The organism is Streptomyces sp. NPDC006207, from assembly GCF_040613835.1.
GTDB lineage: Bacteria > Actinomycetota > Actinomycetes > Streptomycetales > Streptomycetaceae > Actinacidiphila.
This window is the reverse complement of sequence record NZ_JBEXSX010000049.1, coordinates 1-57671: the sequence shown is the minus strand read 5'-3', so window position 1 is coordinate 57671 and position 57671 is coordinate 1. Positions and strand designations below refer to the sequence as shown.

The 57671-nt window shown below is 73.0% G+C and carries 39 protein-coding genes, 1 tRNA gene and 1 rRNA gene (1 of these 41 running past the window's edge); 12 read left to right on the top strand and 29 right to left on the bottom strand.

Features of this window, described 5'->3' with window-relative positions; genetic code table 11:
• Together ABZ312_RS31545 and ABZ312_RS31540 are read right to left on the bottom strand one after the other, a co-directional pair.
• Positions 1–607, bottom strand: the beginning of a protein-coding gene (locus tag ABZ312_RS31545; RefSeq protein ID WP_500329059.1) for an AI-2E family transporter. Its footprint begins 656 nt before the window's first position; only the first 607 of its 1263 coding nucleotides appear in the window; the start codon lies at positions 605–607; its stop codon lies beyond the left edge, outside the window.
• Between the two features lie 21 nt (positions 608–628).
• Positions 629–823 (bottom strand): DUF3046 domain-containing protein, encoded by a 195-nt coding sequence (locus ABZ312_RS31540; protein ID WP_499514387.1) that lies wholly within the window; start codon positions 821–823, stop codon positions 629–631.
• 339 nt (positions 824–1162) lie between these two features.
• On the opposite strand from ABZ312_RS31540, the gene ABZ312_RS31535 reads away from it, so the two are divergent.
• The 3 genes from ABZ312_RS31535 (at position 1163) to ABZ312_RS31525 (ending at position 5554) form a co-directional block, all read left to right on the top strand.
• Entirely contained in the window at positions 1163–1744 is a 582-nt protein-coding gene (locus ABZ312_RS31535) for a TMEM165/GDT1 family protein (protein WP_499514386.1), read from the top strand.
• Between the two features lie 190 nt (positions 1745–1934).
• On the top strand, positions 1935–3155 hold the full coding sequence (locus ABZ312_RS31530; RefSeq protein ID WP_500360881.1) for a PP2C family protein-serine/threonine phosphatase: 1221 nt from the start codon (positions 1935–1937) through the stop codon (positions 3153–3155).
• Positions 3156–3247: 92 nt separating this feature from the next.
• Positions 3248–5554, top strand: coding sequence for a SpoIIE family protein phosphatase (locus ABZ312_RS31525; RefSeq protein WP_500329061.1), 2307 nt, complete (start codon positions 3248–3250; stop codon positions 5552–5554).
• Here ABZ312_RS31525 and ABZ312_RS31520 read toward each other — a convergent pair whose 3' ends face one another.
• From ABZ312_RS31520 to ABZ312_RS31505, 4 genes are all read right to left on the bottom strand, one after another.
• Complete coding sequence (locus ABZ312_RS31520) at positions 5555–6166, bottom strand: HdeD family acid-resistance protein (RefSeq protein WP_500329062.1); 612 nt, start codon at positions 6164–6166, stop codon at positions 5555–5557.
• A 61-nt stretch (positions 6167–6227) separates the two neighbouring features.
• Positions 6228–6647 carry an SHOCT domain-containing protein gene (locus ABZ312_RS31515; protein ID WP_500360165.1) on the bottom strand — a complete coding sequence of 140 codons (420 nt, stop codon included), beginning with the start codon at positions 6645–6647 and terminating at the stop codon, positions 6228–6230.
• 94 nt (positions 6648–6741) lie between these two features.
• Positions 6742–9219, bottom strand: a complete 2478-nt coding sequence (locus tag ABZ312_RS31510; protein ID WP_500360164.1) for an ATP-dependent Clp protease ATP-binding subunit — start codon at positions 9217–9219, stop codon at positions 6742–6744.
• A gap of 145 nt (positions 9220–9364) precedes the next feature.
• Positions 9365–11989: a Pls/PosA family non-ribosomal peptide synthetase gene (locus ABZ312_RS31505; RefSeq protein WP_500439250.1), complete on the bottom strand. Its 2625-nt coding sequence runs from the start codon at positions 11987–11989 to the stop codon at positions 9365–9367.
• A 268-nt stretch (positions 11990–12257) separates the two neighbouring features.
• Here ABZ312_RS31505 and ABZ312_RS31500 point away from each other — a divergent pair, with 268 nt between their 5' ends.
• From ABZ312_RS31500 to ABZ312_RS31485, 4 genes are all read left to right on the top strand, one after another.
• Complete coding sequence (locus ABZ312_RS31500) at positions 12258–14162, top strand: Na+/H+ antiporter NhaA (RefSeq protein ID WP_500439249.1); 1905 nt, start codon at positions 12258–12260, stop codon at positions 14160–14162.
• A gap of 71 nt (positions 14163–14233) precedes the next feature.
• Positions 14234–14950 carry a HEAT repeat domain-containing protein gene (locus ABZ312_RS31495; protein WP_500439248.1) on the top strand — a complete coding sequence of 239 codons (717 nt, stop codon included), beginning with the start codon at positions 14234–14236 and terminating at the stop codon, positions 14948–14950.
• 281 nt (positions 14951–15231) lie between these two features.
• Positions 15232–15897 carry a response regulator gene (locus ABZ312_RS31490; RefSeq protein WP_499514378.1) on the top strand — a complete coding sequence of 222 codons (666 nt, stop codon included), beginning with the start codon at positions 15232–15234 and terminating at the stop codon, positions 15895–15897.
• Positions 15894–16994 (top strand): sensor histidine kinase, encoded by a 1101-nt coding sequence (locus tag ABZ312_RS31485; RefSeq protein ID WP_500329068.1) that lies wholly within the window; start codon positions 15894–15896, stop codon positions 16992–16994. Before ABZ312_RS31490 ends, ABZ312_RS31485 begins: the two co-directional genes overlap by 4 nt.
• Here ABZ312_RS31485 and ABZ312_RS31480 read toward each other — a convergent pair.
• From ABZ312_RS31480 to ABZ312_RS31450, 7 genes are all read right to left on the bottom strand, one after another.
• A complete protein-coding gene (locus ABZ312_RS31480; protein ID WP_500439247.1) occupies positions 16955–19744 on the bottom strand; it encodes a cation-translocating P-type ATPase in 2790 nt (929 codons plus the stop codon). The two genes, ABZ312_RS31485 and ABZ312_RS31480, sit on opposite strands and share 40 nt — an antisense overlap.
• A 67-nt stretch (positions 19745–19811) precedes the next feature.
• Positions 19812–20771 (bottom strand): polyphosphate kinase 2 family protein, encoded by a 960-nt coding sequence (locus ABZ312_RS31475; RefSeq protein WP_500360015.1) that lies wholly within the window; start codon positions 20769–20771, stop codon positions 19812–19814.
• A 61-nt stretch (positions 20772–20832) separates the two neighbouring features.
• Complete coding sequence (locus tag ABZ312_RS31470) at positions 20833–21681, bottom strand: AraC family transcriptional regulator ligand-binding domain-containing protein (protein WP_500439246.1); 849 nt, start codon at positions 21679–21681, stop codon at positions 20833–20835.
• Between the two features lie 267 nt (positions 21682–21948).
• Entirely contained in the window at positions 21949–24039 is a 2091-nt protein-coding gene (locus ABZ312_RS31465) for a SpoIIE family protein phosphatase (RefSeq protein ID WP_500329073.1), read from the bottom strand.
• A gap of 148 nt (positions 24040–24187) precedes the next feature.
• Positions 24188–26629 carry an ATP-binding SpoIIE family protein phosphatase gene (locus ABZ312_RS31460; protein ID WP_500329074.1) on the bottom strand — a complete coding sequence of 814 codons (2442 nt, stop codon included), beginning with the start codon at positions 26627–26629 and terminating at the stop codon, positions 24188–24190.
• A 100-nt stretch (positions 26630–26729) separates the two neighbouring features.
• The gene (locus ABZ312_RS31455; RefSeq protein ID WP_500439245.1) at positions 26730–27110 is read right to left on the bottom strand and encodes a hypothetical protein; all 381 of its coding nucleotides are present in this window, start codon (positions 27108–27110) and stop codon (positions 26730–26732) included.
• Complete coding sequence (locus ABZ312_RS31450) at positions 27080–27904, bottom strand: serine/threonine-protein kinase (RefSeq protein WP_500439244.1); 825 nt, start codon at positions 27902–27904, stop codon at positions 27080–27082. The genes ABZ312_RS31455 and ABZ312_RS31450 overlap by 31 nt, the downstream gene beginning before the upstream one ends.
• A gap of 164 nt (positions 27905–28068) precedes the next feature.
• Here ABZ312_RS31450 and ABZ312_RS31445 point away from each other — a divergent pair, with 164 nt between their 5' ends.
• A complete protein-coding gene (locus ABZ312_RS31445) occupies positions 28069–28971 on the top strand; it encodes a hypothetical protein (RefSeq protein ID WP_500439243.1) in 903 nt (300 codons plus the stop codon).
• A gap of 7 nt (positions 28972–28978) precedes the next feature.
• Here the strand turns inward: ABZ312_RS31445 and ABZ312_RS31440 are convergent, their stop codons facing one another.
• From ABZ312_RS31440 to ABZ312_RS31425, 4 genes are read right to left on the bottom strand one after another with little or no spacing between them, the layout of a single operon-like run.
• Entirely contained in the window at positions 28979–30199 is a 1221-nt protein-coding gene (locus ABZ312_RS31440) for a PucR family transcriptional regulator (protein ID WP_500329077.1), read from the bottom strand.
• Positions 30200–30247: 48 nt separating this feature from the next.
• Positions 30248–30556: an AzlD domain-containing protein gene (locus tag ABZ312_RS31435; RefSeq protein ID WP_500329078.1), complete on the bottom strand. Its 309-nt coding sequence runs from the start codon at positions 30554–30556 to the stop codon at positions 30248–30250.
• Positions 30553–31266 (bottom strand): AzlC family ABC transporter permease, encoded by a 714-nt coding sequence (locus tag ABZ312_RS31430; RefSeq protein WP_500329093.1) that lies wholly within the window; start codon positions 31264–31266, stop codon positions 30553–30555. Before ABZ312_RS31430 ends, ABZ312_RS31435 begins: the two co-directional genes overlap by 4 nt.
• Before the next feature lie 25 nt (positions 31267–31291).
• The gene (locus tag ABZ312_RS31425) at positions 31292–32140 is read right to left on the bottom strand and encodes an AraC family transcriptional regulator (protein WP_500439242.1); all 849 of its coding nucleotides are present in this window, start codon (positions 32138–32140) and stop codon (positions 31292–31294) included.
• A 111-nt stretch (positions 32141–32251) separates the two neighbouring features.
• On the opposite strand from ABZ312_RS31425, the gene ABZ312_RS31420 reads away from it, so the two are divergent.
• The 3 genes from ABZ312_RS31420 to ABZ312_RS31410 are packed head-to-tail and all read left to right on the top strand — an operon-like array spanning position 32252 to position 38633.
• Positions 32252–36961, top strand: coding sequence for an ATP-dependent helicase (locus ABZ312_RS31420; RefSeq protein ID WP_500439241.1), 4710 nt, complete (start codon positions 32252–32254; stop codon positions 36959–36961).
• Between the two features lie 17 nt (positions 36962–36978).
• Positions 36979–37803 (top strand): DNA-formamidopyrimidine glycosylase family protein, encoded by an 825-nt coding sequence (locus tag ABZ312_RS31415; protein ID WP_500439240.1) that lies wholly within the window; start codon positions 36979–36981, stop codon positions 37801–37803.
• A gap of 32 nt (positions 37804–37835) precedes the next feature.
• Complete coding sequence (locus tag ABZ312_RS31410; RefSeq protein ID WP_500439239.1) at positions 37836–38633, top strand: SDR family NAD(P)-dependent oxidoreductase; 798 nt, start codon at positions 37836–37838, stop codon at positions 38631–38633.
• A 538-nt stretch (positions 38634–39171) separates the two neighbouring features.
• On the opposite strand, the gene ABZ312_RS31405 is transcribed toward ABZ312_RS31410, so the two are convergent.
• The 9 genes from ABZ312_RS31405 to ABZ312_RS31365 form a co-directional block, all read right to left on the bottom strand.
• Positions 39172–39642, bottom strand: coding sequence for a Dps family protein (locus tag ABZ312_RS31405; RefSeq protein ID WP_500329082.1), 471 nt, complete (start codon positions 39640–39642; stop codon positions 39172–39174).
• Positions 39643–39803: 161 nt separating this feature from the next.
• Entirely contained in the window at positions 39804–40187 is a 384-nt protein-coding gene (locus tag ABZ312_RS31400; RefSeq protein WP_018561778.1) for a helix-turn-helix domain-containing protein, read from the bottom strand.
• 94 nt (positions 40188–40281) lie between these two features.
• Positions 40282–40824 carry a CinA family protein gene (locus ABZ312_RS31395; RefSeq protein ID WP_500329083.1) on the bottom strand — a complete coding sequence of 181 codons (543 nt, stop codon included), beginning with the start codon at positions 40822–40824 and terminating at the stop codon, positions 40282–40284.
• Complete coding sequence (gene pgsA / locus ABZ312_RS31390) at positions 40821–41558, bottom strand: CDP-diacylglycerol--glycerol-3-phosphate 3-phosphatidyltransferase (RefSeq protein ID WP_500329084.1); 738 nt, start codon at positions 41556–41558, stop codon at positions 40821–40823. The genes ABZ312_RS31395 and pgsA overlap by 4 nt, the downstream gene beginning before the upstream one ends.
• Positions 41555–43039 carry a 30S ribosomal protein S12 methylthiotransferase RimO gene (gene rimO, locus ABZ312_RS31385; RefSeq protein ID WP_500329085.1) on the bottom strand — a complete coding sequence of 495 codons (1485 nt, stop codon included), beginning with the start codon at positions 43037–43039 and terminating at the stop codon, positions 41555–41557. The genes pgsA and rimO overlap by 4 nt, the downstream gene beginning before the upstream one ends.
• A 114-nt stretch (positions 43040–43153) precedes the next feature.
• Positions 43154–43954 carry a helix-turn-helix domain-containing protein gene (locus tag ABZ312_RS31380; protein WP_500439238.1) on the bottom strand — a complete coding sequence of 267 codons (801 nt, stop codon included), beginning with the start codon at positions 43952–43954 and terminating at the stop codon, positions 43154–43156.
• 220 nt (positions 43955–44174) lie between these two features.
• Positions 44175–46808, bottom strand: coding sequence for a DNA translocase FtsK (locus ABZ312_RS31375; protein WP_500439237.1), 2634 nt, complete (start codon positions 46806–46808; stop codon positions 44175–44177).
• 114 nt (positions 46809–46922) lie between these two features.
• Positions 46923–47603: a response regulator gene (locus ABZ312_RS31370; protein ID WP_431965404.1), complete on the bottom strand. Its 681-nt coding sequence runs from the start codon at positions 47601–47603 to the stop codon at positions 46923–46925.
• Positions 47604–47861: 258 nt separating this feature from the next.
• Complete coding sequence (locus ABZ312_RS31365; RefSeq protein ID WP_500329094.1) at positions 47862–53177, bottom strand: HAMP domain-containing protein; 5316 nt, start codon at positions 53175–53177, stop codon at positions 47862–47864.
• 446 nt (positions 53178–53623) lie between these two features.
• Between ABZ312_RS31365 and ABZ312_RS31360 the strand changes: the two genes are divergently transcribed.
• Positions 53624–56239 carry a SpoIIE family protein phosphatase gene (locus ABZ312_RS31360; protein ID WP_500439236.1) on the top strand — a complete coding sequence of 872 codons (2616 nt, stop codon included), beginning with the start codon at positions 53624–53626 and terminating at the stop codon, positions 56237–56239.
• Positions 56240–56316: 77 nt separating this feature from the next.
• Here ABZ312_RS31360 and ABZ312_RS31355 read toward each other — a convergent pair.
• The 3 genes from ABZ312_RS31355 to rrf form a co-directional block, all read right to left on the bottom strand.
• Positions 56317–56389 (bottom strand) — tRNA-Thr (locus ABZ312_RS31355).
• Between the two features lie 83 nt (positions 56390–56472).
• A complete protein-coding gene (locus tag ABZ312_RS31350) occupies positions 56473–57438 on the bottom strand; it encodes a DegT/DnrJ/EryC1/StrS family aminotransferase (protein ID WP_500329089.1) in 966 nt (321 codons plus the stop codon).
• 141 nt (positions 57439–57579) lie between these two features.
• Positions 57580–57671: ribosomal RNA gene (rrf, locus tag ABZ312_RS31345) — 5S ribosomal RNA — on the bottom strand; the annotation flags it as partial.

Below are 57671 nucleotides of genomic sequence, written 5' to 3'. Positions count from 1 at the left end.
GCATCCGGGGCCCGTCGGCGGCGAAGTAGAAGGTGAACAGGCTGATCGTCAGCACCTGGAAGACCCCGCCGAGGACCGTCGCCGACAGCCCCCACACGTTGCCCGCCTGCCGCTGCACGTAGGTGCGCAGCCAGTCGGAGTGCAGCACGTTCTCCTGCACCTTGCCGACGGACAGGTCGGTGCCGAAGGTGTGGTTGACCCACACGACCACGTCGTCGACGTACTCCGGCAGATTTCGCCCGATCGAGGTGATCTGGTCCACCAGCAGGGAACCGAGCAGCACCACGAAGATCCCGCCCGCGGCGAGCACGACCAGGAACACCAGCCCGGTCGCCCACCCCCTGCGCATGCCGCGCGCGGCCATCCAGTCCACCGCCGGCTCGATCGCCAGGGCGCCGAAAAAGGCCAGCAGGATGTTCACCAGCAACCCGATGACCTGGTGGAACGCCCAGTTCGCCAGTTGGAAGGCGGCCAGCAGCGCGATCGCCAGCAGCATCGCCTTCGGCAGCCACCGCGGCATCGCGGAACCCCCCGCGCCCTCCCCGGGCTCCCCCGGCGTCCGCGGACCCGCGGCCGCCCCGGCTATCGTCTCGTCGCTTCCCGCCACGACCCCAGTCCCACCCCGTGATCAGCGGCGCGAGGCCGGAACGTCGACGGCCGCGCAGACCGCCCGCCACACGTCCTTGGTCTCCCAGCCCTCGTCCAGTGCCTGGTGCACGGTCCGGCCGCCGAGCTCGGACATCACGTGGTCGCGCGCGAAGGAATCGGCGTACGTCTCGCCGAAGTGCGTGCGCATCCGTTCCCAGAACACCGTCAGCTTCATGCGGCCAGTATCCCGCGCCGCCGACCGAACGGGCGGGCGTCGCACAAGGGCGCGCACGTCCGCCGCCGGGCCGGCGGGGACGATCCGCGCGTTGGGTACACTGGGCCGCAGCGAAGGGGAGTAGTCCCGCAATACCGGCTGGTCGACACACTGGACGTCCTGGACGTCCCGGCCACCGGGCCGCCGCACCGGGTGCGGGGGTGGACGAGACCTTCGGCCAAGGCAAGACGTGGTCCGCACCGACGTGCGGGCCGCACCGTCGTGCCGGGCCGTTGGCGCTTCCCGTCGCCCCCTGGGTGCCGTCGAGTCCGCGGTCCGGCCCCAGCAGAAAGCACCGGAATGACCTTCGACCCCCTGGCGCTCGTCACCGCCTTCGGGCTGATCTTCCTCGCCGAGCTCCCGGACAAGACGATGTTCGCCTCACTGGCGATGGGCACGCGCATGCGCCCGCTGTACGTCTGGTTCGGCACCTCGACCGCCTTCATCGTGCACGTGGCCATCGCGGTGGGCGCCGGCAGCCTGATCAGCATGCTGCCGAACATGGCCGTGAAGCTGGTCTCCGCCGCCTTGTTCGCCTTCGGCGCCGTGATGCTTCTGCGGAGCGGGGGCGACGACGACCACGACGAGGCCGGCAGGACCGTGACCGGTTTCTGGCCGGTGTACTCCACCGCCTTCATGGCCGTCTTCATCGGCGAGTGGGGCGACCTCACGCAGATCACCACCGCCAACCTCGCCGCCACCAACGGCTGGCTGCCCACAGCCGTCGGCTCGGCCGCGGCCCTGATGTCGGTTTCCGCCCTGGCCCTGGTGGTGGGCCGGTTCATCGCCAAGAAGGTGCCGCTGAAGACCGTCCAGCGCATCGGCGGCGCCTGCATGGCGGGCCTGGCCGTCTGGACCCTGGTCGAGGCGTTCACAGGCTGACGGTCCCCGGCCTCCGGGGAGGGCGCACCGCCGCCCTCCCTCGCTCCGTCCGCTTTTTCCGAATGCTGCCATTAAGCGGTGCGATGACCGGAGATGTTTGCCGGGCGTACATTCGGTGTATGGGAGCGCCAGCGGTGGAGGACGACCTTCGCGCCGCGGCCCCCGGCCCCGTCAGGGACCCGGAGCCGCGATGAAGGGCAGTCTCACGCACCGCCTGTGGCGGCTGCCCGGGCGGCGGGCGGCCGCGCCGGGCTCAGGGCCCGGCCCCTCCTGGGTGACGCAGGTGACCCAGGGCCACGGGCCACTGGCGCTGGCCCTGTTCATGATCGGCGCGATCGTCGTCACCGGCTTCGTACTGCCGCCCACCGAGCACCTGGCCTCGCTGATGGTGGTGGTCCCCGCCACCACGGCCGTGCTGGCGGGACCGGGGACGACGACCTTGAGCGCCGCCCTGTCCTGCGTCGCCGCCTTCGTGCTGGACGTCCACGACAACCTGCTGGGCACCTCCATCCCCGCCGTCCACCAGCTGGAGATCCTCCTCGTCTCGGCCTTCGTCATCGCCTCCCGCAGCATCCGGGACCGCAGCGTCCGGGAGCTGATGGAGGTGCGGATCGTGTCCGACACCATCCAGCGCGTCCTGCTGCGCCCGCTGCCCCCGCGCATCGGGCCGTTGCTCGTGCGGGCCACGTACCACGCCTCCCATCCGTACGCGCAGATCGGCGGGGACCTGTACGCGGTGGCCCGGAGCGCGGCGGGGGTCCGTTTCCTGATCGGGGACGTCAAGGGCAAGGGGCTGCCGGCGGTCGAGGACGCGGAGGCCCTGCTCGGGGCGTTCCGGGGGGCCGCCCGCAGGTTCGGCTCGCTCCCGGAGCTGGTGGCCGACCTGGAGCACGCGGTGCGCGGCCACTTCGAGGAGACCGGCCGCACCGACAGCGACGCCGTGGAACGGTTCATCACCGCGCTGGTCCTGGAGGTCCCCGACGGCTGCGCCGAGATCCACATGGTCACCTGCGGGCACCCCCCGCCCTACATGGCGCAGCGGTCCGACACCCTGCTGCTGGCCCCGGCCGTGCCCTCTCCCCCGCTCGGCCTGGGGAGCCTGAACGCCGAGGACTACGTCGTCGACACCTTCCCCTTCGGCCGTGAGGCGACGCTGCTGCTCTACACCGACGGCGCCATCGAGGCCCGCAACGACGACGGCCAGTTCTACGACCTGGGCGCCCACGTGGCCGACTGGCCGGGCTCCCGTCCGGAGGAACTGCTCCAGCACGTGCTCGACGGGCTCTCCCTGCACGTGGGCGGCGGCGCCATCACGCTCGACGACGACATCGCCATGATCGCGGTGCAGTACCGCGACGGGTTCCCCTCGCCCTCCCCCGCACCGTCCGACGAGCGGCTCCTCACCTCCTGACACGGTCGCGGCGGCGGACCCTCCGCCGGGGGGAAACGCCAGGGTGCGGGGGCTGGTGGGGTGGGAGAGGGTGAGGTGGGAGGTGCGTGCGGATGGCGGGTGGCGGTGACGTGCTCCTGCTCGTCGACGAGGACGGGCGGGTGGCCGAGTGGCGGCCCAAGGCCGAGGAGCTGTTCGGCCTGCCCGCCGACCGGGCCGTGGGACGGCCCGTCGCCGACCTCGTCCGCGCGCCCGGATCAGCCCTGGGCCAGAGCGAGCTGCTGGTCAGGCCGCTCCTGCGCGGTGCCTGCGTGATGTGGGAGGTGCGCGCGGGCGGCGACGCCCTCGGGGTGCGGGACATGGCGCTGCTGAAGGTGATGTTCTCGCAGGCCCCGGTGGGTCTGCACGTCCTCGACGACCAGTTGCGCCTGGTGCGGATGAACAGCGCGACGCGGGCGCTGCACGATGCCGCGCTCAGCCCCGGGCGGCACTTCAGCGAGGTGTTCCAGCTGGACGACCCGGTGACGGAGGAGGAGGTCGCCCGGCGGGTGCTGGAGACCGGCGAGCCGGTGGTGAACCGCCTGGTGCGCGGCGCACTGGGCGAGGGCCGGCCGCACCGGCGCATGTACCTCACGTCCGTCTTCCGTCTGGAGGGCCCGCATGGCGAGGTGCTGGGGCTGGTGGCCGCGGCCTCCGACGTCACCGAGCGGCAGACGAGCCGCCGGCGGATGGCCGTCCTGGACGCGGTGCGCGAGCGGGTGGGGCAGCGGCTGGACGTCGTCGCGGTCTGCGAGGAGCTCGCGGAGACGGTGGTCCCGGCGTTCGCCGGGATCGTGGTGGTGGAGGTGGTGGAGGACGTCGTGCGCGGCGAGGTGCCGCCGCTGGTCCCCGTCGACCGCGACGTGCCGCTGCGCAGGGCCGCCTACCGCGGGAAGATCTCGGCGTACCCCGTGGGGGACGTCCGGCACCTGCCCTACGGCACCCCGTTCGCCCGCGTGCTGGCCGATCTGCAGCCGCGGCTCATCCACGTGGACGAGAACAGCATGTGGCTGGCGGCGGACCCCGCCCGGGCCGACGCGATCCGCCGGCAGAACGTGCACTCGCTGATCGTGGCGCCGCTGGCGGTGCGCGGTGAGGCGCTGGGCCTGGTCAGCTTCTACCGGCACGAGGACGAGGACCTCTTCGACGAGGAGGACGTCAGGCTGGCGCTGGACGTGTGCACCCACGCGGCGCTGTGCATCGAGAACGCCCGGCGCTTCACCCGCGAGCGCACCATCGCCGCGACCGTGCAGCGCCGGCTGCTGCCGCAGCGGCCGGCGCCGCGGATCGCGCTGGAGACGTCCCACCTCCACCTGCCGGGCGTGGAGGGCGGAGGGGCGTGGTTCGACGTGATCCCGCTGCCCGGGGCACGGACGGCGCTGGTCGCCGGTGACGTCAAGGGGCGGGGCGTCGAGGCCGCCACCACCATGGGGCAGTTGCGTACGGTGATCCACTCCCTGGCCGCGCTCGACCTGCAGCCCGAGGAACTGCTGGCCCGGCTGAGCGACACGGCGACCCGGCTGGCCGAGGAGCGGGCGGCGCTGCCGGCCGGGGACCCCCTGCACCGCGAGCCGCTGACCGCGGAGTGCGTCATCGCCGTCTACGACCCGCTCGACCTCACCTGCACGATCGCCCTCGCGGGCCACCCGCAGCCGATCGCCGTCTTCCCCGACGGCGCGATCGAGTCGCTGTCCGTCTCTGCCGGTCCGCTGCTGGCGGAGACGAGCAACACCCCTTTCTCCGCCGCCACGGTCGCGCTCCCCGAGCACACCACCCTGCTGTTCGGCACCTCCCCGCTGACGGACCTGCTCCACCCGGGCTCGGGAACGCTGCACGGCCTGCTGGAGCGGTACGGCCGGGGCCCGCTGCAGGAGCTGAGCGACGCCTTCGCGTACGCCATCAGGAACGGCAGCCAGCCCGGGGACCTGCTCATGCTGTTCGCCCGCACCCGGGGGTTCCCCGGCGACCGGGTGCTGACCTGCCCGCTGCCCAGCGACGCGGAGGCGGCGCCCATCGCGCGGTCGTTGGCGCGGCGCCGGCTGGCGCAGTGGGGGGTCGACGAGGAGACGGCCTTCACCACGGAGCTGATCGTCAGCGAACTGGTCGGCAACGCGGTGCGGTACGGGGCCCCTCCCCTGCAACTGCGGCTCGTGCTGGACGCCACGCTGACCTGCGAGGTCAGCGACGCGGGAGCCAGCGCGCCTCACTTGAAGCACGCCCGCACCCTGGACGAGAGCGGGCGCGGCCTGTTCATCGTCTCCCGCTGCGCCGACCAGTGGGGCACCCGCTACCACGGCGAGGGCAAGACCATCTGGGCCGAACAGTCCCTGCAGACCCCGGTCCCGCCCCTACGGGCCGCCTACGACGGCGCGGGGCCCTGATCACACGTGCGGAGGTGCGGGCGCCGACCGTTTCGCGAGGGAGCGCAAGGCGAGCGCCGCCGCCACCTCGGCCAGGCCGAGCAGCACGAGCCACAGCCCGACCAGCCGGGCCAGTGCGACCGCCGACTGCACGGGGAAGGCGAGCACGACGATCCCCGCGACGACGCCGAGCGCGGCCACGGCGAAGGCCATGCCCCGGTGCGGCATGTCCCGTCCCGCGACGGCGATGAAGCCCACGAGCAGGCCGGACACCAGCCAGTAGGCGCCGAGGACGAGGGAGAGCACGGCGGCGGTCTGCAGCGGGTGCCGCAGGCACAGCACCCCCGCGAGCACGGCGACCACCGCGACGATCACCGCCGTCACCCTGCTGCCGCCGTCCCGGCGGGAGAACGCCGTGACGAAGTGGAAGACCCCCGTGACCAGCAGGTACAGGCCGATGACGACCGCCAGCACGTGCAGCGTCTCGTCCGGCCAGACGAGCACGGTCACCCCCGCCACGAGCGTCGCGAGGCCGAAGCCCAGGGACCATCCCCAGGAGCCCCCCAGCTTGCCGAGCACCTCGTCGGGGTCGGCCGGCCCTTGCGTCGTGGCGTGTCCGTACGGTGCGTTCATCGTGTCTCCCGGCGGTGCCCGCGGCGGCGGACGCCGCCGCGGGACGAAGGGCTGGGACGGCTCAGTGCAGGACCTTCTCCTTGAAGCGCTGGAACTCCTCCTCGGTCAGGTCGCCCCTGGCCTTGAGCTCCGAGAGCTTGGCGAGCGCGTCGACCCCGCCCGTCGCCGTGCCGGCGCCGCCCGCGGTCTCGCGGATGTAGTCGTCGAACGCCTTCTGGCGGGTGCGCGCCTGCTCCGCCTCGCGCTTGCCCATGCCCGAGCCGCGGAAGAGGAGGTAGGCGAGGATCCCGATGAAGGGGAGGACGAGCACGAAGAGCAGCCAGGCCGCCTTGGCCCATCCGTTCATGGTGTCGTCGCGGAAGACGTCCATCACGACGCGGACGATGAGGAAGATCCAGATCACCCACAGGAAGATCCACATCATCGTCCAGAACGCGCCCAGGACCGGGTAGTCGTAGGCCAGGTACATGTGACCGGTCATTTCCGTCTCCTCCTGGCGCCCGCCCCGTGCGGTTCCGGGGAGGGCGCGGGCCCGTGGCGGATGCCCGCCCGTGAAGCTGCGCGGTGGGCCGGGGTCAACCGTCTGACGCCGCCGCCTCCTTGGCCGGCTCCCGCGGTTCGCCCTCCTTGAGGCCGAGGGACAGCTGCCCGTCCTTGACGTCGGCGACGACCGTGTCCCCGGGGTTGATGGTGCCGTCGAGCAGCATGTTGGAGAGCCTGTTGTCGAGTTCGGTCTGGATGGTGCGGCGCAACGGCCGCGCCCCGAACTCCGGTTGGTAGCCCCGGTCGGCCAGCCACTCCTTGGCGGCCTGGGTGACCTCGAGGCCGACCTGCTGGGCGTGGAGCCTGCGGCGGCTGCGCTCCAGCAGGAGGTCGACGATCTGCACGAGGTCCGACCGGGTCAGCGCGTGGAAGACGATGATCTCGTCGATGCGGTTGAGGAACTCGGGCCGGAAATGCGCCTGGAGCTCGGCCATCAGGTCGTCCCTGATGTCGTCGACGGCCCCTTCGTGGTCGAGGATGTGCTTGGAGGCGATGTTGCTGGTCATGATGACCACGGTGTTCCGGAAGTCCACCGTGCGGCCCTGGGCGTCGGTGAGGCGCCCGTCGTCCAGCACCTGCAGCAGCAGGTTGAAGACGTCCGGGTGGGCCTTCTCGACCTCGTCGAACAGCACGACGCTGTACGGCTTGCGGCGCACCGCCTCGGTGAGCTGCCCGGCCTCCTCGTACCCGACGTAGCCGGGCGGGGAGCCGACGAGCCGGGAGACGGTGTGCTTCTCCTGGAACTCGCTCATGTCGAAGCGGATCATGCGTTCGGGGTCGCCGAAGAGGAGCTCGGCGAGCGCCTTGGCGAGTTCCGTCTTGCCGACGCCGGTCGGTCCGAGGAAGAGGAAGCTGCCGGTGGGCCGGTCGGGGTCGCCCATGCCGGCGCGGCCGCGGCGCACGGCCTGGGCGACGGCGTCGACCGCCTCGTCCTGGCCGATCACCCGCCGGTGGAGGTCCTCCTCCAGCTTCATCAGCCGCTCGCGTTCGGTCTCGTTCAGCTGGGAGACGGGGATGCCGGTGCGCGCGGACAGCACCTCGGCGATGTCCTCGGCCGTGACGCCGGGGGGCTGTTCCCGTTCCGCGGTGACCGCGGCGCGTTCGTTCTCCAGCTCCCGGATCCGCTCCTTGAGGCCGCCGGCGCGTTCGAAGTCCTCGGTGCTGACGGCCTCGTCCTTCTCGCGGCGGAGCTTGGTGAGGCGCTCCTCCAGCTCGTCGGACGGGCCCGGGCCGCCCAGGGAGCGCAGGCCCACGCGGGCGCCGGCCTGGTCCATGAGGTCGATCGCCTTGTCGGGCAGGAAGCGGTCGCTGACGTACCGGTCGGACAGGGCGGCCGCGGCGTCCAGTGCCTCGTCGGTGTAACGCACCTGGTGGTGCGCCTCGTAGGAGTCGCGCAGCCCGCGCAGGATCTCGACCGTCTCGTCGACGGAGGGCTCGGGGACCATCACGGGCTGGAAGCGGCGCTCGAGGGCGGCGTCCTTCTCGATGTACCTGCGGTACTCGTCGATGGTGGTGGCGCCGACCACGCTCAGGTCGCCGCGGGCCAGGGCGGGTTTGAGGATGTTCCCCGCGTCCATGGCGCCCTCGCCGCCCGCCCCGGCGCCGACGACGGTGTGGAGTTCGTCGATGAACAGGATGACGCTGCTCTTCGCCGCGGTGACCTCGTCGATCACCTTCTTCAGGCGTTCCTCGAACTCGCCCCGGTACTTGGAGCCGGCCACGAGTCCGGCCAGGTCGAGGCCGACCACCCTGCGGTCCCGGAGCGTCCTGGGCACCTCGCCGGCCACGACGCGCTGCGCGAGGCCCTCGACGATGGCGGTCTTGCCGACGCCGGGTTCACCGATGAGCACGGGGTTGTTCTTCGTCCGCCGGGACAGCACCTCGACGGTCTGCTCGATCTCCTCGCCCCGGCCGATCACCGGGTCCAGCCGTCCGGCGCGCGCCTCCTCGGTGAGGTCCCGGCCGTACTCGTCCAGGGTCGGGGTGTCGGTCGGCGCGGACCGGGGGCCGCCGCCCTTTCCGGCCAGGGCCGTGGGATCGGCGCCCTCGGAGCGCATCTCGAGGCCGGAGCGGGGGTCGTCCGCGAGCGCGGCGAGGATGTGCTCCGGGCCGATGTAGGAGGCGCCGGAGGCCTGGGAGCGCGCATGGGCGGCGAGCAGGGCGCGTTTCGCCGCCGGGGTCAGCGCCGGCTCCCCGCTGCCGGTGCCCGAGGGCAGGATCGCGCCCACGTCCTCGGCCAGCCGGTCGGGGTCCACACCCGCCTGCTCCAGCAGCTGCCTGCCCGCAGGTACGCGGGTGGCCGCCCACAGCAGGTGCTCGGTGTCGAGGTCGGCGCCGTCGGCGGCCGCCCGGCTCGCGGCGGCCGCCAGCAGTTCGTTCGAGGAGTCGCTGAGCAGGCGCCCGATGGGGACGCGCTGGACCGCGGGCGGCGATGCCGCGGGACTCATCCCGAAGAAGCGGTTGAAGAGGTCGGAGAACGGGTCGCCGGACCCGAAGGGGGAAGTCGTCACCTTGCCCACCCGTCCGGCGGGCCCACAACGGCTGAGTGGCGCCCGCCGTAGTCGATTTGCCCGTACTCCACCAGTGTTGGCCCGATCGGACGCGCGTGCCACCGGGGGTCCCGGCCGGTCACCGGACGCGGCGCGGCGCCGCCGCTCAGCCGGTCCGGGCCGCGGTCGCGGCGTCGCGGTGCGCCGGGGGCACCGGCAGCACGTCCGGCATCTCCCGGGCGGGGTTGCCGGCCCAGTGGGCCCCCTGCGGCATCTCCTCGCCCTTCATCAGGAAGGAGTCCGGCGCGAGGACCGCCTCGTCGCCCATCGTCACCCCGTAGTGCACGAGGGCGCCGACGCCGAGCGTGCAGCCGGCCCCGAGGGCGCTGTGGTCGGACTTGAAGGTGCCGTCCTCCTGGGAGTGGCACTGGATGCGGCTGCCCTCGTTGAGGACGCACTCGTCCCCGACGGCGACCAGGGAACGCTCCGGGAAGTAGCAGCCGTCGTCGAAGACCCGCCGGCCCACCCGGACGCCGAGCCAGCGCCAGATGACGCTCTTGAAGGGCGTGCCGTTGAATACCATGATCGCCTCGCTCACGCTCGTGACCTTCCAGTACCGCTCGTGCTGCCAGAAGGGGCGTTCGTAGATCGAGCAGTACAGCGGCCGCAGCCCGCGGAAGCCGGTGGCGATGCGTTCGGACAGCACCATGTCGGCGACCGTGAAGGCGAGCGTGAGGATGTTGGCGAGCGCGATCACCGACACCCCGAGCGCGTCGTAGAGGTCCGCGGCCACCGACACCACGAGCGCCACCCAGAAGAAGAACACCCACCGCGCGAGCAGGTGCAGCGCCATGGTGGAGACGTTGTGCTTGTTCTTGGCCGCCAGGCGCCGCCGGAAGGTCTCGCCGTCCTTGAGGTGGTCGAACTTGCTGTCGCGCAGGACGGACCGCGGGATCTCGAAGCTGGGCGAGCCCAGCAGGCCGACGCCCTCCCGCACCTTCCCGTCCACCGGGACCATGACCTTGGTCGCCAGGAGGCAATTGTCCCCCGTCCTGCCCTGCGACGGGTAGGCGACGTAGTTGCCGACGAAGTTGTGCGGCCCGATGGTGACGCGCGAGACGCAGAAGGACGAACTGGAGAAGTCGGCGTTGATGATCGACAGCCCGTCGGCCACCATCGTCCCCCGGCCGACGGCGCTGAGGAACGGGTTGTCCTGCTTCATGATCGTGCCGAAGTTCGACCCGGTCTGCTCCACGTGGGAGAGCCGGTAGCCCAGGCCGCCGAGGTAGTGGACGATGGCCGAGCTGTCGCCGAACAGGGTCTTGAAGAAACGCCGGTTGGTCAGGAAGCCGATGGTCCGGTGCATCCCGTACCGGAAGCCGAACAGGGGGTAGACCGTGTCCGGCCGGACGGCGCGGTTCAGCACGCGCGGGACCGTCACCGTGAACAGCAGGCCGAGCACCACCGCGCCGAAGAACAGGGCGACCGAGGTGACCAGGGCGTCGGAGTAGAACGACCAGGTCGTCAGCGCCCTGGGGTCCGGCTCCAGGAGCGAGGCGAACTGCGGCACGGCGGCGAACAGCAGCACCGAGCCGGCGACGGCCAGCGGCACGTAGACCAGGACCGCTCCCAGCAGCTGCGAGAGGGAGTAGCCCGCCCTGCGCGCGGTGCCGCAGCGGGCCGGGCCGACGGCCCGGTAGTCGACCTCGGCGGGCTGGGCGGGGGAGCCGTGCCAGTGCTCGCCGTCGGGGACGCGCTGGCCGGCGTGGAGCGAGGAGGCGTGCCCGAGCTGGGTGCCGTCGCCCATGACCGTGTCGATGTCGATCACCGTCACCTCGCCGACCAGCACGTCCTTGCCGAGCGTAACGGGGCCGCTCCGGATCACCCCGGACTCGGCGCGGTAACAGGAGAAGAACACGTCCTTGCGGATCACCGTGTCGTCGCCGATGGTGAGCAGGTCGGTGCAGACCGGCACGCGCCGTGACAGGACGGTGACCCGGCGTCCGATCTTCGCGCCGAGTGCCCGAAGGTAGAGCGTGTACAGCGGCGACCCGTGGAAGAACACCAGCGGATCCGACCGGATGAGGGTCTTGACGCACCAGAAGCGCAGGTAGGACAGGCTCCAGATGCGGATCTGCCGGGGCCGCCACCGGCCGACGAGCACCCACTTGGCGACGATCGGGAGCACGCACACCGCGACGAAGGTCATGCTGCCGAAGGCGATCGCCCGCAGGTAGGTGTCGACCAGGCCGGAGGCTCCGGCGATCCAGTCCACGCCCTTGGTGAGGACGAGCGCGGCCCCGAAGGAGTACGCCACGAAGAAGGCCAACTGCAGCGTCGCGCACAGCACGTAGTGGGGGGTGCCGGACGGCGGGCCCACCGCCGGCCGAGGCACCGCGGCGCGCGACGGGTCGGCGCCGGTGTACCCGTTCACACCGGGCGCGGAGGGGGCGGGCGCCGCGGCGGAAGCGGCGGGGGCGGCCGGTGCGGCCTCCTCGAGGGCGGCCGCCAGGCTGCGGACGGTGGGGTGGCGGTAGATCTCCTTCATCGACACCGACGGCGCGTCCGGCCGTTTCCTCAGCCGTGCGCAGAAGTGGGCCATCACCAGGGAGTCGGCGCCCAGGTCCTCGAAGAAGTTGCTGTCGACGCGGACCTGCTCGACGTGGACGACGCCGGCCAGGGTCTCCGCGAGGATCCTTTCCGTGCCGGTCCGCGGACCGGCACGATCACCTCCGGCGGCTGAAGCTTCATCCTGGTCGCGCCGACCGGCTTCGGCTGATTTGTCCACCATGTGATCCCCTGAGGGTCTACGACCATCCGCGTCCCAGCGGCCCGCTGCCACGAGGGGTCGTGGGCGCCTGTCCGGCCGTACGGGAAGAAGTCGTCTCCTTGCAGTCTCGAACGTCCGGCGCCGGGGCGCCAACCGCCGGGCCCGCGGCCGCCGGAGCGGTCACCGTGCGTAGGGCGGGCGCGCGCCGCGGAACCCCCGCCCGGGCCGCGGTCCTGACCCGTGGCCCGTGCGACAGGCCACCGTCGCGGGCGCGTGCCACGATGTGCGGGTGAGCGCGTTCTCGTCACTGCGGGCAACGGGGCAGACTCCGCGCCGCCCCGGCGTGACCACTCCGCGCCTGCGGTTCCTGCGCACCGAGACGGCGGGCGCCGGTTTCCTGCTGGCCGCCACGGTCGTCGCCCTGGCCTGGGCCAACCTGGCGCCGGGCAACTACGAGTCGGTGTGGCACACCCATCTGTCGCTCACGCTGGGTTCACGGGGGGTGTCGCTCGACCTGCGGGAGTGGATCAACAGCGGGCTGATGACGCTGTTCTTCTTCATCGTGGGCCTGGAGGCCCGCCGGGAGTTCGACCTCGGCGAGTTCCGCGAGCGGACCCGGATCACCCTGCCGACCATGGCCGGACTCGCCGGGATGCTCGTACCGCTCGGCCTCTACCTCGCCTTCACCCACGGCACCCCCGAAGCGCGCGGCTGGGGCACCGTGATCTCCACCGACACCGCGTTCGCCCTCGGGATGTACGCCCTGCTGGGCCGCAGACTCCCCGCGGCCACCCGGGCGTTCATCCTGACCGCGTCCGTCGTCGACGACTTCATCGCGCTCGCCGTGATCGCGTTCGCGTACACCAGCGGCATCTCGTGGCCCGAACTGTTCGTCGCCATCGGCCTCTTCGCCGTCGGGATCGGGGCGGCCAACTCCATCGTGCGGACCTGCGGCGAGTTCCGCGGCGCCGCCTACGCGCTGACCGGCGTGGCGGTGTGGTTCGCCCTGCTCGGCTCCGGGGTGGACCCGGTCGTGACCGGGCTGGCGCTCGGTCTCATGGCCTGCGACCACCCGGCGCGCGGCGCCGACCTGCGCCGGGCCAGCACGCTCTACCTGCGTTTCAGGGAGCAGCCCACACCCGCGCTGGAGCGCAGCGCCCGGCGGGGTCTGGCGCTGTCGGTCTCGCTCAACTCCCGGCTGCAGGAGCTCTTCCGGCCCTGGACCAGCTATCTCATCGTCCCCGCCTTCGCCCTGGCCAACGCCGGCATCACCATCGACGCACGGCAGTTGGCGGCCGCGTTCACCTCCCCCGTCACCCTCGGCATCGTCGTCGCGTACGTGGTGGGCAAACCGCTCGGGATCGTGGGCGCCTCCGCGCTGACCACCCGGCTCAGCCGCGGCCGGCTGCGCCCGGCGGTCGGCTGGGGAGCGGTGACGGCCGGCGGCACCATCTCCGGCTTCGGCTTCACCATCGCCCTCCTCATCGCGGACCGCGCGTTCCAGGGCGGACGGCTCGCCGAGGCGAAGGTCGGCATCCTCGCCGCGGTGGTCCTCTCCTTCCTGCTCACCTGGTGCGTCACGCTCGTCCTGAACCGGCTGCCCCGGGCGGTGCGCCGGCGGGCGCTGCTCGGCAAGTCGCAGCAACTGGAGGACCTGGCCGTCCCCGTGGACCCGGAGCGCGACCACGTCCGCGGCCCGCACGACGCCCTGGTCACCGTCGTCGAGTACGGCGACTTCGAGTGCCCCTACTGCGGCGAGGCGGAGCCCGTCATCCGCGACCTGCTCGCCGACTTCGGCGATGTCCGTTACGTGTGGCGCCACCTGCCGCTCGCCGACGTGCACCCCCACGCCGTCCAGGCCGCCCGCGCCACGGAGGCCGCCGCCGAGCAGGACCGCTTCTGGGAGATGCACGACCAGATCTTCGCCCACCCCCAGTCGCTCGACTCGCGGGGACTCGAACGGCTGGCCACGGCGATCGGGCTCGACATCGAGCGCTTCCGGCGCGACGTCGAGACCCGCTCCGTCGCGGTCCGGGTCGCCGAGGACGCCGAGTCCGCGGACCTGAGCAATGTGTCGGGGACCCCGACGTTCTTCATCAACGGCCGCCGTCACTACCGCGCGTACGACATCGAGAGCCTCTCGGCCGGGGTCCGCGGCGCGCTGGAGCGCGCGAAGGCGGCCCTCCACCACTGACGCCCCGCGGGCACTGTCGTACCGGGCCCGTAGGCTCCCGGTACCGCAAGCACGAACCGGGAGGGGGCCCCATGGACGAGACGGCGGTCGCCGACCTCGAGGCCCTCGCCACCGGACTGGCGGACCCCGACGCGGACCTCGACGCCCTCCACGTGCTGGAGGGGCGGGTGCTCGCCGCCCGCGACGCGGCCCTCGTCCCGGCGCTGGAGGCCCACCTCGCGGCCGTGGTGGAGGCGCGGGGCTGGTACGCACGCGCCGTACTCGCCGGGATCCTCGTGCACACGGCGGGCCGTGCCTCGCTGCCGGCACTGCTGCGCGCCCACGCCCCGGACCTCGGGGACGACCAGGACTCCCTCACGGCGCAGCTGACCCGCCTCGCCGAGGAGGACCCCGCCTCCGCCCGCGCGCTGCTGCTCCCCTGGACCCTCGATCCGGACCCGGAACTGCGGCGGACGGCGTTCTGGCTGCTCGGCTACGTCCGGCACGCGTCCGACGTCGAACGGCTCGCGCGGGCCGCCGCGGACCCGGACGAGGGCGTCCGCCGCGCGGTGGCGGGGGCGCTGACCGGGAATTGCGGGACCGATCCGCGGGCCGCCGACGTCCTGACCGGGCTGCTCTGCGACGTATCGCCGGGCGTGCGGATCTCTGGGCTGAGCAGCCTCGGTTCCGCACGGTGCCCGCGGACCCTGCCGGCGATCCACGGGCTCGCGGACGACCCCGACGTCAGGGTCCATTCCTGGGTGCCCGTCGCACTCGCCCGGTTCCCCGCCCGGGACGACGCCGGTTGATCAGCCGGGCCGGAGGGCCGGGGCGGCGCACGGGGGAACACGAACCTGCCGGGCACCGCCGGACCGCGCGCGCAGTGGCCCGCGGCGCACCCGGTGTTACGTTGGTCAGTGCTCCAGGGTTGTGGAAACCGCCCGCGGCACCCCGTCGGGCAGTCGTCCGGAACCGCGCCCGCCCCCGACCGGCGCTCCCCGTCACCTGGCCGGACGCGGCCCGGTGACCTGCCGGACGGCGCGCGGCGTGGTAGGAATCGGGCAGGGGTCCGGTGGCGAGTGGAGCACGCGTGATCCGGGTATTGGTGGTCGACGACGAGGCCCTGATCCGTACGGGCTTCCAGCGCATCCTCGACGCGGCGGACGACATCGAGGTCGTGGGTGCGGTGCCCGGCGGGCAGGCGATCCGTACGGCGCAGGACGCCCAGCCCGACGTCGTCCTGCTGGACATCAGGATGCCCGACGTGGACGGGCTCACCGTCCTGGCCGGGCTCCGTCGGCTGCCGCAGCCTCCGGTGGTGGCGATGCTGACGACCTTCGACATGGACGAGTACGTGACCACGGCGCTCCGCTCGGGCGCGGCCGGTTTCCTGCTGAAGGACACCGACCCCGAGGAACTGCCCTTCCTGGTGCGAACCCTGGCCGACGGCGGCGCCGTGCTGTCGTCCAAGGTCACCCGGACGGTCGTGGACGGCTACCTTGGCGCGGGCCCGCAGGAGTCGGCGGCCCGCGGCGTGGCCCGGCTGACCGAGCGCGAGCGCGCCGTCCTCCTCCTGGTCGCCGAGGGCCTGTCGAACGCGGACATCGCCGGGCGGATGCACCTGGGGACGGGCACGGTGAAGGACCATGTGAGCGCCATCCTGACCAAGCTGCAGGTGGGCAGCCGGGTGCAGGCCGCGCTGCTCGCGGAGCGCGCGGGGCTGCTCAAGCGGCCGCAGGACGGTGAGGGCGGATGAGGTTCCGGCGTCCGACACCCGTGGTGGTGGACCTCGTCGTCGTCGCGGTCGCGCTGTTCGACATCTGGGTCAACGTCGACCCGGAGGAGCCGGTGCGCCTCGGGTGCGCCCTCGGCGGCGCCGTCGCCCTGATGCTGCGCCGGCGTCTGCCGCTGATCACCTTCGTCCTGGCGCTGCCCGCCGTGCTGGTCTCGGACGCCGCCTTCGCCACGCTGGCCGCGCTCTACACCCTCGCCTCGCTCTCCCAGCGCCGGTGGCTGCTGGCCGGCTGCGCGCTGGCCTTCACGATCGCCGACATGGCGCCGTGGCCCGCGCCGAAGTTCGACCTGTCCGAGCCCTCGACCCTGATCACCCTGAGCTACACCGCCGCGACGGCCGCCGCACCGGTCTTCCTGGGCCAGCTCGTGCAGGCCCGGAGGGACCTGTCGCTGCGGCTCACCGAGATCTCGGAGGCCCGTGACCACGAGCGGCTGCTCACCGCGCAGACCGTACTGGCCAAGGAACGCGCCCAGCTCGCGCGGGAGATGCACGACGTGGTCTCCCACCAGGTCAGCCTGATCGCCGTACGGGCCGGGGCGCTCCAGGTCGGCACGCAGGACGCCGAGGTCAAGGAGGCCGCGGCGACGATCCGGCGGCTGAGCGTGCAGACCCTGGACGAGCTGCGGCACATGGTGAGCGTGCTGCGCGCGGCCGGCGGCCGGCCCACGGAACTGACCCCGCAGCCCTCCCTCGCGGACCTGGAACGGCTGGTGAGCGGCAGCGGCATCGAGGCCGAGCTGCAGCCGGACCTGCCGGACGGGCTGCCGCCGACGGTGCAGCGCGCGGTGTACCGCACCGTCCAGGAGGCTCTGACCAATGTGCGCAAGCACGCGCCCGGGGCCTCCGCACGGGTCCGGATCCACCGCCAGGGCGGCACCGTCCGGGTCACGGTCACCAACACCGCCCCCACCCGGCCCGCACTCCCCCTGCCCAGCGCCCACTACGGCCTCGTGGGCCTGCGGCAACGCGCCGCGCTGCTCGGCGGCACCGTCACCTCGGGCCCGACGGCCGACGGCGGCTACGAGCTCAGGCTGGAACTGCCCGCCGCGGGCACCTGAAGCGGCGCCGCCCGGCCCCGCTCCGCGGCCGCCGCATGCACCCGGCGTGCCAGGAGTTTGCCGAGCTCCCACAGGAGCAGCAGGACGACGGCGGACAGCAGGGCCCAGCCGAACTGCCGCAGGTTGATCCCGGTGGTGCCCAGGATGCGCCGGAAGCCGTCCATCTGGGTCACCAGGACGGCGAGGACGAACTCGCCCAGGGCCGCCCAGTTCATCTGCTTGCTGTCGAAGGTGGTGGTCGTGAGGACGGAGGCGGTTTCGCTGCGGCACTCGAACGCGGCCACGATCAGGCAGAGCGCGAAGGCGGTGAAGGCCATCGAGTTGCCGACGGCGGCGCTGTGGAAGTGGCTCTCCCCCACCTTGATCAGGGCCAGCAGGATGACGGTGACCGCCAGCCCGCTCAGCCCCACGGTGATCAGCACGGGCCTGGTGAGCACGGACTGCCCGCGGGGCCGGGGCGTGCGGCGCATCAGGCCGGGGCTCTCCTGGTCGAAGCCGAGGGCGAAGCCGAAGGGGGCGTTGACGACGAAGTGCACCCACAGGACCTGGGCGGGGGTGAAGGGTTCACCGGCGGCGATGTTGAGCAGGGTCGCGCCGAGGAAGGTCAGGACGAAGGTGACCAGCAGCAGGAGGACGAAGCGGATGTACTTGGTGAGGTTGTCGTAGAGCTTCCGGCCCTCCTCCACCGCGTGGATGATCGTGGCGAAGTTGTCGTCGGACAGGATCATGCGGCCGGCGTTCTTGGCGACGTCGGTGCCGCTGCCCATGGCGATGCCGATGTCCGAGGCCTTGATGGCGGGGGCGTCGTTGACGCCGTCGCCGGTCATCGCCACCACCTCGCCCTTCTTCTTGAGGGTGTCGGCGAGCAGGACCTTGTGCTCGGGGGCGACCCGTCCTACCACGCCGATGTCGTCGATGCGGGCGAGGCGTTCCTCCTCCGGCAGCGCGGCGAAGTCCGCGCCGAGCATCGCCTCGCCGGGGATGCCGAGCTGCCGCGCGATGGCGGCGCCGGTGGTGACGTCGTCGCCGGTGACCATGCGGACCCTGATGTGGGCGGCCTGGGCGTCCGCGACCGCGTCCCGGGACTCCTCGCGGGGCGGGTCGATCATGCCGACGAGGCTGGTCATCCGCAGGTCGGTGACGAGGGCGAGGAGGTCGCCGGCGGGGTCGAAGCCGGCGGGGTCCAGGTCGCGGGTGGCGGCGGCCATGACGCGGCGTCCCTCGCCGCCCATCCGCTCGGTGGCCCCCTGGGCGCGCCGGCTGAGGTCGTCGTCCCAGGGCACGGTCGTACCGGCGGACAGCGCGGTCGCGGCCCGTGCCATCACGGCCGGCGCCGCGCCCTTGACGAAGCACCGTACGACCGGGCGGCCCGAGGCGTCGGTGGCCGAGTGGAAGGTGGCCATCAGCTTGTAGCCGGGGTCGAACGGCAGGGTGGCCAGCCGGGGCAGCCGTTCGCGGGTGGCCTCGATGTCCAGCCCGGCCTTGTGGCCGAGGACGAGCAGCGCGCCCTCGGTGGGGTCGCCCACCACCGTGCCGTCCACCAGTTTGGCGTCGCTGGCCAGCACGTACGGCAGGATTGCGTCCTCGATGCCCGCGGAGGAGCCCGCGGCGTGGTGGATCCTGCCCTCCAGGCCGTAGCCGGTGCCGGAGACGGTGTAGCGGTCGGTGGGGCTGACCACCTCGACGGCGGTCATCTGGTTCATCGTCAGGGTGCCGGTCTTGTCTGAGTTGATGGCGGAGGTGAAGCCGAGGGTCTCGACCGAGGGCAGTTCCTTCACGATCGCGTTGCGCCGGGCGAGGTTGAGGCTGCCGACCGAGAGGATCACCTGGGTCACCGTGGGCAGCGCCTCGGGGATCGCGGCGATGGCCAGGGACACCGCGCTGACGAACAGCGCGTCCCACTCCTGGCCGCGGGCACGGCCGAGGGCGAACATCACGACCATCGTCAGGCCCGCGGCCGCGGCGATCCACAGGGTGAGGTCGTCGAGCTCCTTGGTCAGCGGCGACTGCTCCTTGGCGGTGGCCGACAGCATCCCGGAGATCTTCCCCAGCTCCGTGCCCGAGCCCGTGCCGGTGACGATCAGGACGCCGCTCCCGTGCGTGACGGGGGTGTTCATGAAGGCCATGTTGGTCTGGTCGCCGGGCCCGAGGGGGGTGGCGCCCGCGGGCAGGGCGCCGGTGTCCTTGACGGCGGGGACGCTCTCGCCGGTCAGCGCGGACTCGTCGATCTGCAGGGCGTTGGCCCGGACGATCCGCCCGTCGGCCGGCACCTGGTCGCCGGCGGCGATGAGCACGATGTCGCCCGCCACGACTCCCTCGGCCGGGATCTCCGACTCGGTGCCGTCCCGCCGCACCCGCGCGGTCGCCTTCATCATCGACTTCAGGGCGTTCATCGCGCTCTCGGCCTTGCCCTCCTGGCGCAGCCCGACGACCGCGTTGAGCAGGGTCAGCAGGACCAGGAGGATGCCGGTGCTCCACTGGGCGATCAGGAACGAGACGACGGCCGCGGCGACCAGGATGATCTGCATGTAGCTGCGGTACTGGTCGAGGAAGCGCCGCCACGCCGGCGGCGGTTTCTCCTCGGGCAGCGCGTTCGGGCCGTGCGCGGCCAGCAGTTCGGTCACCCGCGCCGCCGGCAGGCCGGCGTCCGGGTCGACCTCGAACGCCATGGCGACGTCCTGCGGGGACCGGGCGTACCAGCCTTCCGGTGACGCGGGCCGTTCCCCCTCCGGGTGGGGCTGCACCGTCATCGTCCTGCCTCCGATCCGGTCGCTGCGTCGGGCCGTCCGGCGGTCCGGCGGTCCGGCGGTCCCGGCCCTAGCGGCGCCGCGCGTCCTTCGTCCGCCGCCGGGCCGCGTACGGGTCGGCCGGCGCCCCTTGCGGGGCCTCGGCCTCCAACTCCCGCCGGGCGGCGAGCAGGTCGCGCCGGGCCTCCTCGCCGACCGTGGGGTACTGGGGGTCGATCTCCATCAGCGTGTGGGCGAGCACCGCCGCGGCGCAGATCCGCGCGAACCACTTCCGGTCCGCCGGGACGACGTACCAGGGGGCGTGCTTGGTGCTCGTCGCCGACAGCATCTCGGAGAAGGCCCTCTGGTACTCGTCCCAGTGGCGGCGCTCCCGCACGTCGGCGGCGGAGAACTTCCAGTTCTTCTCGGGGAGGTCGATCCGCTTCAGGAAGCGGGCGCGCTGCTCCTCCTTGGAGAGGTTGAGGAAGACCTTGACGACCTTGAAGCCGTTGTCGGTCAGGTAGCGCTCCCAGTTGTTGATCTCCTGGTAGCGCCGCTCCCAGATGCCCGCGCCCTTGGGCTGCTCCGGCAGCTTCTGCCGCTGGAGGACCTCGTGGTGCACCCGGACGACGAGGACCTCCTCGTAGTGGGAGCGGTTGAAGATCGCGATCTCGCCCCGCGCGGGCAGCCGCTGCGCGTAGCGCCACAGGTAGTCGTGGTCGAGCTCCTCCGCGGAGGGCACCTTGAAGCTGCTGACCCGCACGCCCTGCGGGTTCACCCCGCTCATGACGTGACGGATGGTGCCGTCCTTGCCCCCGGCGTCGAGTGCCTGGAGGCAGAGCAGCACCCCGTAGGTGTCCTGGGCGGCCAGCCGCGCCTGGTACTCGGCCAGCAGCGACACACCCGTGCTCAGCAGTCCGACGCCGTCCCGCTTCTTCAGGCTGCCCTTGTACCGGGGGTCGAAGTCCCTGGCCAGGTCCACGGTGAACCCGGGCTCCACGCGCAGCGGCTCGATGAACGCGGCTATGCGCCTGGCCTGAGTGTCCGCCATCGCCGTCCGGCCTTTCTACGAGCGGGGATACCCGCCACGGTCCGCCGCCCCGGACGGTGCGTCAAACGGACCGGGTCCGTTCGCCTGAACGGGCGGCGCCGGCCGCGGACCGGATCGGCGGCCCGGCCTGCCCGCACCTGCGCCACTCCCGCGGGCTGCAGCCGAACCGGTCGTGGAACCAGCGGGAGAACGCGCTCAGCGACGAGAAGCCCAGCAGACGGGAGACCTCCGTGAGCGACCGGCACGGGCCGGCCACGAACTTCCGCGCCAGGTCCATGCGGGTGGCGTTGAGCAGCGAGGAGAACGTCTCGCCCGAGCGGGCCAGGTGCCGGTGGAGGGTGCGCCGGTCGACGCCGAGGCTGCGGGCCACCTGCTCGATCGAGCAGCGGCCGGAGGGCAGCAGCACCTCGATCAGTTCCCGCACCCGGTCCACGACGGCGGCGTCCCGGGGACCCGCGAGCACCTGCGGCCGCCCGCCCGCGTACCCGGGCGGGCGGTCCGCAGTGGCGTTGCGGGCGTCGAGGTCGTCGTCCCGCAGGAGGATGCCGTCGAACTCCCGGTCGAACTCCACGACCGGGCCGAACAGCCGCCGGTGGGTCACCGTGTCCGCCGGTGCGGGGTGGGCGAACCACACCGAGAGCGGCTGCCAGTGGGGGTGCAGCACCTCGCGCAGGGTCCGGTGGTAGGCGGCGACGGCCAGTTCCGTGGCCTGCCGGGCCTCCATCGGCACGCCGAGCCGTACGCCCACCCTGAGGGCGGCGAGTCCGTCCGCCTCGGACAGCCGGGCGTCCAGCACCTCGTTGTACACGCGCTGGTGCCGGATCAGGACGCCGAGCACACCGCGGACGTCGGGCTCCTGACGGACGACCAGGCCGATCGGGCCCAGGCCACGGCCGCGCCGGAAATCCACCGCTCCGGGACGGCGAGCGTCGCGACGTCCAGGCCCACGCGCCTCATCAGCGTCCGCGGGTCGATGCCGAGGGAGCGGCTCAGCTCGGCGTATCCGCTGAGCGCGGCGGTACGGACCAGGGGCCGCAACGGCGCACACCCCCTCTCCGTCCGAGAATGACGGGCCCGCCGTCACGCCGGGCCGGGCACGCGGCGGAGTCGGCAACCTAGCACGGCACCCGGCACCCGGCCCGGCCTTCGTGGACCTCGCCGCCGGCGGGCGGGCCGGTCAGCCCGCAGGCGCGGGGAGGGCCTGCTCGGTCCAGATCGTCTTGCCGTCCTCCGCGTACCGCGTGCCCCACAGGTCGGCGAGCTGGGCGACGATGAACAGCCCACGGCCGCCCTCGTCCACGGTGCGCGCGTGCAGCAGGTGCGGGGCGGCGGGGCTGGTGTCCCGGACCTCGCAGGTCAGCATCCGGTCGTTGATGAGGCGCAGCCGCATCGGGGGGCTCCCGTAGCGGATCGCGTTGGTGACCAGTTCGCTGACGATCAGCTCGGCGTTGAAGACGGTGTCCTCGTCCGCTCCCCACTCGGCGAGCCGGTCGCGGACCAGGGCCCGCGCGGTGGCGACCGCCGTGCGGTCGTCCGCGAGCGGCCAGGCGGCGACGCGGTCGGCCGGGAAGGGGCGTGTGCGGGCCAGCAGGAGCATCGGCAGACCCTGGTCGACGCCACCGGGAAGCGTGTACATGATCTCGTCGCAGATGTCCTGGAGCGGACGGTCCGGCCCCGGCCGGCCGCCCTTGAGCGGTGTGGAACCGCCCGCCAGGTGCAGGGACAGCACCGGCGAGCTGGTGAAGGCCAGGACGCTGCCCTCCGGGATGTCGAGCTCGGCGGCGGCGAAGGGCGTCCCCCCTGCGGTGCCCAGCCGCGGCCCGTCCGGGATCTCCGGGATCTGCGCGCTGCCGTCCGGCCGTACGAGCACCGGCGCGAGATGACCGGCGCGGGCCATCGTGCATCTGCGGGTCAGCGGGTCGTACACGGCGTACACGCAGGCGGCGGTGAGGGTCTCCCGGTGCAGTGGGTCGGCGGGCGGCAGTGAGGCGCGCTCGGCCGCCAGGTGCGTCGTGATGTCGTTGAGCCGGGCCAGCAGCTCGTCGGGCCCCAGGTCGAACGCGCTCAGCGAGCGGATGACGGTACGCAACTGGCCCATGCCGGCGGTGGCGTGGATGCCCTGTCCCGCCACGTCCCCTACGACCAGCGCGGTGCGGGCGCTGGACAGCGGGATCGTGTCGTACCAGGACCCCGCCGCGCCCTCCCTCGCCGCCGACAAGTAGGCGGTCTCCAGCGCGGTGTGCGAGACGGGGCGACGGGGCAGCAGCTGCCGCCGCACCGTGGCGGCGACGCTGTGCTCCCGGGTGTAGCGGCGGGCGTTGTCGATGCACAGGGCGGTGTGGTCGGCCAGCTGCAGCGCGATCTCCACGTCCTCCTCCGTGAAGGGCTCCAGGCGTTCCGTGCGGTAGAGGCTGATCAGCCCGAGCACCGTCCCGCGCAGTGCCAGCGGCACCGTGAGCAGCGTCTGCATCCCCGAGGCACGGATCGCCTCGGCGCGGGCGGGGTCGGTGGCCAGCCACGGCAGCCCGGAGTGCAGCCGCACCACGCGGGGACGCAGGTCGGACAGCGCCTGGGTGTACGGGGTCGGGTCGGGCAGGCTCCGCACGTCGCCCACCGGGTACGCCTGGGGCTGCCCGAGGCCGGCGCTGCTCCCGAACGCGGCCCGCCGCAGCGGGGTCCCCGGGGGCAGCGGCGACAGCGGCGGGTCGTCGCCGCGGACCACGTCGTCGACGACCTCCACCACGACGACGTCGGCGAAGGCGGGCACCACGGCGTCGACGAGTTCCTCGCAGGTCACCACCACGTCCAGGGTGCGGCCCACGCGATCGCGCACCGCGTTGAGGACGCGCAGCCGGGCACGCCCCTTCTCCCGCTCGGTCACGTCGACCACGGCGAGCGCGACGCCCAGGACCGTCCCGTCCGGGTCCTCCAGCCGGAAGACGGAGAGCGAGTAGGAGTGCGACTCGCCGTCCCCGGTCAGCGGGTACGTCCGCACGAGGTCCTCGATCAACGGGACGCCGGTCTCCAGCACCTGGCGCAGGCGCACCTCCACGTCGTCGGGCGAGACGACGGGATAGGCGTCGCGGAAGTACCGCCCGAGGAGGTCCTCCGAGCGCACCCCGCGCATGGCAGGGGTGCCCATGTTGACGCGGACCACCCGCAGGTCCGGGTCGAGGACGTGCAGGCCGACCGGCGACTGGGTGAACAGGGCGCGCAGGATCGCCGCCTCCGCGTCACCCATGGGAGCGGGCGGGCTGCCGTGCGCCACTGGAACCACCTCCGTCGGCGCCCGCCCGGTGGACACGGGATGGGCGCCGCCTACGGCCGTCCTCCCCAGGTTTAGTGCGAACCACCGCAACCGGCGACCCGGGCGGCCCGGATGCCTGACACCGCCAGGACACGCCGCCCCGCCCGCCTCAGGACTCGGACAGCGGCTGCTCCGCCCAGATGGTCTTCCCGCCCGCCGTGTAGCGGCTGCCCCAGCGGCTGGAGAGCTGGGCGACGAGGAACAGCCCGCGGCCGCCCTCGTCGGACAGCCGGGCCCGGCGCAGCCGGGGCTGGGTCTGGCTCGGGTCGGACACCTCGCAGACCAGGGTGTCGTCGCGGATCAGGCGCAGCCCGACGGGGTCGCCGCCGTAGCGGATCGCGTTGGTGACCAGCTCACTGGTGATGAGTTCGGTCGTGAACGCCAGGTGCTTGAGGTCCCACAGCTGCAGCTGGCTCTCCACCGCGGTCCTGGCCCGCGCCACGATCGCGGGATCGGCGGGGAACTCCCAGGTGGCGACGGAGCCGGGCGGCAGGGGGCGCATGCGAGCGACGAGCAGCGTGACGTCGTCCCCGGGCGGTTCGGCGAGGAGTTCGTCGAGGATCGCGCGGCCGGTCTGGGTGGGGGTGCGGGTCCCTCCGGGGTCCGTGGCGAGCACCGAGCACAGACGCCCGAGCCGCTCCTGCGCGGAGCCGTCGGGATGGGACAGGAGCGGCTCGTTGAAGAACGCGAGCAGACCGCCCGGGGGGACCTCGAAGCCGACCGGCTCGAAGGGCAGGCTGTCCACGCCCAGCGCCGGACCGGGCTTGAGGCCGATCACCTGGGCGGGGGCGCCCGGCGCGGCGTACACCGGCGCGGGATGCCCGGCGCTCGCCATCTCGCAGCGGCCCTCGACGGGGTCGTAGACGCAGTACAGGCAGGTGGCGCCGACCGCGCTGCCGCCCGCCGTGCCGTCCTGGTCCTCGCCGTGCGGCGGGGCGACGTCGCCGAGCCTGACGACGAGGTCGTCCATGTGGGCCAGGAGCTCACCGGGCGGCAGGTCGAGGTCGGCCAGGGTCTGCACCGCCGTGCGGAGCCTGCCCATGGTGGCCGCCGCGTTCAGGCCGTGGCCGGTGACGTCCCCGCTGACCAGCGCCAGCCGGCTGGAGGACAGCGGGATCACGTCGAACCAGGCGCCGCCGACCGCTTCCGTCGTGCCCGCCGGTACGTAGCTGCCGGCGGTCAGCACCCCGGTGGTCTCGGTGATCGACGGCGGGAGCAGGCTGCGCTGGAGCGCCTCGACGGTACGGTGCTCGCGCGTGTAGCGGCGGGCGTTGTCCAGGCCCAGGGAGGCCCGTGAGGCAAGCTCCTCCGCGAGGCCGGCGTCGCCCGGGCCGTACGGCGGGAGGGCGGCGGTCCGCCACATCACCAGGACGCCGAGCACCAGGCCGCGGGCGATCAGCGGCACGCTCAGGAAGGACACCGCCGTATCGGGCAGCAGCAGCCGGCTGCGTTCGAGGTCCCCGGCCAGGCCCTCGCGCCAGGAGGTCAGGTCCGACCTGAAGACGGCGGCACCACCGCGCAGGTGGTCGCTCTCCAGGCTGCGCAGGCGGAAGCCGGCGCCCCGGGGGTGGATCTCGGGGGGCCAGGAGCCGTCCGAGGAGGCCACGGCTACCCTGCGGAAGGGGGCACCGAGCCGGAACTCGCCGGGTTCCTGGCCGATCAGCACGGTGTGGGTGAGGTCCACCGCGGCCAGGTCGGCGAAGCGGTGGGAGACGAGCACGTCCACGAGTTCCTGGGCGACCCTGGCGACGTCCAGGCTGCGGCCGATGCCCTCCGCGGCGGCGTGCATCAACTCCATGCGCTGGCGGGCGGCGTACTCCTGGGTGACGTCGGTGAAGATGACGGCGACCCCGACGGGGCGGTCGTTCGCGCCGTGCAGCCGGAAGGCGGAGAACGACGCCACCCTTTTGACGTCCGGTGTCCCCTGGCGCCGGGCGCTGTGCACCCAGGCGACCAGCGGCTCCCCGGTCTCGGCCACGTGCCTCAGCTGCTCCCGGAGCGCCGCCGCGTCCTTGGGGAGCAGCACGTCCTCGACGGTCCAGTCCGTCGGATCCACGCGGACGCCTGCTTCCGGCGGGAGGTCGATGCCGGAGACGAGGTTGAACCGGGTGGTCTCCAGCGCCATGTCGTGGATCGCGAGGCCGACGTGCCGCTGCTGGAAGAGGGCCCTGAGCAGTGCCTCGTCCTCCCTGCGGCGTTCGGCCACCGCGCGGGGTGTGACGGTCACGACCATCCCCCCGGTCGGGCCGCCGCCCGCGGCCGTCGGCTGCACCCGCAGCCGCACCGGGACCGTGGTGCCGTCGCTGTGCCGCAGCTCGGCGTCCTCCTCCGCTTCGGCGGCGCCGGCCGCGGGGAGGAGGCGTGCCCACACCTCCGGGGCCGTCAGGAGTTCGGCGACCGGGTGTCCGCACACCGCCCCGGGGGGCCGTCCGGTCAGCTCGTGCACCGATCCGGTGCACATGAGCACGTCGCCGTGCCCGTCGACGACGAACAGGGCGCCGCTGCCGTCATGCGGCGAGCCGAGGTTGTCCAGGTCGGTGTGTGTAGTCACCCGGTCGTCCGATGTCGTGGTTCCCCCTCCCATTCAAACCCCCGGGAGCCCGCACGCGCATCGCCACCGGGCCCGGTCGGGCGCCGTCGCCGCCGGCGGCTCAGGGCGCGGGGCGGCCGGTGACGTCGACCCGGCCGAACGCCGCGCCGGCGCCCCTCAGGGAGACTTCGCCGGGGGCGAGGTGGTCCACCCCCGGGACGCCGCCGTCCGGGGTGCCGGACAAGAGGGCGGCCAGCTCGGCGGTGGTGACGGGGGTCCCGGGCAGCACGCCGGGCGGGGCGGCGGACGCCGTGACCGTCCACAATGCGGCCCCGGCGAACACCGACTCCTCCACGCCGCGCAGCCATCTCACCAGGGCACGGCGCGACGAGGAGGCGGCCCGCTGGTGGACGACCACCCCGAGCAGCGGCCCGGCCCACCGCGCGAGCCGCTCCGGGGGCCCGGAAGCGGTCACCTCGGGGCCGAAGGGCCGGCCGACCATGAGCAACGGCGTCCCGTGCTCGATCTTCCGCACCTCCGCGCGGAGATCGCCGTACGGCAGGACGGCCCGGGTGGCGCGGCCGGTGAGCGCGGAGAGCGCCGGCCGCTCCCCCACGCCGCGTCCAGTTCGCCGAGCCACCGAGCCAGTTCGCCGGCCGTGGTGACCGGCCTGCGTTCGAGGACGGCCGGGTGCAGGAGGAGCCCGGACTGGTGTGCGAGGGTGTCCGGTCGCGTACGGACGAGCACCCGGCCGTCCGCGGGGCGCGGCCCGGAACCGGCCGGACGCCCGTCGCGTGCCTCCAGGCCGATCAGGACGTCGCCGGAGCGGTGGTACAGGGTGACGGCGAGCGCCTCGGGCAGCGGGTGGGCCGGCGCCTCCCGGCGCGGGACCGGTACGGGGAGCAGCGGCGACAGCTGGTGCAGCCATGCGGCGAGCGCGGCCGGATCGGCGACCGGGGCCGTGAGGCGTACCGTGCCCGCGCGCTCGCCCGACGGCACGACGCGCAGGGCGTCCGCGCCGGTGCGGCCCTCGACGCGGAGCTCGACCGAGGTCTCCCCCTGCCGGGCACCGCGGTGCGTGATGGCGCGCAGCGCGTCGGCGCCCGCGGCGGTGAGGAACCGGGCGAGGGCGCCGGTGTCACCGGCCCGGTGGATCACGCTCCCGTAGTCGGGGAAGACCGGACCGCTCCACACGTCGTACCCGGCGACCGTGTCCCCGAGCAGCTTGCGCCGCACACCGTCGAGCCAGTCGGCCAGTTCCCCGGAACCGGCCCGCCACAGCAGTGGATCGTCCACCGCGCCCCCTCCCCCGAGTTTTACGGCACATTAAGTCCAGGGTGTGCCAGGGCCGTCAACTCCCGGCGGCGGATGACCCGTACTGGGGGGCGCGTGGTCGCACGCCAGGGTGCTCCCTGCGCACTTCTGTGTGCAGAGCGCTTACGGAGGCCTACTGTGCGCACATGCCAGCAACCCCGCTAGAACGCGCCGAGCATTTCGTGTGGCTGACCGCACGCGTGCTCGAGCAGCGCAGGTTCGCGTACCACTTCCGGAACGGCCCGGCGGACGCGGTGGAGACCGCGCTGACCGCCTACCGCAACGGCGACGACGGCTACGGCCACGCCCTCGAGCCCGATCTGCGCGGCACGGTCAGCCAGCCGCTGCACGTGGCCCACGCGCTGCGCGTGCTCGACGAGATCGGCAGGTGCGCCGGCCAGCGCGCCGAGCGGATCTGCCGCTACGTGACGGCCGTGTCGACCCCGGAGGGCGCGCTGCCCGCGCTCCACCCCTCGCTGCGCGGCTTCCCCGTCGCTCCCTGGCTGCCCCTGGTCGACAGCCCGCCGGGCGACCTGCTGGCCACCGGGCCGGTGGTGGGCACGCTCCACCGCAACGAGGTCTGGCACGCCTGGCTGTTCCGGGCCACGGACTTCTGCTGGGAGGCGATCGAGACCCTCGACAAGACCCACCCCGCCGAGGTCGTGGCCGCGATGGCGTTCCTGGACCACGCGCCCGACCGGGCGCGGGCCCGGGCGGCGGCGGCGCGGCTGGGACGGATCGTGCGCGAGCAGCGGCTCGTCGTACTGGACCCCAGGCGGCACCCGGAGGCCGCGCCGCCGTCCGGATCCCCGGACGGCGAGCACCGTTTCGCGTTCGACTACGCGCGCACGCCGGACTCCCCGGCGCGGGAGTGGTTCACGGACGCGGAGATGGACCGCGCGCTGGACTTCCTGGCGGCCGGCCAGCAGGACGACGGCGGCTGGCCCGCGCGCCGGGCCGCGTGGGCCCCCGGGACCCTGCTGGAGTGGCGGCCGCTGGTCACCCTCGACGCGCTGCTCACCCTGCGGGCGTACGGACGCCTCGCCTGAGGACGGCTCACCCGGCGGCGTCGCGCAGCAGCAGCGCGGCCAGTGCCAGGGCCGTGCCGTGCGGCGCGGCGAGGTCGAGCCCGGTGAGTTCGCAGATCCGGGCCAGCCGGTTGTCGACGGTGTTGGGGTGCAGCCCCAACTGCCGCGCGGTGCTGCGGCGTTCCTGCCGGCTGCCGAGGTAGGTCCGCAGCGTCTCGACCAGGTCCTGGCGGCCCGCGATCGGGTCGAGCAGGGCCGCTATCCGGTCGCTGCTCTCGTCGCGCCGCGACAGGTGGTACTCCAGCAGCACGTCGTCGAGCCGGTGCAGCCCCGGCGGCAGCCCTCCGGCGCGCGCCACCCTCAGCACCTCCGTCGCCGTGCGGGCGGCACCGGGGATGTCCGCGGGGCCTGCGGCCGTGACGGCGGCCAGCCGCACGTCCGCGGAGCAGGCGCGGCGCAGCGGTGCGAGCAGCGCGTCGTCGCCGCCCGGCAGCACCGGGCGGCCGGGGACGACGGCGTGGCCGCCGGTGTCGTCGAGCAGGGCCGGCACCTCGGTGCCGAAAGCGCGGTCCAGCGCGGCCTGGGCCCGGCGCGACCTGCGGTGCGCGGCCGCCGGGGGGCGGCCGGCGGCGTCCTCGGGCGGGAGGTGGAGGGCGAGCACGAGGGCGCCGCCCGCCAGGCCCAGCCGCCCGGCGGGGAACCGTTCCGGCGCCAGGGAGCCGTCCAGCAGCGCCCGCACCAGGGCGCGGCGCTCCTCACGGCGTTCGGCGGCGAGCGTGCTCTGCTCGTCCAGGTACGTCTCGGAGACGGCGCCGACGATGCCCTCCTGGATGCCGATGAGGACGTCGGCGAGTTCGGCGAGCGCGGCCTCCTCGCCCGGCCGCGCCGCCTCCCGCAGCGCCCGCCACAGCACGGCGGTGCCGCGCAGATGGCCGCGCAGCACCAGGTGCAGGGGCAGCCCCTCCTCGGCCCGCTGGGCGGCGCGTTCCCTGAAGCGGTCGAAGTCGCCCCGCTCCGGCCGCTCGGCGGGAGTGCCGTGGACGACCCGGCGCAGGAAGAGCCGCAGGCCGTGGCGCGCGGTGGCGGCGAGCTCCCCGTCCTTGACGTCCGCGGGCAGCTCGGCATAGCCGGGGAGGTCGGCGAAGGCGCGCGTCGTCATGGAGCGGGCGATCTCGTTCACCCTGTGCTCGCAGCGCGCCGCGAGGGCGCGGGCCGCGTCGGAGAGGACCGGCAGGGAGTCGACCGCCATCGTCCCACCCTCACTTGCGCATCCGTTGTGACGGGTCACATTAACCCGTCACCCGGTGACGGCCCGCAGCGCTCCGGTCACCACCACCGCGACGGCGACGACCACAAGGAAGGGAGCGCGCAGCAGGAGGGCGACGCCGGCCGCCGCCAGACCCGCGGCGCGCGCGTCGATCACCAGGCCGCGCCCGTCCCCGAAGGTCTGCAGTGCGGTGAGGGCCGCCAGCAGGGCGATGGGCAGCAGCGCGGCCAGCCGCCGCACGACGGGGCGTTCCAGGAAGCCCGCGGGAACGGACAGGCCCAGCAGTTTCACGGCGTAGCAGCCGAAGGCGGTGACGCCCACGGCGATCCACGTGCTCATCGGTCGGCCTCCTTGCGGCGGGTCGCGGCCAGGACGAGCGGTGCGGCCAGCGCCGCGACCAGGACGGGCACCCCGGCGGGGAGCAGCGGCAGGCACACCAGGGCGAGCGGTACGGCGACCGCCGCCGTGGCCCGCTCGCGGCGGCCCCGCAGCATGGGTGCGAGCAGCGCGAGGAAGACCGCCGGACCGGCGGCGTCCAGGCCCCAGTCGGCCGGGTCGCCGAGCGCGGCGGCGCCGAACGCGCCGAGGAACGTGGTCAGGTTCCACAGCGCGTAGAGGGTGGCGCCGGTGACCGTGAAACCCAGCCGGGCGCTCGCCCGGTCGGGCTGCGCCAGGGCGACGGCGGACGTCTCGTCGATCACCCACTGCGCCGCGAAGGGGCGCAGTGCGCGCGGGACGCGCAGCAGTTCGGACAGCCGCAGCCCGTAGAAGGCGTTGCGCACCCCGAGGAAGAGCGCCCCGGCGGCGGCCGCCAGGGGAGCGCCGCCCGGGCCCAGGGCGCCGACGAGCGCGAACTGCGAGGCGCCGGTGAACACCAGCAGGCTGAGCGCGCAGGTCTGCAGCAGGCTCAGGCCGGCCCCGGCCGAGGTCACTCCGAAGGCGAAGCCGGACAGGCCGACGGCGACACCCACTCCCAGGGCGTCGCGGACCACCGCGGAACGCGGCTTGAGGGACGGCGGTGGGTGCGGCCGGTGCCGGCCGGCTTCCATGGGTGCTGCGGTCACCTGCCCGACGCTAGGCCGCGCCCTTGGGGCCGTCTTGTACGTTCTTGCGCTCCCGCTGGTACGCGCCCGGCGGCACCCCCACGATCCGCGTGAAGTGGCGGTTCAGATGGGGCTGGTCGGTGAAGCCCACGGCGACCGCGGCATCGGCCGGTGCCGTCCCGTCGTCCAGCAGCCGCCTCGCGCGCCGGACCCGGGCGTCGGTGAGCCAGGCGTGCGGGGGCATGCCGTACAGGTCGCGGAAGCCGCGCAGCAGCGCGAAGGGACTCGTGCCCAGCCCGGCCGCGAGCTCCGCCAGCGGCGGCGGATCGGTGAGGCGCGCCTCCAGGATCTGCCGGGCCCGCTCGGCCTTGCGGGCGCCCGCGGTGAGAAGGGCGCGCTCGGGCAGCGTGCCCCCGTGGGCGCGCAGCAGCCGGGCGACGGCGAGCCGCATCATGGTGTCGGCGGCGAGCGCGTTGCCCTGGTCGGCCGCCCGCAGCACCTGGGTGACCAGGTGCACGGCGTACGGGTCCTCTGCGACGGCGACGGTGAAGCCCGCCGTCCCGCGGATCGCCGTCGTCTCCGCCGCGACGGAGGCCACGACGTCCGCCCCGGGGTAGAGCACGCTGTACGTCCACCCCTCGGGCACGCCCGCGTGCCCGGTGTGCGCGGTGTCGGGGTTGATCAGCGCCACCGCCCCCGGTCCCGCCCGCTCGATCGTGCCGTGGTGGTGGAAGGCCTCGACTCCGTGGGTGATGCCGGCGATCACGAACGACTCGTGCGTGTGCCGGACGAACGTCTTGCGCACGTACCGTGCCCGCAGGAGATCGACGTCCGGCAGGCCCGGATGCCTCCAGAACCGCGCCCGCTCGTCCGACCCCATCCCCCCATTCTGCGCCGTACCCGCCCTCCGCCCGCCCGTCCTGCCCGGGAAGGACCGCGTGCGCGCACGGAGGGGGGCGGTTTGTCAGTGGGGCGAGGCAGGATGGATGGCATGTCGCGACGGAGCACTGGGGCCACCCCGGAGGAGCGGGATCCGGCGGGGGCCCTCGACGCGTTCGCCCCCGCCACGCGCGCGTGGTTCACGGGGGCCTTCAGCGCGCCCACCGCCGCGCAGGCGGGGGCCTGGCGCGCGATCGCCGGGGGGTCCGACGTGCTCGTGGTGGCCCCCACGGGCTCCGGGAAGACGCTGGCGGCGTTCCTTGCCGCCCTGGACCGGCTGGCGTCGACGCCGCCGCCGGCCGAGGCCAAGCGCCGATGCCGCGTGCTGTACGTGTCCCCCCTGAAGGCGCTCGCCGTCGACGTGGAGCGCAACCTGCGCAGTCCGCTGACCGGCCTGCGGCACGAGTCCGTGCGGCTGGGGCTGCCGGAGCCTGAGGTGCGGGTGGGCATCCGCTCGGGCGACACCCCGGCGGCCGAGCGGCGCGCGCTCGCCACCCGGCCGCCGGACATCCTGATCACGACCCCCGAGTCGCTGTTCCTGATGCTGACCTCCTCGACCCGGGAGTCGCTGCGCGGCGTCGAGACGGTGATCCTCGACGAGGTGCACGCCGTCGCCGGGACGAAGCGCGGTGCGCACCTGGCGCTGTCGCTGGAGCGGCTGGACGAGCTGCTGGAGCGCCCCGCGCGGCGCATCGGCCTGTCGGCGACGGTCCGCCCGGTGGACGAGGTGGCGCGCTTCCTGTCGCCGCAGCGCAAGGTGACGGTCGTCCAGCCCCCGTCGCAGAAGGAGTTCGACCTGTCGGTGGTCGTCCCCGTCGAGGACCTGGGCGAGCTCGGCGGCTCCCCCGCCACCGAGGGCGACGACCCGCGGCCTTCGATCTGGCCGCACGTCGAGGAGCGCATCGCCGACCTGGTGCAGGACCACCGCTCCACGATCGTCTTCGCCAACTCGCGCCGCCTGGCCGAGCGGCTGTGCAACCGGCTCAACGAGATCGCCTACGAACGGGCCATGGGCGAGCCCCTGCCCGAGGGCGCGCCGCCCGCGGAGATCATGGCGCAGTCCGGCGCGGCGCGCAGGGCGCCGCCGCTGCTGGCCAGGGCGCACCACGGCTCGGTCTCCAAGGAGCAGCGCGCCCTGGTGGAGGAGGACCTCAAGGCCGGGCGGCTGCCGGCCGTCGTCGCCACGTCCAGCCTGGAGCTGGGCATCGACATGGGCGCGGTGGACCTGGTCGTCCAGGTGGAGTCGCCGCCCTCGGTGGCGTCCGGGCTGCAGCGCGTGGGCCGGGCAGGACACCAGGTGGGGGCGGTCTCGACCGGGGTGGTCTTCCCCAAGTACCGCGGCGACCTCGTGCAGTCGGCGGTGGTCACCGAGCGGATGCGGGAGGGCGCGATCGAGGCGTTGCGCATCCCGGCCAACCCGCTGGACGTCCTGGCGCAGCAACTGGTCGCGATGACGGCGCTGGACACCTGGGACGTCGACGAACTGCTGGCGATGGTACGCCGGGCCGCGCCCTTCGCCGCGCTGCCGCACTCGGCGTTCACCGCGGTGCTGGACATGCTGGCCGGGCGCTATCCGTCGGACGCCTTCGCGGAGCTCCGGCCGCGCGTGGTGTGGGACCGGGTGGCGAACACGGTGGCGGCCCGGCCCGGCGCGCAGCGCCTGGCGGTGACCTCGGGCGGCACGATCCCCGACCGCGGGCTGTTCGGGGTGTTCCTGGCCGGCGCCGACCCGAAGAAGGGCGGCGGCCGGGTCGGCGAGCTCGACGAGGAGATGGTCTACGAGTCCCGGGTGGGAGACGTCTTCACCCTGGGCACGACCTCGTGGCGGATCGAGGACATCACCCGCGACCGGGTGCTGGTCTCCCCCGCCCCGGGCGTGCCCGGGCGGCTGCCGTTCTGGAAGGGCGATCAGCTCGGCCGCCCGCTCGAGCTGGGCCGCGCCCTCGGCGCGTTCCTGCGCGAGGTCGCCGCCCTGGACCCGCGCAAGGGCCGGGCCCGGCTGGCCGCGGCGGGGCTGGACCCGTGGGCGGTCGACAATGTGCTGGCCTACCTGGAGGAGCAGCGCAAGGCCTGCGGCCATGTGCCCGACGACCGCACCATCGTGGTGGAGCGCTTCCGGGACGAGCTGGGCGACTGGCGGGTGGTCGTCCACTCCCCCTTCGGCGCCCAGGTCCACGCCCCATGGGCGCTCGCGCTGGGTGCCCGGCTCGGTGAGCGGTACGGCTTCGACGCGCAGGTGATGCACGCCGACGACGGCATCGTGCTGCGTCTGCCGGACGCGGATCTGATGGGCCTGGACCTGCTGGACGTGGACCCGGCGCGGCAGGGCACCGAGTACGACGCCGACCAGTCCCCGGTCGGCGCCGCAGACGTCGCCTTCGACAAGGGCGAGGTCGAGCAGCTCGTCACCGACCAGATCGGCGGTTCCGCGCTGTTCGCGTCCCGGTTCCGGGAGTGCGCGGCCCGTGCGCTGCTGCTGCCCCGCCGGGACCCCGGCAAGCGCACGCCGCTGTGGCAGCAGCGCCAGCGGGCCGCCCAATTGCTCCAGGTGGCCTCGGAGTTCGGTTCGTTCCCGATCGTGCTGGAGGCGGTCCGCGAGTGCCTGCAGGACGTCTTCGACGTCCCCGGGCTGGTCGAGCTGATGGGCGACATCGAGTCCCGCAAGGTGCGGCTGGTCGAGGTGACGACGCCCGAACCGTCGCCGTTCGCCAAGTCGCTGCTCTTCGGCTACGTGGCGCAGTTCCTCTACGAGGGCGACTCGCCGCTGGCCGAGCGGCGCGCCGCGGCGCTCTCGCTGGACTCCCGGCTGCTGGCGGAGCTGCTGGGCCAGGCCGAGCTGCGCGAGCTGCTCGACGCCGACGTGATGGTGGAACTGGAGCAAGAGCTGCAGTGGCTTACCGAGGACCGGCGGATCAAGGGTCCCGAGGGGGTCGCCGACGTACTGCGCCTGCTGGGCCCGCTGGACGACGCCGAGCTGGCCGCGCGCGGAGCGGAACCGGGCTGGGCGGCCGGGCTGGAGGGCGCGCGCCGGGCGATCCGGGTCCGCGTCGCGGGCGTGGACCGCTGGGCCGCCGTGGAGGACGCCGGGCGGCTGCGGGACGCCCTGGGCACCGCCCTGCCGGTCGGTGTGCCGGAGGCCTTCACCGAGCCCGTCAAGGACCCGCTGGCGGATCTGCTGGCCCGCTACGCCCGTACGCACGGGCCGTTCACCTCGGCCGAGGCCGCCCAGCGCTTCGGCCTGGGCACCGCCGTCGCCGACGGCACCCTGCACCGGCTCGCCGCGTCCGGCCGGGTCGTGCAGGGCGAGTTCAGGCCCGGCGGCGCGGGCCACGAGTGGTGCGACGCCGGTGTGCTGCGGCGGCTGCGGCGGCGCTCGCTGGCGGCGCTGCGGCACGAACTGGAACCCGTGCCGCCGGCCACGCTGGCCACCTTCCTGCCGCAGTGGCAGCACGTGGGCACGCACGGCCTGCGCGGCCTCGACGGTCTGGTGCGGGCCGTCGAGCAGTTGCAGGGCGCCGCCGTCCCCGCCTCGGCCCTGGAGAAGCTGGTCCTGCCCGCCCGTGTGGCGGACTACACCCCGGCAATGCTGGACGAGCTGACGTCGGCGGGCGAGATCGTGTGGGCGGGGGCCGGCGCCCTGCAGGGCAAGGACGGCTGGCTGTCGCTGTATCTCGCGGACACCGCGCCCCTGTTGCTGCCGCAGCCCCAGCCGCTGGAGCTCTCCCCGGTGCACCACGCGGTCCTGGACGGGCTCTCGGGCGGCTACGGACTGTTCTTCCGGCAGATCTCCGAACAGGTCCGCGCCGCCGGGCACGAGCTGTCCGATCCGGAACTGGCCGAGGTGGTCTGGGAGCTGGCCTGGTCGGGCCGGCTGACCAACGACACGCTCGCGCCGCTGCGCGCCCTGCTCGGCTCCGGCCGTACGGCGGGCTCCACCGCGCACCGGGCGCCGCGCGCGGTGCCCCGTGGCCGCTACGGCGCCTTCACGGCCCGCACCGGCCGGCCCGCGCCCCGCGTGACGGCGTCACGGGGCGGGCCGCCGACGACCGCGGGCCGCTGGTCCCTGGTACCGGAGGCGGAGCCCGACGCGACGCACCGGGCGCACGCCCTCACCCACGCGCTGCTGGACCGGCACGGCGTGGTCACCCGGGGGGCGGTGGCCGCCGAGGGTGTGGAGGGCGGCTTCTCCGCCGCGTACCGCGTCCTGTCGGCCTTCGAGGAGACCGGCCAGGCGCGCCGAGGCTACGTCGTGGAGGGGCTGGGCGCGGCCCAGTTCGCCATGGACGGCGCGGTGGACCGCCTGCGGGCCATCAGCAACGCCCGGGACCGCGAGGACGCCCGGCACGACAAGGCCCGCACCGTGGTGCTGGCCGCGGCCGACCCGGCCAACGCCTACGGCGCCGCCCTGCCCTGGCCCGAGCAGCCCGCCGGGGTGACCCACCGGCCGGGACGCAAGGCGGGGGCCCTGGTCGTCCTGGTCGACGGCGAGCTCACGCTGTACGTGGAGCGCGGCGGCAAGACCCTGCTGGCCTGGCCCGGCACCTCCGCGGCGGAGGGCGAGGGCCGGGGAGGCGCCGGCGCGGACGAGGAGCGGTTGCAGGCGGCCGCCGACGCGCTCGCCCTGGCCGTGCGTGACGGTGCGCTCGGCCGGCTCACGGTGGAACGCACGAACGGCGAGTCCGCCCTCACCTCGGTGCTCGGCCGGGCCCTGGAGGCGGCCGGCTTCCATGCGACACCCCGCGGCCTGCGGCTGCGGGCCTGAACGGGACAGGGGGATCCGTGCCCGAGGGCGACACGATCTGGCTGGCCGCGCACCGGCTGCACTGGGCGCTGGCGGGGCACGTCCTGCTCCGTGCGGACCTGCGTGTGCCGCGGCTGGCGACGACCGACCTGTCGGGACGCCGCGTGGAGGAGGTCGTGGCCCGCGGCAAGCACCTGCTGATCCGGGTCGAGGGCGGGCTGACCCTCCACTCGCATCTGCGCATGGACGGTTCCTGGCAGTTGTACGCACCCGGTGAGCGCTGGCGGGGCGGTCCCGACCACCAGGTCCGGGCGGTCCTCGCCAACGCCGAGCGGGTCGCGGTCGGCTACCGGCTGCCCGTGCTGGAGCTGCTGCGCACCGCCGAGGAGGACCGGGCCGTCGGCCACCTCGGTCCCGATCTGCTGGGCCCGGACTGGGATCCGGCCGAGGCGCTGCGCCGGCTGACCGCCGACCCGGCCCGGCCGGTCGGGGAGGCGCTGCTGGACCAGCGCAATCTGGCGGGCATCGGCAACGTCTACAAGTGCGAGGTGTGCTTCCTGCGCGGCGTCACGCCCTGGATGCGTGTCGGGGAGGTCTCCGAGCCCGAACGGGTCGTCGAGCTCGCCAGGAAGCTGCTGCAGGCCAACAAGACCCGGCACGGCCACATCACCACCGGCGACACCCGGCGCGGCCGGACGCACTGGGTGTACCGCCGGGACCGGCACGGCTGCCTGCGCTGCGGGACGGCGATCCGCGTCGCCGAGCTGGGCCCGCCCGGCCAGACCCGTGCGACGTACTGGTGCCCGCAATGCCAGCGCGGCCCCGCGCCCGCGTCCGCACCGGCGCCGCGGCACACCAATTGACGGACCGTCAGATCCGGTCGTACCGTCGCCGCATGACCGTACCGGCGTACGACCTCACCGGGCGCACCGCTCTGGTCACCGGCGCCGCCAGCGGCATCGGCCGGGCCTCGGCGCTGCTGCTCGCCCAGGCCGGGGCCACCGTGACGTGCGCGGACGTGGACGAGCCGGGCGCCCGGCACACCGCCGGGCTCGCCGTGAAGGCCGGCGGCGCGGCGGAGGCGCGTGCCGTGGACGTCACCGACCGCGCCCAGGTGGCCGAGGCGGTCGCGGCGATCGTGGCCACCCACGGACGGCTGGACGTCCTGGCCGCCATCGCGGGCGTCATGCACTCCAGTTCCGTCCTGGACACCGACGAGGCCGACCTGGACCGGGTGCTGTCGGTGAACTTCAAGGGGGTGCTGCACTGCGCCCGCGAGGCCGCCCGCCCGATGGCCGAGCGCGGTGCCGGCAGCATCGTCACCATGGCCTCCGGAGCCATCGACACCGGCGCCCGCGGGCTGCTCTGCTACAGCGTCTCGAAGGCCGCCGTCGTCCAGCTGACCCGGACCCTCGCCACGGAGCTGGGACCCCGCGGCGTGCGGGCCAATGCCGTGGCGCCCGGCTTCGTCCGCACGCCGATGACGAGCCACCACGGCACCGGCCCGGACGGCCTCTTCGACGAGCGGGCCCAGGCGCGCGCCGAGGAGGCGCTGGTGCGCGCCGCGCCCCTGGGCCGTGTGGGCGACCCGCAGGACGTGGCGCACACCGTGCTCTTCCTGGCCTCCGACGCCTCAGCCTTCACGACCGGCCAGATCCTGCGCCCCAACGGGGGCGTCGTCATGCCCTGGTAGTGACTGACTTCGCGGACCCGGAAGTCTTCCCGGCAGCCCTCCCGGCGCCGGGCCCTCAACCTCACGGACGGCCGCCGGAGCGGCGGCTGATGATCCCCGTGACCACCTCGCCGTGTGCAGGGGGACGATGCTGAGCCCCCAGCCACCGGCGACGACCAGGCCCTCGAAGGAGCCTGCCTGCGCGGGCTGGGCGATGAGCCTCAGCAGGGCCCACCACCACACCACTCCCGCGACGAAAGCGATCGCCCAGCGGACCGGCCGCCGGGCCCACAGCTCGTGAAACAGGCGGAGAACGTGCATGGCCGCCTCCTTCGGAGCCCCGAGGTTGCGGCGGGTATCACCAGGGACCCAATCCCGGGCTTTCCCCGTACACAGGTGCGATCCCCTTCCGGCAAGATCTCTAGACCTCTGCCGCCCCACCCCGCACGACGTTCACCCGGAAGGAGGACACGTACGGCTACTACCTGCGACATTCCGCCGCCCGAGCGCAACCTAGGGCGACCGGCCCCGATGCTCCCGCCGACGACGCCCCGCCGGCCTAGACGTTCTCGGCCTGGAACATCCAGTGGTGCTTCTCGAGCTCGGCGGCGAGCCCGATCAGGATGTCCTGGCTCACCGGATCGGGCTTCTCCGTCGCCTCGATCCCCTGGCGCACCCGCCTGATCACGGCGTCCAGCGCCACGATCATGACCGAGACCACCTTCTCGTCCTTGATCCAGCCGTCCGGCACCTCGTCGATCCTGCTGCTCTTGGAGACCGTCCCCGCGCGCCCGTCCGGCGTCACCCCGATCGCGGCCGCCCGCTCCGCGACCGTGTCGGCGTAGGTCCGCGCGGTGGTCACCACGTCGTCGAGCTGGAGGTGGACCGACCGGAACCGCGCCCCGACCACGTTCCAGTGCACCTGCTTGGCGACGAGCGACAGGTCGATGAGATCGCTGAGGGTGTGCTGCAGGGCCTCACCGACGGTCTTGCGGTCGGCCTCGGGCAGCGTGCTCTTCACGACGGTCATGCTGCTCCTCCTCGGGAATTGCCTGGCGTCGCAGGACCACCTCCACGGCGGCCCCGCCTCATGAGCGCCTTCCCCGGATCCGCGGACCACACGCGGACACGCCGTGGCCCCGGCCGGTTGCCCACCGGCCGGGGCCACGGTTCGGAACTGCTTGGTGTCGCTCAGGCCGCGACGACGTCCACGGCCTCGGTGGGCGCCTTCGGCGCCTTGATGGTGACCCGCTCGTCCGGACCGGACGGTACGGACGGAACCGCGCCCAGCAGCGGCCGCATAGGCGCGGCTGCCGACCCGACAGCAGCCGACTCGGCGAGTTCGGCAAGCGCCAGATCGTCGCTGACCTCCCGCATCACCTCGGACATCGGGACGTCCAAGGCGTCACAGATCGCGGAGAGCAGTTCGGAGGAAGCCTCCTTCTGCCCTCGTTCGACCTCCGACAGATAGCCCAGGGAGACCCGGGCGGATGAGGAGACCTCACGCAGGGTGCGGCCCTGACGCTGGCGCTGCCGACGCAGCACGTCACCGAGCAGGCGACGGAGCAGAATCATCGGTGGCTCCCTCCTCGGACCGCGAATTCGCAACCTTCTTGCCCCACCGTACCGCCTCCGACACCGGCCATGCGGGGAGCGATGACGTGTTCACTCAGGGCTGCAAACATCCCTTCCCCCCGCTGTCTTCCCTACCCTTCGCCGTCGGGGATTCGTCGGGTGTTCCCCCGCCCGTCAGGAGCGTCTGCTGCAAGAGGGTCAGAACGGCGTTCACGGTGGTGGTACGGATTTCGGCACGGTCGCCGTTCAACTGCAGTCTCTCGCACCACGAGCCGGTCGGCCCGGCGACCGCCACGAAGACCGTCCCGACCTGCTGTCCGTCCTGCGGGTCCGGGCCGGCGACTCCGGTGGTGGACAGCCCCCAGTCGGCGCGCAGCACGCGCCGCACGCCCTCCGCCATCCCCCGCGCGACGTCGGGGTCGACGGCCCCGCGTTCGGCCAGCAGCGCGCCGTCCACGCCCAGCACGTCCCGCTTCAGTTCGGTGGCGTACGCGGTGACCGAACCGCGGAAGGACCTGGAGGCGCCGGGCACCGAGGTCAGCTCGGCGGCGACCAGGCCACCGGTCAGCGACTCGGCGACGGCGAGCCACTGCTGCCGCCCCTCCAGCAGCCCCAGCACCTCGGCGGCGACGTTCACGCGCCCTGTCCCTGCTCCTCCGGGAACTCCAGCGGGACGTCCTCCGCGAGCGCCCCCTCCTCCTCGTCCGCGCCCTCGTGCGCCCGGCGCACGGCGGCCGCGCGCTGCGCGGCCAGTCCGGCCCGGCGCATGACGACGGCCTGGCGCACGTAGTCCAGGCCCGTCACCACGGTCAGCACCACCGCGGCGCCCATCAGCACCGCCCGCAGCGTCGCCAGCGGCCCGGTGAGGATCAGGATGTACATGCCGACGGCGACGCCCTGGGTGAGCGTCTTCAGCTTGCCGCCCCGGCTGGCCGGGATCACCCCCCAGCGGATCACCCAGAACCGCATCAGCGTGATGCCCAGCTCGCGGAAGAGGATCACCGCGGTGACCCACCAGGGCAGGTCCCCGAGGGCCGAGAGCCCGATCAGCGCCGCGCCCATGATCGCCTTGTCGGCGATCGGGTCGGCGATCTTGCCGAAGTCGGTGACCAGCCCGTAGCGCCGGGCCAGCTCGCCGTCGAAGAGATCGGTGATCATCGCGATGGCGAACGCCGCCCACGCGAAGGAGCGCCACGCCGGGTCGTGCCCGTCGTCGTGCACGAGCAGCACGACGAAGCCCGGCACCAGCAGCAGCCGCACCATCGTCAGGACGTTGGCGATGTTCCACAACGAAGGCCGCCGGACCGCGGCCGCCGGGGCGGCGGGTGCGGACCGGTGGTTGCCGGCGGCGGACGCCGGGACTCCCGTCATCTGCGCGCCTCCTGCGTCGTGCCAAGCGGCTCCGCGACGAGGTCGACGCCTTCGGTGTCCACCACCTTCGCCGCGACGAACGATCCGGGCACCAGGCCCGCGCGGGAGGTCAGGACGACCTGGCCGTCGGTCTCCGGCGCCTGGTGGGCACCGCGGCCGACCGCCCCCTCCTCCTCGTCGACGGAGTCGACCAGCACCTGCACCGTCGAGCCCAGCCGCTCCTCGGCACGCTGCGCGGTCAGCTCCTCGGCCAGCCGCGAGACCCGGGCCAGCCGCTCGGCGACGACGTCCTCGTCGAGCTTGCCGTCGTAGCCGGCCGCCTCGGTGCCCTCCTCGTCGGAATAGCCGAAGACGCCGATGGCGTCGAGCCGGGCGGCGCCCAGGAAGCGCTCCAGCTCCTCCAGGTCCGCCGCCGACTCGCCCGGGAAGCCGACGATGAAGTTGGAGCGGACCCCGGCCTCCGGCGCCTTGGAGCGGATGGTGTCGAGCAGCTCCAGGAAGCGCTCGGTGTCGCCGAAGCGGCGCATCGCGCGCAGCACCCCGGGGGCGGAGTGCTGGAAGGACAGGTCGAAGTACGGCGCGACCTTGGGCGTCGAGGTCAGCACGTCGATCAGGCCCGGGCGCATCTCGGCGGGCTGCAGGTAGCTGACCCGGATCCGCTCGATGCCGTCGACGGCGGCCAGTTCCGGCAGCAGCGTCTCCAGCAGCCGGATGTCGCCGAGGTCCTTGCCGTACGAGGTGTTGTTCTCGCTGACCAGCATGACCTCCTTGACGCCCTGCTCGGCCAGCCAGCGCGTCTCGCCGAGCACGTCCGAGGGGCGGCGGGAGATGAAGGAGCCCCGGAAGGACGGGATGGCGCAGAAGGAGCAGCGGCGGTCGCAGCCGGAGGCCAGCTTCACGGAGGCCACCGGGCTGCTGTCCAGGCGGCGGCGGAGCGGTGCGCGCGGCCCGGAGGCGGGCGCGACGCCCTCGGGCAGGTCCGCGGGGGCGGGGACCGGCTCCGTGGCGCTCTGCGCGTGGCCGGGCAGCGCGACCTCGCTCACGGCCTGCCGGGCGGCCGGGCTGACCGGGAGCAGCTTGCGGCGGTCGCGCGGGGTGTGGGAGGCGTGGACACCGCCGGAGAGGATCGTCTGCAGGCGGTCGGAGATGTTCGCGTAATCGTCGAAGCCGAGCACGCCGTCCGCCTCGGGCAGGGCCTCGGCCAGCTCCTTCCCGTAGCGCTCGGCCATGCAGCCGACCGCGACGACGGCCTGGGTGCGGCCGTGGCCCTTGAGGTCGTTGGCCTCCAGCAGGGCGTCGACGGAGTCCTTCTTGGCGGCCTCGACGAAGCCACAGGTGTTCACGACGGCCACGTCGGCGGCGGCGGCGTCCTCGACGAGCTGCCACCCGTCCGCCGCCAGCCGGCCGGCGAGCTCCTCGGAATCCACCTCGTTACGGGCGCAGCCGAGCGTGACAAGAGCGACGGTACGGGGTTCGGACATAGGCTCAGCCTACTTTGTCCCCGACGGGGCTCCGACGCGCAGCGGCGCCCGGCGCCGGGACGGGTGTCCCGCGCCGGGCGCCGCGGTGTCCGTGCGCGCCCGTGGAACCGGGCGTCACCCTGCTTCCGGGTCGCCGGGGGTGAAGGTGAGGCGCTGGACCTGACCGGGGTGGCCCGCGGGCCCGAGGTCCTTGCCGTTGACGAAGAGGTGGACCGCGCCCGCGTTGCCGATGATGAGGTTGATCTTGCTCTTGTCGGTGAAGGTCTTGGAGTCGCCCGGCTCCAGACTGCCCTGGTAGAGCTGCTTTCCGTTGCTGTCCACCGCCTGGATCCAGCTCTTGTCGTTCTGGGCGGTGAGCTTGACCGTGACCTTGTCGGCCGGCGCCGCGGCGATCGCGCTGTCGGACTCCTCGGGCCTCGGCGCGGAGCTCGTGGGGTTGCCGGACGGCTCGGCCGCCGGGCTCGCCGCACTGGGCTTGCCCGCCACCGGTTCCTTGCCGCCGTCCTCGCCACCGCTGAACAGGGTGAACCCGACGAAACCGATGACGGCGACGATCGCCGCGACCATGGCGGCGGTCCAATTGGGGCGGCGCGGCTCGGACCTCATCCGCTCCGCCTCGTACAGCGGCGCCACCGGGGTGGGGGCGGGCGCACTGCCGTGCTCCGCCGAGAACTGCTGGATCAGGGCCTCGGGATCGAGGCCCACGGCGCGCGCGAGCGCCCGGATGTGGCCGCGGGCGTACACGTCGCCGCCACAGCGGGAGAAATCGTCCTGCTCGATCGCGTGCACGATGGGCGGGCGCACACGCGTTGTGGTACTGACCTCGTCGACGGTCAGACCCGCGGCGATGCGGGCCTGGGCGAGGGCGCGACCGACCGAGAGCCGGTCGTCGGGGGGCGGGTTGCCGATGGACACGGGGGCGCCTTTCGAGCGTGCAGCCACCTGCTGGAGACTCAGTCTAGGGGGGTGTGCAAAAGGACGGGCAAGCGGGCGGGCGTTGTTTGTCCGCCATCAGGATTGCCGTCTTTCCCGGCGCCGATGACAGTCGGCCATACGCCTTCCCCCTGCACTAACTTGACGTACGGGCGGGAGCAACGGTTGCGTCCAACCCACTTACGAGTGAGCCACGGAATGGCTACGAACCGGCCTCGCCCCGGAGCAGGGCGAGCACTCCGTCCATCTCGTCCGGCTTGACCAGTACGTCACGGGCCTTCGACCCCTCGCTGGGTCCGACGATCCCGCGCGATTCCATCAGGTCCATGAGCCTGCCCGCTTTCGCGAAGCCGACACGCAGTTTCCGCTGGAGCATCGAAGTCGAGCCGAACTGCGTGGAGACGACCAGTTCCGCGGCCTGGCACAACAGGTCCAGGTCGTCGCCGATCTCCTCGTCGATCTCCTTCTTCGGGCCCGAGCCGACGACCACGTCGTCACGGTAGGCGGGGGTCAACTGCGCCTTGCAGTGGGCGACGACGGCGTGGATCTCGTCCTCGGTGACGAAGGCGCCCTGCATGCGGACCGGCTTGTTCGCGCCCATCGGCAGGAACAGCCCGTCACCCTTTCCGATCAGCTTCTCGGCGCCGGCCTGGTCGAGGATGACCCGGCTGTCGGCGAGCGACGAGGTCGCGAAGGCCAGCCTGGAGGGCACGTTGGCCTTGATGAGACCCGTGACGACGTCGACGCTGGGCCGCTGGGTGGCCAGCACGAGGTGGATGCCGGCGGCCCGGGCGAGCTGGGTGATGCGGACGATCGCGTCCTCGACGTCCCGCGGCGCGACCATCATCAGGTCGGCCAGCTCGTCCACGATCACCAGCAGGTAGGGGTAGGGCGCGAGCTCCCGCTCGCTGCCCTCCGGCGGCTTCACCTTGCCCGAGCGCACAGCCGCGTTGAAGTCGTCGATGTGCCGGAAGCCGTAGGCGGCGAGGTCGTCGTAGCGCAGGTCCATCTCGCGCACGACCCACTGCAGCGCCTCGGCGGCCCGCTTGGGGTTGGTGATGATCGGGGTGATGAGGTGCGGGACGCCCTCGTACGCGGTCAGCTCGACGCGCTTGGGGTCGACCAGCACCATCCGCACCTCGTCGGGCGTGGCGCGCGCCAGGATCGAGGTGATCAGGCAGTTGATGCAGGAGGACTTGCCGGATCCGGTGGCACCCGCGACGAGGATGTGCGGCATGCGCGCGAGGTTGGCCATGACGTAGCCGCCCTCGACGTCCTTGCCGAGGCCCACCGTCATCGGGTGCTCCTCGCCGGCGGCCTCCGCCGAGCGCAGCACGTCGCCGAGGTTGACCATCTCCCGGTCGCTGTTGGGGATCTCGATGCCCACCGCCGACTTGCCGGGGATCGGGCTGATGATCCGCACGTCCGGACTGGCCACGGCGTACGCGATGTTCTTGGCGAGGGCGGTGATCCGCTCGACCTTGACGGCCTGGCCGAGTTCCACCTCGTAACGGGTCACCGTCGGACCCCGCGTGAAGCCGGTGACCCGTGCGTCCACCTTGAACTGCGAGAAGACGCTCGTCAGCGACTCGACCACGGCGTCGTTGGCGGCGCTGCGGGTGCGTCCTGGACCGCCGCGCTCCAACAGGTCCAGGGACGGCAGGCCGTAGGTGACGTCGCCGGACAACTGGAGCTGCTCGGCGCGCGGCGGCAGCGGCGGGCCCTGCTCGGGCGCCGCGCGCTTGGTGAGGTCGGGCACGGACCGGTCGGCGGAGTCCTCGGCGGCGGCCTCCCCGGTGTCCCGGGCCTGCGGCAGGGAGTGGCTGACGAGGTCCGCGACGACGGAGGAGCCGGGCACGCCGTAGGCGAGGGCGCCGTCGAGGTCGGCGGCCACGCCGTAGGCGAGGTCGACCGCGTCCAGTCCGTCGCTGGGCCTGAGATCGGGCAGTTCCGGCCGCTCCTCGCGGGGCCTGGACCGGCGGCGCGACTTCTCCCCGCCGTCCTGCGGGGCGGTCTCCTCCTCCAGCAGGTCGCTGAACGGCACGGCGTCGTCCTCGGTCCCGGCGCTGCCCTGGTCCTCCACCAGGCCCAGCCGGATGCCGAGTTCGCGCAGCCGCCGGGGGATGGCGTTGACCGGGGTCGCGGTGGTGACCAGCAGCCCGAAGAAGGTGAGCAGCGCCAGCAGCGCCACCGCCAGCGGTGCGCCGACGGTGTAGTCGAGCGGCGCGGACGCCGCCCAGCCGATCAGGCCGCCCGCGTCGCGGATCGCGTCGGCGCCCTGCCCGCGGCCGGGGGAACCGCAGCCGATGTGCACCAGGCCCAGTACACCGACGGCGAGGGTGGTCAGGCCGATGACGATGCGCCCGTTGGCGTCGGACTTCTGCGGGTGGCGCATCAGCCGCCAGACGACGGCACCGACGAGGAACGGCACGAGCAGGTCCAGCCGCCCGAACAGCCCGGTGATCAGTATCTCGACCAGGTCGCCCACCGGACCGCGCAGGTCCGACCACGTGCCGGTGGCGACGACCAGCGCGAGGCCGAGCAGCAGCAGCGCCAGGCCGTCCTTGCGGTGCGCCGGGTCGAGCCCGCGCGCGCCGCGCCCGACGCCGCGGAAGAGGGCGCCCACGGTGTGCGCCAGGCCGAGCCAGACCGCTCGCGCGAGCCGGTAGACGCCGCCGGTGGGGGACGGCGCGGGCTTCGGCGCGGGTTTGGCCGCCGCCGCCTTGGCAGGCGGCTTCTTGGCCGCCGCCTTCTTCGCGGGGGCCTTCTTCGCCGCGGGCTTGGCCGCAGGTTTGGCGGCAGCCTTCTTGGCGGTGCCGGACGTACGTGAGGCCATGGTGGTGAGGTTACCGTTCCGCCCCGTGCACGACACGCGTGGCCACGCATACCGCCATCCGTGTCGTGCCCCAGTTGCGCCATGGATGACACTGCATCAAGTGGCGCACACGCTTCACTCTTGCGGGGGAATCTTCTTGTCGCCGCCGCCCGTGCCCGGCTCCAGCGCGTCCAGCGCGCGGCGCAGGCCGGTCAGCTTCCGCTCCAGATGGGCGGCCGTGGCCACCGCCGCCGCGTCCGCGGACTCGTCGAGCTGCTTGGACAGCGCCTCCGCCTGCTCCTCCACCGCGGCGAGCCGTGCGGAGAGCTCGGCGAGCAGGCCCACGGGCTCCTTGGCGCCGTTGCCGCCCTGCCGCGCGCCCTGTTCCAGCTGCAGCCGGAGCAGGGCGGCCTGCTCGCGCAGCTGGCAGTTCTTCATGTAGAGCTCGACGAAGACCGACACCTTGGCGCGCAGCACCCACGGGTCGAAGGGCTTGGAGATGTAGTCCACCGCGCCGGCCGCGTAGCCGCGGAAGGTGTGGTGCGGCCCGTGGTTGATGGCGGTCAGGAAGATGATCGGGATGTCGCGGGTGCGTTCGCGCCGCTTGATGTGCGCCGCGGTCTCGAACCCGTCCATGCCCGGCATCTGGACGTCGAGCAGGATCACCGCGAAGTCGTCGGTCAGCAGCGCCTTGAGCGCTTCCTCCCCGGACGATGCCCGCACCAGGGTCTGATCGAGCGCGGAGAGGATGGCCTCCAGCGCCAGCAGATTCTCCGGCCGGTCATCGACCAGGAGGATCTTGGCCTTCTGCACCATGGCCCGCCCTCCTCGCCCCGGCACTGCACCGGTCGCCGCCCCCATGGACGACTCCTGAGTGCCGCCCGTCCTTGTGCCGGTCATGGTAGCCGCACCCCGCTGTCCGCCACACCCTGTCACCGCCATGTCACTGTGCACGTAGCAGAAACGCAAGCGGAGACCAGAAGGTTCCCAGAATCCCGCACTCTCACACCTCTTCACACACGCCGAGTCATGGGCGTTCACCGTCCGTTGCCCGGCCGCTCACCCAACGTGGCGTCACCTGGACTGCATCCACTGCTCCATCACCGCGAGGAGGTGGTCGGTGTCCACCGGCTTGGCGACGTAGTCGGACGCCCCGGACTCGATGCTCTTCTCGCGGTCGCCCTTCATCGCCTTGGCCGTCAGCGCGATGATCGGCAGCCCCGCGAACTGGGGCATCCTGCGGATCGCGGCCGTGGTCGCATAACCGTCCATCTCGGGCATCATGATGTCCATCAGGACGACCGCGACGTCGTCGTGCTGCTCCAGGACCTCGATCCCCTCCCGGCCGTTCTCGGCGTACAGCACGGTCAGCCCGTGCTGCTCCAGCACGCTGGTGAGGGCGAAGACATTGCGGATGTCGTCGTCCACGATGAGCACCTTCTCACCGCTGAACCCGCCCGCGAAGCCGGTGTAGGCGTCGCTGTGCGCCCCCTCCACCCACGACTCGGGCAGCGCGGCGCGCTCCACCGGCCCGGCGGCCGCGGCGGGCCGCGGTGCCGCGGAACGCCGGCGCAGCCGGGCCAGGCTGCTGCCCGCGCCCCGGCCGCGCACGGCCACGTGACCGTGGGCCGGGACGTGGAACGGCTCGGCCGGCGCCCCCTCGAGCTCCCCGGCCTCACCGCCGGGGAGCTGCGGGTAGCCCTGGAGCGGCAGTTCGGTGGTGTTGAGCGGCAGGTAGAGGGTGAAGGTCGAGCCGCGGCCGGGCTGGCTGTCGGCGTGGATCTCGCCGCCGAGCAGCCGGGCGATCTCCCGGCTGATGGACAGGCCCAGGCCCGTGCCGCCGTACTTGCGGCTGGTGGTGCCGTCCGCCTGCTTGAAGGCCTCGAAGATGACCCGCATCTTGCTCGCCGCGATGCCGATGCCCGTGTCGGTCACCGAGAAGGCGATCAGCGGCTCGTCCGCGCCCCGCAGCGAGCCGGACTCCAGCAACTGCTCCCGGATGGCCTGCGGCACGTCGGGACCGGCCGGGCGGATGACCAGCTCGACCGAACCGCTGTCGGTGAACTTCACCGCGTTCGACAGCAGGTTGCGCAGCACCTGCAGCAGCCGCTGCTCGTCGGTGTGGAGCGTGGCGGGCAGCTCCGGGGAGACCCGTACGGAGAAGTCCAGGCCCTTCTCCGCGGTGAGCGGGCGGAACGTCGCCTCCACGTAGTCGACCAGCTGGACCAGGGCGATGCGGGTCGGGCTGACGTCCATCTTGCCCGCCTCGACCTTGGACAGGTCCAGGATGTCGTTGATGAGCTGCAGCAGGTCGGAGCCGGCGCCGTGGATCGTCTCGGCGAACTCGACCTGCTTCGGCGACAGGTTGCCCTCGGCGTTGTCCGCGAGCAGCTTGGCCAGGATGAGCAGCGAGTTCAGCGGGGTGCGCAGCTCGTGCGACATGTTGGCCAGGAACTCGGACTTGTAGCGCATCGAGACGGCCAGCTGCTCGGCGCGCTCCTCCAGGACCTGCCGGGCCTCCTCGATCTCGGTGTTCTTCACCTCGATGTCCCGGTTCTGGCGGGCCAGCAGCTCCGCCTTCTCCTCCAGCTCCGTGTTGGACATCTCCAGCTGCTTCTGCCGGTTCTCCAGCTCCGCCGAGCGCTCCCGCAGCTGTTCGGTCAGCTCCTGCGACTGCTCCAGCAGGTACTCGGTCTTGGTGTTCACGCTGATGGTGTTCACGCTGACCGCGATCATGTCGGTGATCTGGCCGAGGAAGTCCTTCTGGATCTGCGTGAGCGGCTGGAAGGAGGCCAGCTCCATCACACCCAGCACCCGGTCCTCGAACACCACCGGCAGCACGATGACGTGGGCCGGCGGCGCCTCGCCGAGCCCGGAGGAGATCCTCAGGTAGCCCGGCGGGACGTCCTCCACCAGGATCGAGCGCTTCTCTACCGCCGCCGTGCCGATCAGCCCCTCGCCGGGCAGGAACACCGTCGGCATCGTGCGCTTGGAGAAGCCGTACGAGCCGGACAGCCGCAGCTCGTAGCCCTCCTCGATCTCCTCCCCGCCGGCCGGCTCCTCCGCGATGAAGAAGGCGCCGTGCTGGGCGGAGACCACCGGGGTCAGCTCGCTCATGATGAGCGCCGCCACGTCGTTGAGGTCGCGGCGGCCCTGCATCAGACCGGAGATGCGGGCGAGGTTGCCCTTGAGCCAGTCCTGCTCCTTGTTGGCGAGCGTGGTCTCGCGGAGTCGGACGATCATGGTGTTGATGTAGTCCTGGAGCTCCAGGATCTCGCCCGCCGCGTCCACGTCCGTGCGGATGTTGAGGTCGCCGCGGGTCACCGCGGTGGCCACCTGGGCGATGTTGCGCACCTGACGGGTCAGGTTGTTCGCCATCAGGTTCACCGACTCGGTGAGGTCCTTCCAGATGCCGGACACGCCCGGCACGCGCGCCTGGCCGCCCAGCCGGCCCTCGGTGCCCACCTCGCGGGCCACCCGGGTCACCTGGTCACCGAAAGCAGACAGTTGGTCGACCATCGTGTTGATGGTCGTCTTCAGCTCCAGGATCTCGCCGTGCGCGTCGACGTCGATCTTCTTGGACAGGTCGCCGCGGGCGACCGCGGTGGTGACCATGGCGATGTTGCGGACCTGGCCGGTCAGGTTGGAGGCCATGTTGTTCACCGACTCGGTGAGGTCCTTCCACGAGCCGGACACACCCGGCACGCGCGCCTGGCCGCCGAGGATGCCGTCGGTGCCCACCTCGCGGGCCACCCGGGTCACCTCGTCACCGAAGGCGGAGAGCGTGTCCACCATCGTGTTGATGGTCTCGGCGAGCTGGGCGACCTCGCCGCGCGCCTCGACGGTGATCTTCTTGGTGAGGTCGCCGTTGGCGACGGCGGTGGCGACGGAGGAGATCGAACGCACCTGGCTGGTCAGGTTGTTGGCCATCAGGTTGACGTTGTCGGTGAGGTCCTTCCAGATGCCGGAGACGTCCCGCACCCGGGCCTGACCGCCCAGCTGGCCCTCGGTGCCCACCTCACGGGCCACCCGGGTCACCTCGTCGGCGAACGCGGACAGCTGGTCCACCATCGTGTTGACGGTGGTGACCAGGGCGAGGATCTCGCCCTTGGCGTCGACGGTGATCTTCTTCGACAGGTCGCCCTGGGCGACCGCGGTGGTGACCTCGGCGATGTTGCGGACCTGCATCGTCAGGTTGTTCGCCATGAAGTTGACGGACTGCGTCAGGTCCTTCCAGGTGCCCGACACGCCCTTCACCTCGGCCTGGCCGCCCAGGATGCCCTCGGTGCCCACCTCGCGGGCCACCCGGGTCACCTGCTCGGCGAAGGACGAGAGCTGGTCGACCATCGTGTTGAGGACGTTCTTGAGCTCCAGGATCTCGCCGCGCGCGTCGACGTCGATCTTCTGGGACAGGTCACCGCGGGCCACCGCGGTCGCCACCTGGGCGATGTTGCGGACCTGTGCGGTCAGGTTGCCCGCCATGCCGTTCACGGAGTCGGTGAGGTCGCGCCACACACCGGCGACGCCAGGCACCTGCGCCTGGCCGCCCAGCCGGCCCTCGGTGCCCACTTCACGGGCCACCCGGGTCACCTGCTCGGCGAACGAGGAGAGCTGGTCGACCATCGTGTTGATGGTGTTCTTCAGCTCCAGGATCTCGCCGCGCGCGTCGACGTCGACCTTCTGGGACAGGTCACCGCGGGCCACCGCGGTCGTCACCTGGGCGATCTGGCGGACCTGCGAGGTGAGGTTGCCCGCCATGAAGTTGACGGAGTCCGTCAGCTCCTTCCACACGCCGCTCACGCCGTCGACGCGGGCCTGACCGCCGAGGCGGCCCTCCGTGCCCACGTCCCGGGCCATGCGGGTGACCTGCCCGGCGAACGAGGAGAGCTGGTCCACCATGCGGTTGACGGTGTTCTTCAGCTCCAGCATCTCGCCGGAGACGTCCACCGTGACCTTCTGCGACAGGTCGCCGTTGGCGACCGCCGTCGTCACCTGCGCGATGTTGCGGACCTGGCCGGTCAGGTTGCGGAACGCGGTGTTCACCGAGTCGGTGAGGTCCTTCCACAGACCCGCGGCACCCGGCACCTGCGCCTGGCCGCCGAGTTCACCCTCGACGCCGACCTCGCGCGCGACCCGGGTCACCTCGGCGCCGAAGGCCGACAACTGGTCGACCATCGTGTTCACGGTGTTCTTCAGCTCCAGCATCTCGCCGGAGACGTCCACCGTGACCTTCTGCGACAGGTCGCCGTTGGCGACCGCCGTCGTCACCTGCGCGATGTCCCGCACCTGGCCGGTCAGGTTGCGGAACGCGGTGTTCACCGAGTCGGTGAGGTCCTTCCAGGTGCCCGCCGCGCCCGGCACCTGCGCCTGGCCGCCGAGGCGGCCCTCCGCCCCGACCTCGCCCGCGACACGGGTCACCTCGTCGGCGAAGGTGCGCAGCGTCTCGGTCATCGCGTTGACGGTCTCGGCGAGCTGCGCGACCTCGCCGCGCGCGCCGATGGTGATCTTCTGCGACAGGTCGCCGTTGGCGACCGCCGTCGTCACCTGGGCGATGTCGCGCACCTGGGCCGTCAGGTTGCCGGCCATCAGGTTGACGGAGTCCGTGAGGTCCTTCCACACGCCGTCGACACCGGCCACCTTGGCCTGGCCGCCCAGCTGGCCCTCGGTGCCCACCTCGCGTGCGACGCGGGTCACCTCGGCGGCGAAGGAGGAGAGCTGGTCGACCATCGTGTTGACGGTGTTCTTCAGCTCCAGCATCTCGCCGGCCACGTGCACGGTGACCTTGCGCGACAGGTCGCCCTTGGCGACCGCCGTCGTGACGAGGGCGATGTCACGCACCTGGGCCGTCAGACGGGACGCCATGGTGTTGACCGAGTCCGTCAGGTCCTTCCACGAACCGGACATACCGCGCACCCGCGCCTGGCCGCCGAGCTTGCCCTCGGTGCCGACCTCGCTCGCCACCCGGGTCACCTCGTCGGTGAACGTGGACAGCTGGTCGACCAGCCCGTTGACGGTGCGGCCCACCTTGAGGAACTCGCCGCGCAGCGGATGCCCCGAACCGTCGGCGCCCTGCGAGCGCAGGTCCATCCGCTGCTCCAGGTCACCCTCGGCGACCGCCGACAGCACCCGGCCGACCTCGGACATGGGGCGCACGAGGTCGTCCACGAGCGCGTTGGAGGCGTCGATGGCCGCCGCCCAGGCGCCCTCGCACGCCCCCGTCTCCAGGCGCTCGGCGAGCTTGCCCTCGCGGCCCACGACCCGCCGCACCCGCGCCAGCTCCCCGGTGAGGTGCTGGTTGCGGTCGGCGACCTCGTTGAACACCGCGGAGATCTCCGCCATGACCCCGTCGCCGGTGACCGTCAGCCGCTTGCGGAAGTTGCCGTCCCGCATGGACTCCAGCGCCGACAGCAGCCGGTGCAGGGCCGCCGAGTCGACCTCGACGGTCCCCGTACCGGCCCCGCTCTTACGCGACCGCGCGTTCTTCACCCGTGCGGAACCGCCCCGCTTCGCCGCGGATGCCGCGCCGCCTCGCGCCGATGCGCCAGACTCCACCGTGTCCCTCCCGGAGGGTCGACCGACCTGCAGGTGCCTCGTTCAGACATGACCAGTGTTTCACCATGCCCGGGCCCGGCCATAACAGTTCGGCAGCATCGCATATGACCGGCGTCATGATCGGGGCAGGAACACCCCCAACCGGCACACACGCGGTCGCCGGGGGTAAGTAACCTGGCATGCGGTTGCCCACCTTGGGCCGGGCGTACACCTCGAAGTGGGGGCCGGTGGTGACAGTACAGCGGACGACGAATGGTGACGTCCCGGGACAAACAAGGAGATCTGTGATCACGGCGCGGGCAGCGGCCACCTTCGAACCCGTGGGACGCTCGGTCGCCACCGCACGCGCGTTCGTCCGCGACACGCTCCAGGGCTGGGGCTTCTCCGAGGTGGTCGACGACGCCGTCGTACTCACCAGTGAACTCGTCACCAACGCCGTGGTGCACGCCGGCACCGCCGCGGACGTCCACTGCCTGCGCTACGAGTCCGCCGTGCGCATCGAGGTCGCCGACCGCTACCCGGAACGTGAGCTTCCTCTCCACGACGCCAAGAAGCAGATCCACCCCGACCACGAGGGCGGCCGCGGGCTGCTCCTGTGCTCGGCACTCGCCAGCCGCTGGGGCGTGGAGTACACCGCCGCCAACAAGCACGTCTGGTTCCGCCTGGAACTCCCCCAGCGCCCCGCGGGCACCCGTTCCGCGGGTCCCGCCCTGCCCGTCCAGGCGCTGCCGCTCGCCGACGAGCGGGTCCGCGTCGCGGTCGTGCAGGTCGACCGCGCAGGCATCATCACCCGCTGGAACCAGGACGCCGCCGAGCTCTTCGGCCACCTCGGCGACCAGATCACCGGCAAACCGCTCGGCGACTTCGCCGCCTGGCCGCAGACCCCCGGCACCGGCCACGGCATCGCCGAGGCCCTGCGGCTGTCCCGCTGGGAGGGCAGTTACGGCATCCGCGGCGCGGACGGCCGCACCCTGCCCGTCTACGGCGCGCACCTGCGGGTCCGCGACGCCTCCGGCGAGCCGTCCACCGTGTGCCTGCTGGTGCGCGAGGACGAACGCGCCGTCCTGCAGAACCCCGGCCGCGGGATGATCTCCGTCGAGGGCGGCGTCGAACGCGGCAAGGCCGTGGACCCCTTCGAGTCCTTCATCGGCTCCCCCGCCCCCGACGACCTCGACGGGCTGCTGCAGCGCACCGTGGAGCGGGCCCGCGACATGCTCGACGGCGACGCCGCCTACCTGCTGCTCGCCACCGACGACGAGACCGAGCTCGAGGTGCGCGCCTCGACCGGCCTCCCCTCCGCCCGGCAGCGCTTCGCACGGGTCCCCGTCGAGGCCGGCACCGGCCGCTACGGCAGCGCCCGCATGCCCGCCGTCCACGAGGACCTCACGGCGGTGCCCGGCGCCGTCCCGCTGCTCGCCGGCACCGGCATGCGCTCGATCGTCACCGTCCCCCTCAAGGTCGAGGGCCGCCTCACCGGCTCGCTCGGCGTCGCCGCGGAGAGCCCCGGCCGCTACACCAACGAGGAGGCGCTGCGGCTGCAGTTCGCCGCCGACCGCATCGCGCTGGCGGTGGAGAGCGCCCGCCTCACCGAGCTCGAGCGGCTGCGCCGCGGCTCGTTGTCCTTCCTGGTGGAGGCCTCCGACCTGCTGGCGGGCACGCTGGAACGCGACCAGACGCTCGCCCTGATGGCCCAGATGACCGTGCCCACCCTGGCCAGCTGGTGCGCCGTCTACACCATCGCCGACCAGGCCTCGGAACCCGAACTCGCCTTCGTCCTGCACGAGGACGAGGACCGCATCGACGGCATCAAGGCCCTGCTGTCCCGCCTCGCCCCGCCCGAGCCCGACCCCACCCCCGGCGCCCGCGTGTGGACCGCCCCCGCCGACGCCGCGCACTCCACCGCCCTGCGCGCCTCCCTGCGCAGCCTGGGCCTCGGCGAGGCGGGCCGGCCCGCCACAGGCCCCGGCACGGCCCTGGCGACCGCGGCCGCGGTCGGCGGCGAGACGGTCGTCCTGCCGCTCGTGGCCCGCAACCGCGTCATCGGCATGCTCACCCTCGGCAGGTCCGCCGACGAGCGCTTCCGCCAGGAGATCCTCGAACTCGCCGAGGACCTGTCCCGCCGGGCCGCCCTCGCCCTGGACAACGCCCGCCTCTACAGCGAGCGCACGGCCATCAGCCAGTCTCTGCAGCGCAGCCTGCTGCCGCCCGGCCTGCCGGTGATCCCCGGCGTCGAGGTCGAGGTCGTCTACCGTGCCGCCGGCGAGGGCAACGAGGTCGGCGGCGACTTCTACGACGTGTTCCCCATCCGCGACGGCTGCTGGGGCTTCGCCATCGGCGACGTGTGCGGCACGGGCCCCGAGGCCGCCGCCGTGACCGGTCTCGCCCGCCACGCGCTGCGCCTGCTCGCCCGCGAGGGCTTCAGCGGCCCCTCCGTCCTGGAACGGCTCAACGCGGCCATCCTGGACGAGGGGGCCCGCAGCCGCTTCCTCACCCTCCTCTACGGCGAGATGTGGCCGCAGAGCGACGGCAGCGCCGTCCTGAAGGTCGTCTGCGCCGGCCACCCCCTGCCGCTGCGGCTGCGGCAGAGCGGCGTCGTGGAAGCCGCCGCGGAACCCCAGCCGCTGCTCGGCGTCATCGAGGACCTCGAACTCGTCGAGCAGACCGTCACGCTCGACCCCGGCGACGTCCTGCTCTGCGTCACCGACGGCGTCACCGAACGGCGCGAGGGCACCCGCATGCTGGGCGACGACGGCCTCGCCGACGTCCTGGCCACCTGCACGGGCCTCACGGCGGGCGCCGTGGCGGCCCGCATCCAGCGGGCCGTCGAGCGCTTCGCCTCCGACGCGCCCTCCGACGACATGGCCATCCTCACGATGCGCGTCCCGGAACTGCCCGCGTAGCGGCGGCAGTCCGCTCCGCGAAGGGCAAGGGAAACGAGAAAGGCCCCCGCCGGATGGCGGGGGCCTTTCCTCATCAGAGCCCCAATACGGAATCGAACCGTAGACCTTCTCCTTACCATGGAGACGCTCTGCCGACTGAGCTATTGGGGCGTGTCGACGTGAAGGATCTTAACGCATGCACGCCCCGGTTCGGAAATCCGATCGACGCACGGCCCGACCGGGGCGGCCCGGTTTCAGAGCAGTCCGCCGAGCGTGTTGCACGCCACGGCCATCCGCTCCAACTCCTTCTCCGTCAGACCCGGGTGGACGGGCAGCGACAGCGTCTCGCCGGCCGCCTTCTCCGTGCGGGGCAGGTACGAGCTCGACCGGTACTCCGGCAACCGGTGCACGGGGGTCGGGATGCTCACGTTCGCCTGCACGCCGCGCGCGGCCAGCGCCATCGCGAACGCGTCCCGGTCCGGACGGCCGTTCCCGGGTATCCGCACCGTGTAGCGGTGGTAGACGTGGTGCGCGCCGGGCTCCACGTACGGCACGAGGACACCGGTCAGGGCCGAGTCCAGGTAACGGCAGTTGGCCCGCTGCCGGGCCACGGAACCGGCGAGCTTCGCCAGCACCCCGCGGCCTGCGGCCGCCTTGCCGTCGGTCATCCGGGCCCTGGCGTGGGCCGTGTCCCGAAGCCTCTTGACGGCACCGGCCAGTTCGGGGTGCTCCGTGGTCACCACGGCGCCCTCCTCGACGGCGAACACGCTCAGCGCCCCGTAGGTGCCGACCCGGCGGCCGGCCAGCGTCGCCGCCTGGGCCTGGGTGGCGTCCTCAACAATGGCCAGGCCGTGCCGGGCGGCGATGTCGGTGATCTGGTCGACGGCGGCAGGGTGCCCGAAGAGGTGCACCGGCAGGATCGCCACCGTGAGGGGCGTGATCGCGGCGGCCACGGCCTCCGGGTCGAGGCAGAACGTCAGCGGGTCGATGTCGGCGAAGACCGGCACCGCACCGGCCAGCCGCACGGCGGCCGCGGACTCCACCGGCGCGAACGACGGCAGGATCACTTCCTCGCCGGCACCGATGCCGAGCGAGAGCAGCGCCAGATGCAACGCGGAGGTCGCCGAGTCGACGGCGACGGCATGACGCCCGTCCACCGCGGACGCGAACTCGTCCTCCAGCGCGGCTACTTCAGCACCCTGAACCAGAAATTGCTGCATCAGGCTCACCTCCACTTACCCGTTCCGGCAAGGATCACCGCAGCCGGTGATGCGTTGCTGATCTGAACATGAACAGCGGGTGTGGATACGCCAAAGAGCCGTGCCCCCGGACTGGGTCCAGGGGCACGGCTACTAAAGATTGTTCGGCGGCGTCCTACTCTCCCACAGGGTCCCCCCTGCAGTACCATCGGCGCTGAAAGGCTTAGCTTCCGGGTTCGGAATGTAACCGGGCG

Coding starts and splice junctions, on each gene's coding strand:
- ABZ312_RS31540 (WP_499514387.1), bottom strand. CDS start 823: ATGAAGCTGACGGTGTTCTGGGAACGGATGCGCACGCACTTCGGCGAG.
- ABZ312_RS31535 (WP_499514386.1), top strand. CDS start 1,163: ATGACCTTCGACCCCCTGGCGCTCGTCACCGCCTTCGGGCTGATCTTC.
- ABZ312_RS31530 (WP_500360881.1), top strand. CDS start 1,935: ATGAAGGGCAGTCTCACGCACCGCCTGTGGCGGCTGCCCGGGCGGCGG.
- ABZ312_RS31525 (WP_500329061.1), top strand. CDS start 3,248: ATGGCGGGTGGCGGTGACGTGCTCCTGCTCGTCGACGAGGACGGGCGG.
- ABZ312_RS31520 (WP_500329062.1), bottom strand. CDS start 6,166: ATGAACGCACCGTACGGACACGCCACGACGCAAGGGCCGGCCGACCCC.
- ABZ312_RS31515 (WP_500360165.1), bottom strand. CDS start 6,647: ATGACCGGTCACATGTACCTGGCCTACGACTACCCGGTCCTGGGCGCG.
- ABZ312_RS31505 (WP_500439250.1), bottom strand. CDS start 11,989: ATGGTGGACAAATCAGCCGAAGCCGGTCGGCGCGACCAGGATGAAGCT.
- ABZ312_RS31495 (WP_500439248.1), top strand. CDS start 14,234: ATGGACGAGACGGCGGTCGCCGACCTCGAGGCCCTCGCCACCGGACTG.
- ABZ312_RS31485 (WP_500329068.1), top strand. CDS start 15,894: ATGAGGTTCCGGCGTCCGACACCCGTGGTGGTGGACCTCGTCGTCGTC.
- ABZ312_RS31480 (WP_500439247.1), bottom strand. CDS start 19,744: ATGACGGTGCAGCCCCACCCGGAGGGGGAACGGCCCGCGTCACCGGAA.
- ABZ312_RS31475 (WP_500360015.1), bottom strand. CDS start 20,771: ATGGCGGACACTCAGGCCAGGCGCATAGCCGCGTTCATCGAGCCGCTG.
- ABZ312_RS31455 (WP_500439245.1), bottom strand. CDS start 27,110: ATGGTCGGCCGGCCCTTCGGCCCCGAGGTGACCGCTTCCGGGCCCCCG.
- ABZ312_RS31445 (WP_500439243.1), top strand. CDS start 28,069: ATGCCAGCAACCCCGCTAGAACGCGCCGAGCATTTCGTGTGGCTGACC.
- ABZ312_RS31440 (WP_500329077.1), bottom strand. CDS start 30,199: ATGGCGGTCGACTCCCTGCCGGTCCTCTCCGACGCGGCCCGCGCCCTC.
- ABZ312_RS31435 (WP_500329078.1), bottom strand. CDS start 30,556: ATGAGCACGTGGATCGCCGTGGGCGTCACCGCCTTCGGCTGCTACGCC.
- ABZ312_RS31430 (WP_500329093.1), bottom strand. CDS start 31,266: ATGGAAGCCGGCCGGCACCGGCCGCACCCACCGCCGTCCCTCAAGCCG.
- ABZ312_RS31425 (WP_500439242.1), bottom strand. CDS start 32,140: ATGGGGTCGGACGAGCGGGCGCGGTTCTGGAGGCATCCGGGCCTGCCG.
- ABZ312_RS31420 (WP_500439241.1), top strand. CDS start 32,252: ATGTCGCGACGGAGCACTGGGGCCACCCCGGAGGAGCGGGATCCGGCG.
- ABZ312_RS31410 (WP_500439239.1), top strand. CDS start 37,836: ATGACCGTACCGGCGTACGACCTCACCGGGCGCACCGCTCTGGTCACC.
- ABZ312_RS31405 (WP_500329082.1), bottom strand. CDS start 39,642: ATGACCGTCGTGAAGAGCACGCTGCCCGAGGCCGACCGCAAGACCGTC.
- ABZ312_RS31400 (WP_018561778.1), bottom strand. CDS start 40,187: ATGATTCTGCTCCGTCGCCTGCTCGGTGACGTGCTGCGTCGGCAGCGC.
- pgsA (WP_500329084.1), bottom strand. CDS start 41,558: ATGACGGGAGTCCCGGCGTCCGCCGCCGGCAACCACCGGTCCGCACCC.
- rimO (WP_500329085.1), bottom strand. CDS start 43,039: ATGTCCGAACCCCGTACCGTCGCTCTTGTCACGCTCGGCTGCGCCCGT.
- ABZ312_RS31375 (WP_500439237.1), bottom strand. CDS start 46,808: ATGGCCTCACGTACGTCCGGCACCGCCAAGAAGGCTGCCGCCAAACCT.
- ABZ312_RS31370 (WP_431965404.1), bottom strand. CDS start 47,603: ATGGTGCAGAAGGCCAAGATCCTCCTGGTCGATGACCGGCCGGAGAAT.
- ABZ312_RS31365 (WP_500329094.1), bottom strand. CDS start 53,177: ATGCGGGACGGCAACTTCCGCAAGCGGCTGACGGTCACCGGCGACGGG.
- ABZ312_RS31350 (WP_500329089.1), bottom strand. CDS start 57,438: ATGCAGCAATTTCTGGTTCAGGGTGCTGAAGTAGCCGCGCTGGAGGAC.